We start from the raw sequence: 56267 nt of genomic DNA, 5'->3' as shown, positions 1-56267 counted from the left end.
CGCGTTCCCCACCGCGGGCGTGCCGTCCGCGTGCTGCCAGCCGAAGTGGTACAGGGCGACGCTGCGCATGGGCCCCGGCAGAGCCTCGACGGCCCGGCGCAACTCCGGGTCGACCGACGCCCTGGCCTGCGCCAGGATCCCCTCCGCTTCCTGCGTCTCCTGCCCGCCCCGCCCCACACTCTCCGGCCCCGTGGGCTGAGCTACGACTTCTGCCCGGGGCGCGTTCGGTGCGGCAGGCACTCCTGCCCCTCGCGCCTGCACTGCCTGCGTCGTCTGCGTGGTCTGCGTCATGGACTCACCCCGGAAGGGGCGCGGACGGTGGCAGGTCCGCTGTTGCTGGGCGCGTACCCCTTCGGTGTACCCGCCCCTTCGGGCGGGGACACGACACGCCGGAGGCGGGAGGTCACTGCCACCGGCCGATCTCGACGTTCTCCAGGACGCCGAGCGCATCCGGCACCAGGACCGCAGCCGAGTAGTAGGTGGTCACCAGGTACGAGATGATCGCCTGCTCGCTGATCCCCATGAACCGCACCGACAGGCTCGGCTCGATCTCATCCGGGATGCCGGTCTGCTGCAGCCCGATGACGCCCTGCTCCTCCTCCCCCGTACGCATGCAGATGATGGATGTGGTCCGCGCGTCCGAGATCGGGATCTTCGCGCACGGGTAGATCGGCACACCGCGCCAGGTCGGGATGCGGTGCCCGCCCACGTCGATGCTCTCGGGGACCAGGCCCCGCCTGTTGCACTCCCGGCCGAACGCCGCGATGGCCTTCGGGTGCGCGAGGAACAGCTTGGAACCGCGCCGCCTGCTGAGCAGTTCGTCCATGTCGTCGGGGCTGGGCGCACCGTCGTGCGGCTGCAGCCGCTGGTCGTACTCACAGTTGTTGAGCAGGCCGAACTCCGCGTTGTTGACCAGCTCGTACTCCTGGCGCTCCTTCAACGCCTCGACGGTGAGGCGGAGCTGATGCTCCGTCTGGTTCATCGGCTGGTTGTAGAGGTCGGCCACGCGCGTGTGGATGCGCAGCACGGTCTGCGCGACGCTCAGTTCGTACTCGCGCGGAGCTGATTCGTAGTCGACGAACGTGCCCGGGAGCACCGCCTCGCCCACGTGGCCCGCGGAGACATCGATCTCCTTCTCGCCGTAGTTGTTGGTCCGCTGCGTCGGGATCGAGCGGAGCTGCTGGAGGTGGGCGCTCAGCGGTTCGGAGCGCTCCGCGATCTGCTCGAGGTCGCGGCGCGGCAGTGTGAGCACCGTGCACGCGGTGGCCGCGCGGGCCGTGTACTCCCAGATGCTCTCCGGGTCGAGCAGTGCCTGGTCGCCGAAGTACGCACCGTCGGCCAGGACGCCGAGCACCGCGTCGTCGCCGTACGGCCCCGTCCCGATCTTCTCCACGCGGCCGTGCGCGAGCAGGAACACCTCGTCCGCCTGGCTGCCGAACGAGGCAAGCACCTCGCCGGCCGCGAACTCCCGCTGCGTACACCGCTGGGCGAGCTCGCCCAGGGTGTCCTCGTCCTCGAAGCCGCGCAGCGCCGGCAGCTCCCCCAGTTCGGCCGGGATGACCCGGACCTGATCCCCGGTCTTCACGAACGTGATCCGTCCGTCCCCGACCGTGTAACTCAGCCGCCGGTTCACCCGGTACGTGCCACCTTGCACATTCACCCAGGGCAGCGCCCGCAGCAGCCAGCGGGAGCTGATCTCCTGCATCTGCGGCGCGGACTTGGTGGTGGTGGCCAGATTCCGCGCGGCGGATGTGCCGAGGCTCTTCTGTGACCCCGGCTGCTCCGTGCGGACCTCTTCGCCTACCGACATGGGATTGCCCTCCTGATCAGGAACTGACCTGCGAGGCAAGCCTTCCAGTACCTTCCGTGCTCGCGCCATTACACAAATGAGCGGGAATGGATCTCGTCCAGACGGGGCATTGGGCGCGTTTTTCGGAACTCGGCGATCCCGGCACGCGTTGATCAGGAAACGATCGACGACTGGAAGAGGAGACGACCATGGCGGGCTTCCTGGACCGTGCGAAGGAGCAGGCGCAGCGTGGCCTGACGCAGGGCAAGCAGAAGCTGGACGACGTGCAGGCGCAGCGCGCCGGCGGCGATCTGCTGAAGAAGCTGGGCGCGGCGTACTACGAGGAGCGCAAGGGCACCGGCAGCCCGGACGCCACGCAGCGGGCCCTGCAGGCTCTCGAGGCGCACATCGCGACGAACGGGGACGGGTTCCTGCACAGCTGAGTTCCCGAGTGCGCCCGTCACCGATGTCCGGAACAGCTCGCACGGAATACGAACGACTCGTTCGGCCACCGCAGTTCGGGTACAAGCACCGGTACGAGACGGTGCGCGACGGGCGGCCGTCGCGCCCGTGAGGAGCCGGCCATGGCCCCACCCATGTCCACGAGCAGTTTTCTCACCGCTCTCAAGAACGAGGGGCTGACGGTGGTCCAAGTCGGTGACTGGAAGCATCACAATCGCAACCACAAGGGGGCCTGGGGCCCCATGAACGGCGTGATGATCCATCACACCGTCACGTCGGGCAGCGAGCGTACGGTCCGCATCTGTCGCGACGGCCACCCGGACCTGCCCGGCCCGCTGTGTCATGGCGTCATCACGAAGGACGGCCGGATTCATCTGGTCGGCTACGGGCGGGCGAACCACGCGGGGCTCGGCGATGACGACGTACTGCGCGCCGTGATCGCCGAGAAGGCGCTGCCGCACGACAACGAGGCGAACACGGACGGCAACCGCCACTTCTACGGCTTCGAGTGCGAGAACCTCGGAGACGGGAAGGACCCGTGGCCCGCGGTTCAGCTGGAAGCCATCGAGAAGGCGGCCGCGGCCGTCTGTCGCCACCACGGCTGGACGGAGCGCTCGGTCATCGGCCACCTGGAGTGGCAGCCCGGGAAGATCGACCCGAAAGGCTTCACAATGGCGTCGATGCGGGGGCGTATCCGCGACCGGCTCAAGTGACACACCACGATTGACACACCACGAACGAAGCGCGGCGGCGGGCACCCGGACACATGTCCGACAATGACCGGGTGCCCCACCCGATCACCGCCGCTCTGCACCCCCGGCTGCCGTCACCCCTCACCGAGGTCGACGACCACCGTTTCGCGCGCCATGGTGTGCGCCTGCTGCTCAAGCGGGATGATCTGATCCACCCGGAGCTGGTCGGCAACAAATGGCGCAAGCTCGCGCCGAACCTGGCGGCAGCGCGGGACCGCGCCCTCGTCACGTTCGGCGGCGCCTACTCGAACCATCTCCGCGCCACAGCCGCCGCCGGCCGCCTCCTGGGAGTGCCCACCCTCGGTGTGGTGCGCGGCCAGGAACTCGCCGACCGTCCGCTCAACCCGTCGCTGGCCCACTGTGCGGCCGACGGCATGCGGCTGCACTTCGTCGACAGATCGACCTATCGGGAAAAGAACGATCCAGAGGTCCTGGCCGGGCTCCTCGCCGAAGCCGGCGCCGTTGACGCGTACGTCGTCCCGGAAGGCGGCAGCAACTCCCTCGCGGTCCAGGGGTGCACGGACCTCGGCCGTGAACTACGCGGCCTCGCCGATGTCGTCACAGTCGCCTGCGGCACGGGCGGCACGCTCGCGGGGCTGGCAGCGGGGCTCTCCCCGGGCCAGCACGCCATCGGCGTCTCCGTCCTGAAGGGCGGCTTCCTGGAGGCCGACGTCCGCGCCCTGCAAGAGGCGGCGTTCGGCGGCCTCCGTGGGGACTGGCGTATCGAGGACCGCTTCCATTTCGGCGGCTACGCGCGCGTGCCCGCCGAACTCGTCTCGTTCGCCGACGACTTCGAGCAGCGCCACGGCCTTCCGGTCGAGCGCCTCTACGTCGCCAAGATGCTGTACGCGCTCGCCACGCTCACGGAAGCGGGCACGTTCGCATCAGGCACGGCCGTGGCGGCCGTCATCACGGGAGCACCCTTCGAGGACGCTCAGCCGTCGACCTCCCGGTAGGCGGCGGCCTCCTCCAGGTCCAGCTTGCGCAGCAGGGTCCGCATCATCTCGTCGTCGATCCGCCGTTCGTCCCGCATCCGTACGAAGACCTCGCGCTCGGCCGCGATCGCCTCCCGCGCGAGCCTGCGGTACGTGTCGTCGGCGGACTCGCCGGTCACCGGGTTGGGCTGGCCGAGCCGCTCCCACACGGAGTTGCGGCGCCGTTCCAGAACGGTGCGCAGACGGTCCTGGAGCGGCGGAGGAAGGCAGTTGCGCTCGTCCCGCATCAGCGCGTCCACCCGCTCCTCCGCGGCCGTGGAGGCGACGTTCTGCGCCTGCGCCTCGGCCAGCGTCTCGGCCTGGGTGTCGCGGCCCGGCAGCTTCAGGGCCTTGATCAGGGGCGGCAGGCTGAGCCCCTGCACGACGAGAGTGCCGATGACGGTGGTGAAGGTCAGGAAGAGCACCAGGTTGCGCGCGGGGAACGGGTCACCGTCGTCCGTGACGAGCGGAATGGAGAACGCGATGGCCAAGGACACCACTCCGCGCATCCCCGCCCACCCCACGATCAGCGGCCGCTTCCAGTCGGTGTCGCCCTCCCGCTCCCTGATGCGCGACGACAGGTACAGCGGCAAGTAGGTGGCGGGATAGGACCACACGAAGCGGATCACGACCACGAGGACGAACACGGCGATGGCGTACCAGACGGCCTGCGCCACGCTGTACTCGCCGAGGTCCTTCAGGACGACGCGCAGTTGCAGTCCGATCAGCGCGAACACCGACGACTCCAGGATGAACGAGACGACCTTCCACACCGCGGCCTCCTGGAGCCGTGTTTCGAAGTCGACCTGCCAGGAGCGGTGTCCCAGGTACAGGGCCACGGTCACGACAGCGAGGACCCCGGAGGCACCCACCTGTTCCGCCGCCGCGTACGCCGCGAAGGGGATCAGCAGGGAGAGCGTGTTCTGCAGGATGGCCTCGGTGAGGTGCTTGCGCAGCCAGTGCAGCGGCACCATCAGCAGCAGCCCGACCCCGACGCCGCCGACCGCGGCGACCAGGAACTCCTCGATGCCACCCGCCCAGCTCGCCCCCTCCCCCACGGCTGCGGCGAGGGCCACCTTGTAGGCGGTGATGGCAGTCGCGTCGTTCACCAGGGACTCGCCCTGCAGGATCGTGGTGATCCGCGACGGGAGCCCCACCCGGCGTGCGATGGCGGTCGCGGCCACCGCGTCCGGCGGCGCGATCACAGCACCGAGGACGAGCGCGGCGGTCAGCGGAAGGTCCGGGATCAGCTCGTAGGCCAGCCAGCCGACCGCCACCGTGGCGAACAGGACGTAGCCCACCGAGAGCAGTGCGACGGGCCGGATGTTGGCCCGCAGGTCGAGGTAGGAGCTCTCCAGGGCGGCGGTGTGCAGCAAGGGCGGGAGGATCAGCGGCAGCACGATGTGCGGATCCAACCCGTACTGGGGAATCCACGGCACATAGGAAGCCGCCAGACCGACCGCGACCAGGAGAAGCGGTGCCGGCACCGGCGTCCTGCGCGCCGCCCCCGCCACCGCGGCACTCGCCGCGATCAACCCCACCAATGGCAAAACGTCCATGCCCCGCCTTCCGCCGTCCTTCTCGCGCCGCCCGTCGTAACCTGGCCATCATGAACGAGTGCCCGCACGTCGACGCGCTGCCGCACCCCCAGCCCGCTCCGCTCAGCGAGACCTGTCTGGAGTGTCTGGCCGTCGGCAGTCACCCTGTGCAACTAAGGCTGTGCCTCGTCTGCGGCCATGTCGGCTGCTGCGACTCCTCGCCCTACAAGCACGCGACGGAGCACTACAAGGCGACGGGCCATCCTGTGATGCGTACCTTCGAGCCTGGTGAGAGCTGGCGTTGGTGCTTCGTGGACACGACTGTGGTCTGACACGGACGATCCGCGGCCGTACCGGGGTTCGACCCGTGAGGGCTTGGGTACGTCAATCCGGCGCCCGCTCTTTCCAATTGGGTCCGCACACCCTCTAGCCACTGTCCGTACCCGTAGGCTTACTATGAGTGACAGCACTGGGCCGGGGGTCCCCGGGACAGGAAAGTCGGGCGCGCGGTAGCGTCACCGCAGATATATGTGGCGCATCACCCGGAGGAGGACCTCCGGAGCCCGAAAGTGCTTGTACCACCTTGGAGGTGAGGGTGTCCCAGATCGCAGGAGAGCCCGGGAATCAGGACTTCGTGGAAGTCCGGCTGCCGGCTGCGGGTGCCTACCTGTCGGTGCTGCGGACGGCCACGGCCGGTCTCGCGGCGCGTTTGGACTTCACCCTCGACGAGATCGAGGACCTGCGCATCGCGGTCGACGAGGCCTGCGCGATCCTGCTTCAGCAGGCCGTCGCGGGCTCCGTGCTCAGCTGCGTGTTCCGGCTCGTCGACGACTCCTTGGAGGTGACGGTCTCCGCACCGACCACTGACGGCCGGGCCCCGGAGCGCGACACCTTCGCCTGGACAGTGCTGTCGGCCCTCGCGGGCCAGGTCGACTCCTCGGTGGCCGATGACAACACCGTCTCGATCAGCCTCTACAAGAAGCGCGGCGCGGGCCCCGGCCCGACGTGATGAACGGGGGCGGTCCGGTGCGGGACGACAAGCGCGGCACACGGGATCTCCCGGCCGACGGCACTGCGGGGGTGCGGCGGGTGGCCGCGGGCATCCCCGAGCAGCAGGCCCGGCCGCACCCGGAGGACCCGACGGCCGACGTGCCACAGCAGGCAGCGCCGATTTCCGGGTCCGAGCTTCGTGGGCGGCCTGGAGGATCGGACGCGCGACGGGCGGGATTGATGAGCGACCACGAGCGACACGGTGAGCAGCAGGGCCGGCACGACCCGCGGGACCGCAGCGGTGCACGGGCGATGTTCATCCATCTGCGCACCTTGCCTGACGGCAGCCCGGAGTACGCGGAGATGCGCAATCAGCTCGTGCGCATGCATCTGCCTCTGGTCGAGCACCTGGCGCGCCGTTTCCGCAACCGCGGGGAACCGCTGGACGACCTCACCCAGGTCGCGACGATCGGTCTGATCAAGTCGGTGGACCGCTTCGACCCGGAGCGCGGCGTGGAGTTCTCCACGTACGCGACCCCGACGGTCGTCGGCGAGATCAAGCGGCACTTCCGGGACAAGGGCTGGGCCGTGCGCGTCCCACGCCGCCTCCAGGAGCTGCGCCTGTCCCTGACGACGGCGACGGCCGAGCTGTCGCAGTTGCACGGCCGCTCCCCCACGGTGCACGAGTTGGCGGAGAAGCTGGCCATCTCGGAGGAGGAGGTCCTCGAGGGCCTGGAGTCGGCCAACGCGTACTCCACGCTGTCCCTGGACGTCCCGGACACGGACGACGAGTCCCCGGCGGTCGCCGACACCCTGGGCGCCGAGGACGAGGCGCTGGAGGGCGTCGAGTACCGCGAGTCCCTCAAGCCGCTCCTGGAGGACCTGCCGCCGCGCGAGAAGCGCATCCTGCTGCTGCGCTTCTTCGGGAACATGACGCAGTCGCAGATCGCCCAGGAGGTGGGCATCTCCCAGATGCACGTCTCGCGCCTGCTCGCCCGCACGCTGGCGCAGCTGCGGGAGAAGCTCCTGGTCGAGGAGTGACCTGCGAGAACGTACGCACATGAAGGCGCCCGGTGCATTCTCCGCACCGGGCGCCTTCATGTCGTGCGCTCCGCCTACTTGGTCTGCTGTGCGCTCCCCGGCGTGCGGATACCCAGCGCGCGCGTGGTCGCCGGGTTGACCAGCAGCACCAACGCGGCGATCGCCACGGCGGCGAGCGCGATCCCCCCAGGGATGGCCATGCTGTCCGCCTGGAGCAACGTGTAGGCCACCGGCAGCGCCATGATCTGCGTGATGATCGCGGGGCCGCGGCTCCAGCCCTTACGGGCGAGCAGCCCGCGCGCGGCCAGCAGCGGCAGCAGCGCGAGCACGATGAGGGTCACACCGCCGGTGACGGCCTGTTCCGGGTTGTCGGGGTGTCCCGCGATCCCGGCGAGCAGCATGTAGACGCCGCCCACGAGGAGCGCGAGCCCTTCGAGTCCGGCCAGGGCCGCGGCGGCGGTCAGCCGGCCGGGGCGGGGGCCGTCTTCTTCGGAGTTCTCGGGGGCGGGATTCTGCTCTGAGGTCACCCTTGCAGGGTAGCTCTCGGCCGCCCGGGTGCCGCAGGGCGTTCCCGGTCCGGACCCGCTCGGCGCTTACCCGACGCCTACCTCGGGCTGGGCCCGATCAAGGGCGCTAGGTACCCTGCTTCGCATGCGTGCACTTCTTGTGGTCAATCCAGCGGCAACCACCACCAGTGCGCGCACGCGCGATGTCCTGATCCACGCACTCGCGAGCGAGATGAAGCTCGAGGCGGTCACCACGGAGTACCGCGGCCACGCCCGCGACCTGGGGCGGCAGGCCGCCGAGAGCAAGGACATCGAGCTCGTCGTCGCCCTGGGCGGCGACGGAACGGTCAACGAGGTCGTGAACGGGCTGCTGCACCACGGCCCCGATCTCGACCGGTTGCCGGGTCTGGCTGTCGTCCCCGGCGGCTCCACGAACGTCTTCGCCCGCGCCCTCGGACTGCCGAACGAGCCCGTGGAGGCCACCGGACAGCTCCTGGACGCCCTGCGCGAAGGCCGTGAGCGGACGGTGGGTCTGGGCCTCGCCGAGGGCACCGCGGGCACGGAGGACGAGTCGGTCCCGTCCCGCTGGTTCACGTTCAGTGCGGGGGTCGGCTTCGACGCGGGAGTGGTGGGCCGGGTGGAGCAGCAGCGGGAACGGGGCAAACGTTCGACGCATGCCCTGTACGTGCGACAGGTCGTACGCCAATTCCTCGGCGAGCCCGACCGCCGGCACGGCACCATCACGCTCGAACGGCCGGGCGAGGACCCGGTCACGGATCTGGTCGTCTCCATAGTCAGCAACACGTCTCCGTGGTCGTTCCTGGGCAACCGTCCGCTCTATCCGACACCTCAGGCGTCCTTCGACACCGGCCTTGACGTGCTCGGACTCAAGAAACTGTCGACTCCCGCCGTGGCCCGTTACGGCACCCAGCTGCTGACCTCGTCACCCGAGCGCGGACCGCACGGTAAGAACGCGGTTACGCTCCATGACCTCACCGACTTCACCTTGCATTCGAAGGTGCCCCTGCCCCTTCAGATGGACGGTGACCACCTGGGGCTAAGGACGAGCGTGACGTTCACAGGCGTACGCCGTGCACTGCGTGTGATTGTGTGAGTGGAAGGGCCCAAAGTCCTTTATCTCGAACGTTTGGGCCAGGATCCACCCCATAGAAGTACGGCTGTGACCTAGCCGACACCGAGGAATCAAAAAAAACTTTCCGGAAGGGGTTGTATCCGCCGCCGAGGTTTGCGAATCTCTACATGGCGATCGGGACGGCCCGCAACATCGGCCCCACAGAGAGCCCGAATCCCCTCCTCAACACAACGGACACCCGTCGCAGATGTGACGTTCGTCCCTTCACTTGTTGAGGGATTCGTGAAAGCGTTCACATTCACAAGCTAACCCGCACGTAATACCAAGGAGAGGTAGCAGCCATGGACTGGCGTCACAACGCCGTTTGTCGCGAGGAAGACCCCGAGCTGTTCTTCCCCATCGGCAACACCGGTCCCGCGCTGCTGCAGATCGAGGAAGCCAAGGCCGTCTGCCGCCGCTGCCCCGTCATGGAGCAGTGCCTGCAGTGGGCGCTCGAGTCCGGCCAGGACTCCGGCGTCTGGGGTGGCCTCAGCGAGGACGAGCGCCGCGCGATGAAGCGCCGCGCCGCTCGCAACCGGGCCCGTCAGGCCTCCGCCTGACCCCCGCACCCCTTACGAGCCTGAGCCCGGCGGCGCGTACAGCGAGTACGCATCCCCCCGCCCCCGAGCCGCAGCGCGCAGTACCCCCGATGCTCCCCCAGGCTCAGCCCGGGACATGACCCGAGCAACGCGAGCAGTGAGCCCCGGACCGTTCAACGGTCCGGGGCTCACTGCTGTTTGTGGCCGCCGTGTGTCTACGTAGTCGTACGGAGGACTACTTGTGGGTGCGCACCGGGATGTCGAGGACCACCTGGGTGCCCCGCTCGGGCGCGGCCACCATGTCGAACGTTCCGCCCAATTCACCCTCCACCAAGGTGCGTACGATCTGCAGCCCCAGGTTGCCGGTCCGCTTCGGGTCGAAGTTCTCGGGCAGGCCGACACCGTCGTCCGTGACGGTGATCAGCAGCCGGATGTCCTTGCTCGTGCCGCCGCGTACCGCGGAGACCTCGACGGTGCCGGTGTCGCCCTGCCGGTAGCCGTGCTCCAGGGCGTTCTGCAGCACTTCGGTCAGGACCATCGACAGCGGGGTGGCCACCTCCGCGTCAAGGATCCCGAAACGGCCGGTGCGCGTGCCCGTCACCTGGCCAGGCGAGATCTCGGCGACCATGGCGAGCACCCGGTCGGCGATCTCGTCGAACTCCACGCGCTCGTCCAGATTCTGCGAGAGCGTCTCATGCACGATCGCGATGGAACCGACGCGCCGGACCGCCTCTTCGAGCGCCTCGCGCCCCCTGTCCGACTCGATGCGCCGGGCCTGGAGACGGAGCAGCGCGGCCACTGTCTGCAGATTGTTCTTCACCCGGTGATGGATCTCCCGGATGGTCGCGTCCTTGGTGATCAACTCACGCTCGCGACGCCGCAGTTCGGTGACGTCACGCAGCAGGACCAGCGAACCGATGCGCGGCCCCTTGGGCTTGAGGGGGATGGCCCGCAGCTGGATCGACCCCTCCTCGCCCTCGATCTCGAACTCCCGCGGCGCCCATCCGCTGGCCACCTTGGCGAGAGCCTCGTCCACCGGGCCGCGGGAGGGAGCGAGTTCGGCCGTGGTCCTGCCCAGGTGGTGGCCGACCAGATCCGCCGAGAAACCCAACCGGTGATAGGCGGACAGAGCGTTGGGGGACGCGTACTGGACGACTCCGTCGGCGTCGAGCCGGATGAGTCCGTCGCCCACGCGCGGGGAGGCGTCCATGTCCACCTGCTGCCCGGGGAACGGGAAGGAGCCGGCCGCGATCATCTGCGCCAGGTCGGAGGCCGACTGCAGATAGGTCAGCTCCAGGCGGGACGGTGTACGGACAGTCAGCAGGTTCGTGTTGCGCGCGATGACGCCGAGGACCCGGCCCTCCCTTCGTACGGGAATGGACTCGACCCGCACCGGAACCTCCTCCCGCCACTCGGGGTCCCCCTCACGCACGATGCGGCCCTCGTCGAGAGCGGCGTCCAGCATGGGGCGGCGGCCGCGCGGCACCAGATGCCCGACCATGTCGTCCTGGTAGGACGTCGGACCGGTGTTCGGCCGCATCTGCGCAACGGAGACGTATCGGGTGCCGTCGCGCGTGGGGACCCACAGGACCAGGTCGGCGAAGGAGAGGTCGGAGAGCAGCTGCCACTCCGAGACCAGCAGGTGGAGCCACTCGAGGTCGGAGTCACCGAGGGCGGTGTGCTGGCGTACGAGATCGTTCATGGAGGGCACGCGCCGAGCGTACCCGCCGGTCGGCGGCGCCCGAAAAGACCGACGGGCCGCGGCGCCGGGGGTCGGGACCCTCAACCCTTTCCCTGGCACCGCAGCCCTTCAGGTGCATCGACTGCCAGGTGTGCGGTTCCCGGCTGCCGATCGAGGAACCGCCGCAGTCAGGGCAGAGAGCGCGGATCCTCTGTCCGTCCTCCTGTGCGGGGAGGGCGGAGGTCTTCATCAGGCATTGTGGACTAGACCATTCTCCCATGTCTATGCGTCGGCAGGGGTTTGTTGTCGTCTCTTCCTCCGATCCCGGAGCCGAGATCCGGGCTCGCGCCCGCGACTACGCCCCTCCCCCGCGCGAAGTCATGCACGGACGCCGGAGCGCGCGGGTTCACTCCCGGGCCAGGCGGCCATGGCAAGGTCGGCGATCGCCTCCAGCTCCACCCTGCTCGCGCCGTCCCGCGACTGTTGCGACATGCCCTGGAAGACGGCCCCTACAAAGCGGGCGAGCGCTGCGGTGTCCGCGTGCTCCGGCAACTCCCCCGCGGCCGCCCCCTGCCGCAGCCGGTCCTCGATCGCGGCGAGACTTGCACCGCGCTGCTCGCGCAGGCCCTGCTCGACCTCGGGCGTCGTGCAGTTCGTCGCGGCGTGGATCACGAGGCAGCCGTGCGGGTGGGCAGGATCGGTGAACTCGTCGGCGGCCTCCCTCAGCAGCCGTTCGACGGCGCCGCGGGCGGTGGGCTCCTCGGTCAGAGCGCGGGCCGGCCCTGCACCGTGCGTGGTGCCGTAGACCCGCACGACCTCCTCGAACAGCGAGCGCTTGTCGCCGAAAGCGGCGTACAGGCTGGGGGCGCCGATGCCCATCTCGCGCGTCAGCTCGGAGACGGACGTCCCCTCGTACCCGTTCTCCCAGAAGGCTCGCATGGCCTTCTCCAGGGCGGTCTCCCGGTCGAATGAGCGGGGCCGCCCGCGCTGCTTGGTCGCCATGGGGTGAATTCTATAGCGACCACTAGAAATCTGGGAGGCGGGTGCGCTACGGTCATTTTCATAACGACCGCTACACATTTGAGGAGGGGCGTCGCCATGGGCGTTCTCACGGGCAAGACGGCACTGGTCACGGGCGCGAGCCGGGGCATCGGGCGAGGCATCGCCGAGCGGCTCGGCCGGGACGGTGCGCGGATCGCGGTGCACTACGGGGTGAACCAGGCGGCGGCGGAGGAGACGGTGGCCGCGATCGAGGCGGCCGGCGGATCGGCGTTCGCCATCGGGGCGGAGCTCGGGGCGCCCGGCGCGGCCCAGGAGTTGTGGGAGAAGTTCGACGCGCGGGCGGACGGCGTGGACATCCTGGTGAACAACGCGGGGATCGGCACGTCGAACTCCTTCGAGAAGATCGAGGAAGCGGAGTTCGACCGCCTCTTCACCGTCAATACCAAGGCACCGTTCTTCCTCGCCCAGCTCGCGGCCCCGAAGCTGCGCGACGGCGGGCGGATCATCAACATCTCCACTGGCGTCACCCACACCGCGATGCTGCCCGACCTCATGCCGTACGCGATGACGAAGGGCGCCCTCGAAGTACTGACGCACTATCTGGCCAAGATCCTCGGACCGCGCGGCATCACGGCGAACACGGTGGCACCCGGCATCGTCGACACCGACGTCAACGCGGAGTGGCTGCGCGCGAGCGACGAGGCGTGGGCGGGCGCGGCCGCGATATCGACTCTGGGCAGGGTGGGAACACCGGCGGACATAGCCGACGTGGTGGCGTTCCTGGCGTCGCCGGACGGCCGGTGGGTGACGGGCCAGTGGGTGGACGCGACGGGGGGTTCGCTGCTCTGACGGGTCACCGGTTCTTGAGTTGCCGGGTTCATGGGCTGCCGGGTTCACGGGCTGCCGGGTTCACGGGCTGCCGGGTTCATAGGCTGCCGGGTTCACGGGCTGCCCGGTTCTTGAGTTGCCGGGTTCACGGGCTGCCGGGTTCATAGGCTGGTCGGTTCCTGAAGTGCCGGAGTCTTGAGCTGACGAGCTCTTGGGCTGCCGCGCCCCTCGAACCGCCACGTTACTGAGTCGCCGAACTCCCGTGGTTGCCTGGCTGCCGACCGTTCGGCCGTTCGACCGATCGGCCTGCTCAGCTTCCGAGCCTCGGCCCCTCACCCCGGGGACGCATCAGCAGTCGGCCCGCGCCTCCCGACATGCCGACGCCCGCCGCAGCGCTGAGCATGGACGCAGCAGGGGCGGGCCGTGGAGGGCCTGACCTGGAGGGGGTCACTCTGCTAGATTGGTCTATACCACATCCCCCTAAGTCCCTTCAGTTGCTGACTCCTCTGACCAGAACGGCAGGCCCAGCGTGGAAGTTGTGATCGTTCCGGATGCCAAGGCAGGTGGCGAGCTGATCGCCGAGGCCATGGCCCAGCTGTTGCGGCGCAAGCCCGACGCGTTGCTCGGCGTGGCCACCGGCTCGACCCCGCTGCCCATCTACCAGGCGCTGACGGCCAAGGTGCGGGCCGGTGAGGTCGACGCGGCGAAGGCCCGCATCGCCCAGCTCGACGAGTACGTGGGGTTGCCGACGGGGCACCCCGAGTCCTACCGGGCGACAGTGCTGCGCGAGGTCGTGGAGCCGCTCGGGCTCGACGAGTCGTCCTTCATGGGCCCGGACGGCAGCGCCGCGGACGTGCAGGGTGCGTGCGAGGCGTACGACAGAGCGCTGGCCGAGGCGGGCGGTGTCGACCTTCAGCTGCTGGGGATCGGGACGGACGGACACATCGGGTTCAACGAGCCGTGCTCGTCGATCGCGTCGCGCACCCGGATCAAGACGCTGACCGAGCAGACCATCACGGACAACGCGCGATTCTTCGAGGGTGACCTGAGCCAGGTGCCGCGGCACGTCATCACGCAGGGCATCGGCACGATCCTGGAGGCTCGGCACCTGGTGCTGCTCGCCACCGGTGAGGGCAAGGCGGACGCCGTGGCGGCGACCGTCGAGGGACCGATCGCGTCGGTGGTGCCGGCATCGGCGTTGCAGCTGCACCCGCACGCGACGGTCGTCGTGGACGAGGCCGCCGCGTCCAAGCTGAAGCTCGCGGACTACTTCCGGCACACGTACGTCAACAAGCCGGAGTGGCAGGGCCTGTAAGCCGGCCAAGCACGGCGCCCTCGGGCCGGAACAGGAAGGTGCCGGGCATCCCCGCTCGGGATGACCGGCACTTTCCGGCAACAACCACCGGGGCGCCTCGGCGCGGCGTCCGACTGCCCGAATACTCAGCGATCCAGGCGCCCCGCCATCCGGCACCCCAGGCGCCCCGCCATCCCGGGCACCCCGCCACCCCGGCACTCAGCCGCCCCGGCGCCCATCTGTCCAGGCGCCCAGATCCCCAAGTGCGCGAAGGCGAGAGGCGGAAGGCACCGCCCTCACCGCCCTCACCCGGCGACGATGACCTCCGCGGCCGCGATCCCGCAGACCCGGGCCGCGCCATGGGTGGCGATGTGCAGCGCGCCCCGCGGCGGGGCCGTCGGTACGCCCATCTCGACGACGACCGTGTCCGGGCGGGCGGTGAGCAGGGTGTCGAGGGCTCCGGACATCCAGGCGTGGCGGTGTTCGTCGCGGACCACGGCCACGATCCGCCGGTCGCCCGCCGCGGACAGCGCGGCCGGGCCGGCGTCCTGACCCGCGTAGGAGCCGGTGGTGGTGCCGGGGAGCAGACGTTCGAGTTCGGCACCGACACCCCAGGGGGTCTCGTCGCCGACGGCGATGTTGGCGACCGGGGAGAAGGCCGCGACGTGCACGGGGGCGGTCACCGGCGGGGCGTACTCGCCGCGTGTCACCCTGACCGCACGACGGGCCGCGACCAGCCCGATCTCCGAACCCCCCGCGCCCCCCGAGCCACCCAAACCGCCCGCGCCCCCCGAGCCACCCGAACCCCCCGAACCCCCCGAAACTCCCGAGCCTCCCCCAGTCCGCCCCGATGCCGCGGCGGCGGACGCCGCGTTCGCGCTCTCGCTCGCTCCCGTCGTCCACTGCGCCAGTGCGCGCACTCTGGTGGCGGCGTCCGCGAGGCGTTCCTCGGGGAGTTCGCCGGAGCGTACGGCGGCGACGAGGGCGTCCCGCAGGCCGGTCACCGTCTGTTCGTCGGAGAGGCCGCCGCCCACGCAGATGGCGTCGGCCCCGGCGGCGATGGCGAGGACGCTGCCGCGTTCGATGCCGTAGGCGGCGGAGATGGCCTGCATCTCGATGCCGTCGGTGACGATGAGGCCGTCGTAGCCGAGTTCCTCGCGGAGCAGACCCGTGAGGATGCGACGGGAGAGCGTTGCCGGGCGTTCGGGGTCCAGGGCGGGGACGAGGATGTGGGCGCTCATCACAGCGCGGCTGCCTGCCGCGATCGCCGCGCGGAACGGGGCGAGGTCGCGGGCGTGCAGCACGTCGAGGTCGACGTCGATGAGCGGCATGTCGTGGTGCGAGTCGACTCCGGTGTCGCCGTGCCCGGGGAAGTGCTTGGTGCAGGCGGCGACGCCCGCGGCCTGCATGCCTTCGACGTACGCAGCGGTGTGCCGGGCCACGAGGGCGGGGTCGGCGCCGAAGGAGCGGACGCCGATGACCGGGTTGTCGGGGTTGGCGTTGACGTCGGCGGAGGGTGCCCAGTTGAGGTTGACACCGCACTCGGCGAGGCGTCGGCCGAGCTCGAAGGCGACGCCCCGGGTGAGTTCCACGTCGTCGACGGCGCCGAGGGCGTGGTTGCCGGGGAACGAGGAGCCCGTACGGACTTCGAGGCGGGTGACGTCGCCGCTCTCCTCGTCGATGGCGACGAGGATGTCGTCGCGTTCCGCCTTCAGCTGGGCGGTGAGAGCCGCCAGTTGGTCGGGGGTCTGGATGTTGCGGCCGAACAGGCCGACGGACGCGAGGCCCTCGCCGAGCCTGCGCAGCAGCCAGTCAGGGGCGGTGGTGCCGGAGAAGCCGGGCTGAAGGACGGTGAGCGCGTCACGGGTGAGCGTGTCGACGGCGCGAGTGACAGTGGTCATCGGCTGGCGTTATCCCTTCACGGCGCCGGCGGTCAGGCCGCTGACGGCCTTGCGCTGCAGGAAGACGAAGAGGATGAGGATCGGGATCGCGAAGATGGAAGCCGCGGCCATGGTCGCACCCCAGTCGTCCCCGAACTGGCTCTGGAACTGCGACAGCCAGACAGGCAGGGTCTTCGACTGCGGTTCCTTGTTGAGGATCAGGACGAGCGGGAACTCGTTCCACGCTGTGATGAATCCGAAGAGCGAGGTGGCCATGAGGCCCGGCGCGAGCAGCGGCAGGATGACCTTGACGAAGGCCTGCGGGCGGCTGCAGCCGTCGACCATGGCGGACTCCTCCAGCTCCTTGGGCACCGCGGCGACATAGCCGCGCAGCGTCAGGATCGTGAAGGGCAGCACCATCACCATGTAGAAGAGGGTCAGCGGCACCAGGCTGTTCAGCATGTCGGCATCGCGCACGAGCATGTAGATCGCGATGACCATGACCTCCCACGGGGCCATCTGCGCGATCATGAAGACCACGATCATGCCCTTGCGCCCCTTGAAGCGCATACGGGCGAGGGCGAACGACGCGAACAGCGCGATGACGAGGGAGAAGACGACCGCGCACACCGTGACGGTGATGGAGTTGAGCACCAGGCGACCGAAGTCGGGCGCGTTGACCGCCGTCTTGAAGTGTTCGAACGTGACGTCGGTCGGGATCCAGACCGGGGTCTCGGTGATGATGTCGGCGGTCGGCTTGAAGGCCGTGCTGAACATCCAGTACACCGGGAAGACGAGTACCGCGAACAGCGCGATCGCCGTGGCGTTGGGCCAGATGCGGCCGAGCAGTGAGCGCTTCACAGCTCGTCCTCCTCTTGCTTGAGAACGATGCGGAGGTAGTACGCGGTGAGGATCAGCATGATCACGATGGTGAGCAGCGCGATCGCGGCGCCCATGCCGTAGTGCTGGTTGCCGACGCCCTCGACGAAGGCGTAGATCGGCAGGGTCTCGGTGAGCCGGTCCGGGCCGCCCTCGTTGATCGTGAAGATCTGCGGGAACGCCTTGAAGACCCAGATGACCTCGAGGAACGTCGTCGCGTAGAGGAAGGGGCGCAGGAACGGGAAGGTCACCGAGGTGAACGACTTCCACACGCCGGCGCCGTCCAGGGACGCGGCCTCGTACAGCTCCTTGGAGATGGTGGTCGTGGCGGCGTACAGGTTGATCGCGACGAAGGGGATCGACTGCCAGACGATCAGCAGGGTGACCACGAAGAACGTGGACAGCTGCGAGCCGGTCCAGTTGTAGTCGGCCATGGAGTGCCAACCGAGCTTGTCCAGGACGTAGTTGACGACGCCGAAGCGCTGCGCGAACAGCCACTGGTAGACCGTGGACGCGGCGACCACCGGCATCGCCCAGGCGAGCACGAGGCCCAGCATGAGCGTCAGTCGCATCTTCTTGCCCAGGCGCGCGAGCAGCAACCCGATGAGGGTGCCGAGCACCATGATCACGACGACGTTGACCGCCGTGAAGACGATCGAGCGGACGGTGACGCGCCAGAAGTCCTCGCCGGTGAGGACCTGCCGGTAGTTCTCGAAGCCGTTCCACTCGGTGACATGCTGGATGAGCTGGCCCATGTTGAGGTTCTGGAACGACAGCATGCCGTCCTTCACCAGGGGCCAGCCGAGGAAGATCGCCGTCACCACGAGGGCCGGGAGCAGCAGCAGATACGGCACGGCGGCCGCCGTGCCCTTCCGCTTGTCCCCCCGTGGCCCGGGTGCGCGACCGCTGCCGTGTCCGTCGGCCGTGACCTTTTCGGTCACCTCCGCCGGATTGGTCTGCACTGCCATGCTCGCCATCTCTTCCAAAGCCGTACAAGGACGATGCGTGGGGCCGGGGCGGCGGACGGGGCTCATGCCCTGTCCGCCGCCACGGCTCGGGGCGCGTCTACTGCTGCTGGCTCAGGCGCTTGTTGAGTTCGCCCTCGACCTGCTTGGCCGCGGCCGCCGGCGACTTACCGTTCAGGACCGCGGTCATGTAGGTCTTGATCGGGTTCGGCGGGTTCTCCACCGGCGCCCACTCCGGGATCAGCGGGGTCGTGCCACCGGCCTTGGCGGCGGCGGGGGCACCGGCCATGGCGGCCGGCTGGTCCTTGGCGTAGGACTCCAGGGCCGGGGACTTCGGGACCCAGCCGGCCTCCTTGACCAGCTGGCCGTCGTTCTCGACGGAGAGCGCGACCTTCAGGAACTCCTTGGCGAGCTCCTGCTTCTTGCTGCCGGCCGCGACGGCGAGGTTGGAGCCGCCGAGGAAGACACCCTCGGGCTTCGCCGCGGTCTCACCCGGGATGGTGAAGAAGCCGATGTCCTCGGCCTTGAGCTTCTTGGCCTGCAGCGCGGTGCCGGCCTCGTAGCCCATGGCGATGATCGCGCCGGTGTTGCCCTTGCCGAAGACGGTGGCCTGCTGCGGCGTGGCCTCGTCCTTGTCCTTCGGCGCCTTGGAGAAGTCCTGGTACTGCTTGTAGACGTCCATGGCCTTGGCGACCTTCGGGTCGCCGAGGTTGGAGACCCACTTGCCGCTTGCCTTCTTCACGGGCTCGACGCCCTGGCCGACGAGCAGGCCGTCGAAGAAGTACCAGTTCTGGCCCGGCAGGTAGAGCGGCTCGGCGTCCGTCTTCTGGCCGATCTTCTTGAAGTCGTCGAAGAGCTCCTGGCGGGTCTTCGGCGTCCCCTTGATCCCGGCCTCGGCCCAGATCTTCTTGTTGTACATGACCGTGCGGTTACCGAAGTACCAGGGCAGCGCGTACTGCTTGCCCTCGTAGACGGAGGGCTTGTTGACCGCCTCGGCCCAGTCGCCGCCGATCTCCGACTTGAGGTCGGACAGGTCGGCCAGACCACCGGTCTTGGCGTACGCCGGGGTCTGCGTGTTGCCGATCTCCAGGACGTCGGGCGGGTCGGTCTCCGAGAGGGCCGTGGTGACCTTCTGCTGGATGCCGTTCCACTCCTGGACCTGGATGTTCAGCTTGGCCTTGGTCTTCTTCTCGAACTCGGCCTTGACCTTCTTGGTCCACTCCGGCGGGTTGGAGCCGGACATGGTCCAGACGGTCAGCGTCTGTCCCTTGTAGCCTTCGGCTCCGGCCTTACCGCCGTTGTCCTTGTCGTCGTCGCTGCCACAGGCCGCGATCGAGACCAACATGCCCGCGACACCGATGGCCGCTATGAGCTTGCGCTTCACGTCACCCTCCTCAGGGATGCCAGCAACCCCCCCACCCACAGCGACGCATACGACGAGTAGTGCACCTGGGGACTGGGAAACCGGTCTAGGTTTAATGGTTTAGACCAGTACCCGGAGCTTGGCCCAGACCAATTGAGGTGTCAAGGGTGGCCGAGAAAGGTCTCCGCGTCCGTTATCGGAACGACACCCGCCGGACGCCACAAGGGTGTTGGGGCATTCGCGGGACCGCTCCCATCATCCGGTGCGTGGACTAGACCAGACGGTCGGCGGGCGGTATAAGGAGGGATCACGGAGCGTGCGGGGAGTCCCCCGGAGCGAGCCGTGCCACGATGTGAGCCGTGACCGGTGGGTACGTCGGTCGCATCGGCACCGGAGCCGGGAAGGCGGAGCATGAGCACCGACGTGAGCAGTGCGGAGAACGAGAGCGGGGCGCCCGTCCGTACCGCACGCGTGCCCAAGTACTACCGCCTCAAGAAGCATCTGCTCGACATGACGGAGACCCTGCCGCCGGGCACGCCGGTGCCGCCGGAGCGCACGCTCGCCGCCGAGTTCGACACCTCGCGCACCACCGTCCGCCAGGCGCTCCAGGAGCTGGTCGTCGAGGGCCGCCTGGAGCGCATCCAGGGCAAGGGCACCTTCGTCGCCAAGCCCAAGGTGTCGCAGGCGCTCCAACTCACCTCGTACACCGAGGACATGCGCGCGCAGGGGCTGGAGCCGACCTCGCAGCTGCTCGACATCGGGTACGTCACCGCGGACGACACCCTCGCCGGGCTGCTCGACATCTCCGCGGGGGGACGCGTGCTGCGCATCGAGCGGCTGCGGCTGGCCAGCGGGGAGCCGATGGCCATCGAGACCACTCACCTTTCGGCCAAGCGCTTCCCGGCGCTGCGCCGCTCGCTCGTCAAGTACACCTCGCTGTACACGGCGCTCGCCGAGGTCTACGACGTGCACCTCGCCGAGGCCGAGGAGACCATCGAGACGTCGCTGGCCACACCGCGCGAGGCCGGCCTGCTCGGCACCGACGTGGGCCTGCCGATGCTGATGCTCTCCCGCCACTCGATCGACGGTTCGGCCCAGCCGGTGGAGTGGGTGCGCTCGGTGTACCGGGGCGACCGGTACAAGTTCGTGGCGCGCCTGAAGCGGCCGATGGACTGATCCCGCCCCCCTGATCCCACGGGGAACGGGACCGGCTCCGCCCGCGGTGTGGCGCCGACCACCTTTCTGCCCTACGTTCCTCCCGTCGCCGCATGGACGGGAGGACGCACTCGTGCGTACCGCATCTCACCGCTCTCCGCGCACCATCGCCCTGTGGACCCTCGTCGCGCTCGTCGGCGCGGCGGGCTGGTCCGTACTCGCCCTCTCGCGCGGCGAGGAGGTCTCCGCCGCGTGGATGGTGGCCGCCGCCCTCGGGTCGTACGCCATCGCCTACCGGTTCTACGCGAAGTTCATCGCACACAAGGTGCTGAAGGTCGACGGCGGACGGGCCACGCCCGCCGAGCGGTTGGACAACGGCATCGACTTCCACCCGACCGACCGGCGGGTGCTGCTCGGCCACCACTTCGCCGCCATCGCCGGGGCCGGGCCGCTCGTCGGGCCCGTGCTCGCCGCGCAGATGGGATATCTGCCCGGCACCATCTGGGTCGTCGTCGGGGTGATCTTCGCCGGGGCCGTGCAGGACATGGTCGTGCTGTTCTTCTCGACCCGGCGTGACGGCAAGTCGCTCGGGCAGATGGCGCGCGAGGAGATCGGCCCGTTCGGCGGGGCCGCCGCGCTGCTGGCCGCCTTCGCCATCATGATCATCCTGCTCGGGGTGCTCGCGCTGGTCATCGTGAACGCCCTCGCCGCCTCCCCGTGGGGCACCTTCTCCATCGCGATGACGATCCCCATCGCGCTGTTCATGGGGTTCTACCTGCGGGTCCTGCGGCCGGGCCGGGTCTCCGAAGTCTCCCTGATCGGCGTCGCGCTGCTGCTGCTCGCGCTCGTCGCGGGGCGCTGGGTCGCCGAGTCGTCGCTGGCCGAGACCTTCACGCTCGCACCGTCCACGCTCGTCATCTGGATGGTGGCGTACGGGTTCGTCGCCTCGGTACTGCCCGTGTGGATGCTGCTCGCGCCGCGCGACTACCTCTCCACCTTCATGAAGCTGGGCACGATCGCCCTGCTGGCCGTCGGCGTGATCGTCACGCTGCCGACGCTGAAGATGGACCCCGTCACCGACTTCGCCTCGCGCGGGGACGGACCGGTGTTCGCGGGGTCCCTGTTCCCGTTCGTCTTCATCACCATCGCGTGCGGCGCGCTCTCCGGGTTCCACGCGCTGATCTCCTCCGGTACGACGCCGAAGATGATCCAGAAGGAGACGCAGATCCGCATGATCGGCTACGGCTCCATGCTGATGGAGTCGTCCGTCGCCGTGATGGCGCTCATCGCCGCCTCGATCATCGACCCGGGTCTCTACTTCGCCATGAACGCGCCCGCCGGTGTCATCGGCGACTCCGTGCAGTCCGCCTCCCAGGCCGTGGCGCAGCTGGGCTACTCGATCTCGCCGGACGAACTGGCGCGGGCGGCCCGGCAGGTGGAGGAGGCGAGCCTGCTGTCCCGGACGGGCGGTGCGCCGACCCTGGCGATCGGCGTCTCCGAGATCTTCTCGCAGGTGACCGGCGGGGGGCTGCGTGCCTTCTGGTACCACTTCGCGATCATGTTCGAGGCGCTGTTCATCCTGACCGCGCTCGACGCCGGGACGCGCGTGGGCCGCTTCATGCTCCAGGACATGCTCGGCAACCTCCACAAGCCGTTCAGGAACGTGAGCTGGAAGCCGGGTCTGCTGCTCACCAGCGCCGTCGTGGTCGCCCTGTGGGGCTACTTCCTCTGGGTCGGCGTCCACGAACCGCTCGGCGGGATCAACCAGCTCTTCCCGATCTTCGGCATCTCCAACCAGCTGCTCGCCGCGGTGGCGCTGGCCGTGTGCACGACGCTGCTCGTGAAGTCCGGCCGCCTCAAGTGGGCCTGGGTGACCGGGGTCCCGCTCGTCTGGGACGCGGTCGTCACGCTGACCGCGAGCTGGCAGAAGGTGTTCTCCAGCGATCCGCGCGTCGGCTTCTTCCAGCAGCGCTCGAACTACCAGGACGCCATCGACGCCGGGAAGGTCCTGCCGCCCGCCAGGACCATGGACGACATGCACACCGTCGTCACCAACTCCACGGTGGACGGCGTCCTGTCGGCCGCGCTCGCCGTGCTCGTCATCGTGGTGATCGCGGACGCGGCGCGGATCTGCCTCAAGCACGTACGCGATCCACGGTCGTCGACGCTGAGCGAGGCGGCGTATGTCGAGTCCACGCTGGTGGCCCCGGCCGGGCTCGTCCCCAGCCGGCAGGAGAAGGCGGAGCAACGGAAGGAGGGGCACGATGCGGGCGTCGGCACTGCTCCGGGCGGTTGAGCATGTGCGCTGGTACGTACGCGAGTTGACGGACGAGTCGGCGTACGAGCGCTACGTGGCGCACGCGCGGACCGCGCACCCGGGGACCTCCGTGGCCTCGCGGCGCGAGTTCGAGCGCATGCGGACGGACCGCCAGGAGAAGGACCCGCGGCAGGGGTTCCGCTGCTGCTGAACAGGGCGGAGAGGCGCTCGCGAACGAAAGCTGCACGTCCGTTATCCGGACAGGGGTTCCATAGATCAAGACTCTCGCTTAGATTTCCCGCACGTTAAACGTGAGATAAGTGGGACCAGCGAGGGGACGGAGCCGCCAAATGTCCGATGCGCCGGAAGTTGCGCAACAAGTGGGGAGACCGGTGGTGACACCGGTCCGTGTCGTCATCGGGTTGTGCCTCGTCGCGCCGTTCGTGGCGATGCTCTGGGTCAGCTCCTACGCCAAGATCGACCCGACCTTCATCGGCATCCCGTTCTTCTACTGGTACCAGATGCTCTGGGTGCTCATCTCGACGGGCCTCACGATGATCGCGTACAAGCTGTGGCAGCGTGACCAGCGCGCCCGCAAGGCCTCCAGGAGCCAGGGATGAACGGCGGCGTCAACGGTGTCGCGCTCACCGTCTTCATCATCTTCTTCCTGGCCGTCACGGTCATGGGCTTCCTCGCCGCGCGCTGGCGCCGCTCCGAGACCGACTCGCTCGACGAATGGGGCCTGGGCGGCCGCTCGTTCGGCACCTGGATCACCTGGTTCCTGCTCGGCGGCGACCTCTACACGGCGTACACCTTCGTGGCCGTCCCCGCGGCGATCTACGCGGCGGGCGCGTCCGGCTTCTTCGCCGTGCCGTACACGATCCTGGTGTACCCGCTGATCTTCACGTTCCTGCCGCGCCTGTGGTCGGTCTCGCACAAGCACGGGTACGTGACCACCTCGGACTTCGTGCGCGGCCGCTTCGGCTCCAAGGGCCTCTCGCTGGCGGTCGCGATCACCGGCATCCTCGCCACGATGCCGTACATCGCGCTCCAACTGGTCGGCATCCAGGCCGTGCTCGACGTGATGGGCGTCGGCGGCGGTGAGAACACCAACTGGTTCGTCAAGGACCTGCCGCTGCTGATCGCGTTCGGCGTGCTCGCGGCGTACACGTACTCCTCGGGTCTGCGGGCCCCGGCGCTGATCGCGTTCGTCAAGGACGGCCTGATCTACCTCGTCATCCTGGTCGCCATCATCTACATCCCGATCAAACTGGGCGGCTTCGACGACATCTTCGCCGCGGCCGGCAAGAAGTTCGAGCAGCTCAACCCGGCGACCGGGAAACCCACCGGAGCGCTCGCGCCGGGCGAGTCGGGCACCTGGACCTACGCGACACTGGCGCTCGGCTCGGCCCTCGCGCTGTTCATGTACCCGCACTCGATCACGGCGACCCTGTCGTCCAAGAGCCGCAACGTGATCCGCCGCAACACCACGATCCTGCCGCTGTACTCGCTCATGCTGGGCCTGCTCGCGCTGCTCGGGTTCATGGCGATCGCGGCCGGGATCAAGGTGCAGAACGGACAGTTGGCGATCCCGCAGCTCTTCGAGGACATGTTCCCCGACTGGTTCACGGGGGTGGCCTTCGCCGCCATCGGCATCGGCGCGCTGGTCCCGGCGGCGATCATGTCCATCGCCGCGGCGAACCTCTTCACACGCAACATCTACAAGGACTTCATCAAGCCCGACGCGACGCCCGCGCAGGAGACCAAGGTCTCCAAGCTCGTCTCGCTGCTCGTGAAGGTCGGCGCGCTCGCCTTCGTCCTGACCATGGACAAGACCGTCGCCATCAACTTCCAGCTCCTGGGCGGCATCTGGATCCTCCAGACGATGCCCGCGCTGGTCGGCGGCCTGTTCACGCGCTGGTTCCACCGGTGGGCGCTGCTCGCCGGCTGGGCGGTCGGCATGGTCTACGGCACGCTCGCCGCGTACGGGGTGGCCTCGCCGACGCAGAAGCACTTCGGCGGCTCGTCGGACGAGATCCCCGGCATCGGGGAGATCGGCTACATCGGCCTGACCGCGTTCGTGATGAACGTGATCGTGACCGTGGTCCTCACCTTCGTCCTGAAGGCGGTGAAGGCCCCGGACGGCATCGACGAGACCTCGCCCGAGGACTACACCGCCGACGCCGGGGACAAGGGCGTCCAGCAGGACCTGCCGCCCGTCGTCGGAGCGGGCGCCGGGCACTAGGACACAGCCCCGCACCCCCGCTCCACCCCGCTCCCCAGTCACGGGCCCCTCCGCCGATGGAGGGGCCCGTCGTCGTCCCGCCACCCGGGCCGACACAAGATATGGGCCCGCACCGAGCACCCGGCACAACATGTATGCTCGCTCTCGCTGCAGCCGCAGGGGAATCCGGTGCAAATCCGGAACTGTCCCGCAACGGTGAACGTAAGCGCACATAAAGGCGCCCACGTGAGTCCGATGACCTGTCGCAGCCCGCCCTGGCCGTCCGGCCCGGGTGGAAAGACGTCCGGGCCTCGCGGAATGGGCCGGTGACGACGGCGCCCTCCGTGCGCGCCCGAGCCACTCCCCCCTCCCCGCAGGCCTTGAGCCGAGCGAGGGAGAGCCCCCACGTGACCATCGCGCCGCCCGCCGAACCGGTCTCAGCCGCACCGCACGACGCTCCGGGCACCGCGCTGCTGCGCACCCTGACCGAGCTGACCGCCGACCTCCCCGGCGCCGACCCCGGCCGGGTCGCCGGCGCCGCGCTGCGCGGCCGCAGCGCCCGCGCCGACGAGGCCGAGCTGCGCGAACTCGCCACCGAGGCCGCCGCGGGGCTGATCTCCGAGGACCCCGTCTACTCCCGGCTCGCCGCCCGCCTCCTCACGCTCTCCGTCGCCGCCGAGGCCGCCTCGCAGGGCGTCACCTCCTTCACCGGCTCCGTCGCCGTCGGCCACCGCGAGGGCCTGATCGCCGACTCCACCGCCGAGTTCGTCCGCGTACACGCCACGCGGCTCGACGCGCTCGTCGACACCCGGGCCGACGACCGCTTCGGCTACTTCGGCCTGCGCACCCTGTACAGCCGCTACCTGCTGCGCCACCCGCTCACCCGCCGCGTCATCGAGACCCCGCAGCACTTCATGCTGCGCGTCGCCAGCGGGCTCGCCGAGGACCACAGCGACCACGCCGTCGACGAAGTCGCCGCGCTGTACGGCCTGATGAGCCGCCTCGACTACCTCCCCTCCTCCCCCACCCTCTTCAACTCCGGCACCCGGCACCCGCAGATGTCGAGCTGCTACCTGCTCGACTCCCCGCTGGACGAGCTCGACTCGATCTACGACCGCTACCACCAGGTGGCCCGCCTCTCCAAGCACGCCGGCGGCATCGGTCTCTCGTACTCCCGCATCCGCAGCCGGGGCTCCCTGATCCGCGGCACGAACGGGCACTCCAACGGGATCGTGCCGTTCCTGAAGACCCTCGACGCGTCGGTCGCCGCCGTGAACCAGGGCGGGCGCCGCAAGGGCGCGGCCGCCGTCTACCTGGAGACGTGGCACTCCGACATCGAGGAGTTCCTTGAGCTGCGCGACAACACCGGCGAGGACGCGCGCCGCACCCACAACCTCAACCTCGCGCACTGGATCCCCGACGAGTTCATGCGCCGGGTCGCCGACGGCGCCGACTGGTCGCTGTTCTCACCGGCCGACGTGCCGGAGCTGGTCGACCTGTACGGCGCCGAGTTCGAGGCCGCGTACCGGAAGGCCGAGGCCGAGGGGAAGGCGCTGAAGACCATCCCCGCACGGGACCTGTACGGCCGCATGATGCGCACCCTCGCGCAGACCGGCAACGGCTGGATGACCTTCAAGGACGCCGCCAACCGCACCGCCAACCAGACCGCGGAGCCCGGCCACACCGTCCACTCCTCGAACCTGTGCACCGAGATCCTTGAGGTCACGGACGACGGGGAGACCGCCGTCTGCAACCTCGGCTCGGTCAATCTCGGGGCGTTCGTGGCCGACGGTGACATCGACTGGGAGCGGCTCGACGAGACCGTCCGCACCGCCGTCACCTTCCTCGACCGCGTGGTCGACATCAACTTCTACCCGACCGAGCAGGCGGGCCGCTCCAACGCCCGCTGGCGCCCGGTCGGCCTCGGCGCCATGGGCCTCCAGGACGTCTTCTTCAAGCTGCGCCTCCCCTTCGACTCGCCGCGGGCCAAGGCCCTCTCGACGCGGATCGCCGAGCGCATCATGCTCGCCGCGTACGAGGCGTCGGCCGACCTCGCCGAGCGCAACGGCCCGCTGCCCGCCTGGGAGAAGACCCGCACCGCCCGCGGCGTCCTGCACCCCGACCACTACGACACCGAACTCACCTGGCCGCAGCGGTGGGCCGCGCTGCGGGAACGTATCGCCACCGTCGGCATGCGCAACTCGCTGCTGCTGGCCATCGCGCCCACCGCCACCATCGCCTCCATCGCGGGCGTCTACGAGTGCATCGAGCCGCAGGTCTCCAACCTGTTCAAGCGCGAGACGCTGTCCGGCGAGTTCCTCCAGGTCAACTCCTACCTCGTCGACGAGCTGAAGCAACTCGGCGTGTGGGACGCGCAGACCCGGGAGGCGCTGCGCGAGTCCAGCGGCTCGGTGCAGGGCCTCACCTGGATCCCGGAGGAGGTCCGCGCCCTGTACCGCACGGCGTGGGAGCTTCCGCAGCGCGGCCTCATCGACATGGCGGCGGCGCGCACCCCGTTCCTCGACCAGGCCCAGTCCCTCAACCTGTTCCTGGAGACGCCGACCATCGGCAAGCTCTCCTCGATGTACGCGTACGCCTGGAAGTCGGGCCTGAAGACGACGTACTACCTGCGCTCGCGCCCCGCGACGCGCATCGCAAGGGCCGCGGCCCGGGTGCCGGTCCAGATGACCGAGCCCGACGCCGTCGCCTGCTCCCTGGAAAACCCCGAGTCCTGCGAGGCCTGCCAGTAATGACGGACACCACCCGTGAGAAGAACCTGCTCGACCCGGGCTTCGAACTGACCCTGCGCCCCATGCGCTACCCGGACTTCTACGAGCGCTACCGGGACGCCATCAAGAACACCTGGACCGTCGAGGAGGTCGACCTCCACTCGGACGTGGCCGACCTCGCGAAGCTGTCGCCGGGCGAGCAGCACATGATCGGCCGCCTCGTCGCGTTCTTCGCGACCGGTGACTCGATCGTCGCCAACAACCTGGTCCTGACGCTCTACAAGCACATCAACTCCCCCGAGGCGCGCCTGTACCTCTCGCGCCAGCTCTTCGAGGAGGCCGTGCACGTCCAGTTCTATCTGACGCTCCTTGACACGTATCTGCCCGACCCGGAGGACCGGACGGCGGCGTTCGCGGCGGTCGAGAACATCGCGTCCATCCGGGAGAAGGCCGAGTTCTGCTTCAAGTGGATGGCCGCGTTCGACGGAACGGAGGGGGTCGAGAAGCTCGACCGCCTGGAGACCCAGGCGGACCGCCGCCGCTTCCTGCTCAACCTGATCTGCTTCGCGGCGTGCATCGAGGGACTCTTCTTCTACGGTGCCTTCGCCTACGTCTACTGGTTCCGCTCGCGGGGGCTGCTGCACGGCCTGGCGACCGGCACCAACTGGGTCTTCCGTGACGAGACGATGCACATGAGCTTCGCCTTCGACGTGGTCGACACGGTGCGCAAGGAGGAGCCGGAGCTCTTCGACGAGGCGCTGGAGCAGCAGGTCACCGACATGCTGCGGGAGGCGGTCGAGGCCGAGCTGCAGTTCGGGCGCGACCTGTGCGGGGAGGGGCTGCCGGGCATGAACACCGACTCGATGCGGCAGTACCTGGAGTGCGTCGCCGACCAGCGCCTCCAGCGCCTCGGCTTCGCGCCGGTCTACGGCTCGGAGAACCCGTTCTCCTTCATGGAGCTCCAGGGCGTCCAGGAGCTGACCAACTTCTTCGAGCGGCGGCCCTCGGCGTACCAGGTGGCGGTCGAGGGGTCCGTCGGCTTCGACGAGGAGTTCTAGGCCCGGGAGTTCCAGGCCCGGGAGTTCCCGGTCCGGGAGTTCCAGGTCTTGGCTAGGCGACCTTGGCGAACCCGGCGCGGGGGGCGAGGAGTTCGGCGTTCTCGGCCGCCTGCCGCGCCCTGCGGATCTGCCGGTCGACGCGTCGGTCGTGGGCGGCGCCGTACAGGGACGGGGCGGCGAGGAGGAGGAAGACGAAGAGGACGGTGAGGTAGTTCATCGCTGTGTTCATGTCCTCTACTCTCCCGCCGTCCGCACCCTCGCGGCAGTGGCAGTTCCGTCACTGCCCCTCGAATTCCTGCCAGCTCTGCGGCACACTGGCGGGCATGCTGAAGAACGTGGCCGCAGTGCTGCTCGACGGTGTGCACCCCTTCGAACTCGGCGTCGTCTGCGAGGTGTTCGGCCTCGACCGGAGCGACGCGGGGCTCCCGGTGTACGACTTCGCGGTCGCCTCCACGGAGGGGCCCTCGCTCACCACCCACGTGCCGGGGATGACGGTCTCCACCCCGCACGGCCTGGAACGCCTCGAAGAGGCCGACCTCATCACGATCCCCTCGGCGGGGCGGCGGTTCGACCGGTACCCGCCGGAGCTGCTCGACGCGCTGCGACGGGCGGTCGACCGGGGCGCACGCGTGCTCAGCCTGTGCGCGGGGGTGTTCGTGCTCGGGGAGGCCGGACTGCTCGACGGACGCCGCTGCGCGGTCCACTGGCGGTACGCGCGTGAGCTCGCCGTCAGGTATCCGCGCACCCGGGTCGACCCCGACGTCCTGTACGTCGACGCGGGCCCGGTGATCACTTCCGCGGGCACCGCCGCGGGCATCGACGCGTGCCTGCACATCGTGCGTACCGAGCACGGCTCCGCGGTGGCCAACGCGATCGCCCGCCGCATGGTCGTGCCGCCGCACCGTGACGGCGGCCAGGCCCAGTACGTGGAACGCCCGTTGCCGGCGACGCGCTGCGACACGGTGGGCGAGGTGCTGGCCTGGATGGAGCGGAACCTGGAGGCGCCGGTGACCGTGGAGGAGCTCGCGGCGCGGGCGCACATGTCGCCGCGTACCTTCGCGCGCCGCTTCCAGCAGGAGACGGGCACGACGCCGTACCGCTGGCTGCTGCGCCAACGGGTGCTGTTCGCGCAGGAGTTGCTGGAGCGTACCGACGAGACGGTGGACGCGATCGCCTACCGCGCGGGGTTCGGCAACGCGGCGGCGATGCGGCATCAGTTCATGAAGGCGCTGGGCACGACGCCCAACGCCTTCCGCAGGACCTTCCGGGTGCGGCTGGCGAGCTAGCCACGCTCCTCCGGCGCCGGGGCTCAGCCGCGGGCCTCCACCCGCAGCAGGGCCCGCCTCGGCTGGAGCGTGATCCCGATGCGGGCGGAACCGTCCGTCTCCGGGGTCGGGACGAGCCGCCACCGGGCGACCACCGTGCCCAGGATCAGGGCGAGTTCGGCCATGCTGAAGTGGTCGCCGGGGCACTTGCGGTTGCCGACGCTGAACGGAGCGTGGGCCGCGGGCGTGACGTCCGCGGCGCGCTCGGGGAGCCAGCGGTCGGGGTCGAAGGCCAGAGGGTCGGTGAACGCGCGCGGGTCGCGCTGGATCGCCAGCGGACTGTAGACGATGTCGGATCCGGCTGGAATGCGATACCCGCCGAGCGTCGTGTCGACGACGGCGAGCCGCGTCAATATCCAGACAGCAGGCCGAATCCGCATCGACTCGGTGAGGAGATTCCGCATATATGCGAGCTCCTTGAGGTGACCGAAAGCGACCGGACGACCGGCCGTCACGGATTCAACCTCCGCGGACAACCGCCTTTCCTGCTCGGGATGTTCGGCGAGTAGCTGGAACACCCACGTCAGGGTCTTCGCGACATTTTCGGCACCGGCCACGACGAGGGAGACGACCTGATCGTGCACCTCCTGCTCGTTGACGGTTTCACCATTCTCGTCGCGGTCGTCGAGCAAAGCCCCGAGAAGGTCGCCCGGATTGCTTCCCGACGCCCTTCGCTCGGCGATGATCTCGTCGACCAGCCGATGCAAATCGGCCAGTGCGTTCTCGAATCGCCTATTGGCGGGAGTGGGCAGCCGGTACAACGGGCCGAAGGAAAGGATCATCCTCCGGTACAGGCCCTCGAACACGGTGTGCAGCGCCGCGCTCAGCCGGTCGGCCCGCTCGCCGACGGACTCGACCTGGAGCACCGAGCGGGCCACGATCCGGGTCGCCGTGCGGAACACCTCGGCCGCGATGTCGACGGTCTGCCCGTCGGTCCACCGCGCGGCCATGGCCCGTGCCTCCTCCTCCATCACGGCCGCGTACTCGTGGATCTTGTCCATCCTGAACGCGGGCTGGACGGTCCGGCGCTGGCGCCGGTGCAGCGGCCCGTTGCTGGTCGCCACGCCCTTGCCGAGCAGGACGCCCATCGTCTCCCAGAGCACCCCTCCGACCAGGTAGTCCGGGCTCTTGAGCAGGGTGGCCACCAGCTCGGGGTCGCAGACCGCATAGGCCGTCCTCGGGCCCAGTTTCAGCCGGACCACGTCGCCGCCGTCGCGCAGCCGGGTGAGGAAGCCGAGCGGGTCGCGCAGCAGGTTCCAGGCGTGGCCCAGCAGGGGTGCGCCGCCGGGGGCGAGCGGCGGCCGGGCGGGGTCCGTGCCGGGCGGGGCGGGCAGGGCCGATCCGACCGTCATGCGCACTCACCTACCTGGTCGTTCTGTTCGGTCGTCTCGTCGTCGGTGATGTAGGGCGGGGTCGCCCGGTCGTCCCAGCTGTCCACCGCGTACCGGCCCGATTCGTGGTGGAACCAGTACACGGAGCTGAACCAGTTCCGCATATTGCCCACGCACGACCTGATGGCCGTCGCGAGTTCCGCTCCGTGTGGTCCGATGTTCTCGGTCGCAATGGCGAGTTGCTCGACCTCCGCCTCCGCGGCGAGGAAATCCTCGATGGTTCCCTCGACCCTTCGGCGGACTTCCGCTATCGCCTGCCACAGGGAAAGCCCTTCGTGTTTGATGAGGCTTATCCCGAGGTTGTGCAATTCGTCGCCCGCGAGTTCCTTGGGCAGCGAGCACAAATCGTTGTACCAGGCGGCAAAATCCTGGCAGGCGAGCGCCGCGCGCTGGTACGCCTCATTCCTCCGCACCCATGTGGGGAGTTCGTACTGTGCGGTCGGCTCCAGCAGATCGAGCCATATCCAGTGCGCGAACGTATTCCTGCGCAAGGCTATGTACTCGTCGACGGTCGGGACCGTACCCGTCATCCGATTGTGGAATTCCTGGTCGTACGCGTCGATCACCACATGGAAGTGGCGGGCGAACCGCGCGCTCCATGTCCGGCTCAGCGAGCCGTAGAGGCGCTCGACGCTCTCGGCGAAGCCCGCGACCACGGGATCCTTGTGGTGCCGGTGAAGCTGTGGGGCTTCGGTGGCCGCGTGGAGCTGGACGGCGAGCCGCCGCCAGCTCGCCGTCCGGCCGTGGATCACGTCGCGGTCGTGGCGGTCGTCCCAGACGAAGAACCACGCGCTGTAGTCGCATATCGCGGACAGCACGTCGTTGGGCGCGCCTATGTAATACCCCGCCATCAAGTCCGTGTAGCACAGACCATCGGCATATTTCTGCACCTTCTCGGCAGGCATCAGGCGTTTTTCGAGCAGCCAGGACCGTGTCTTCTCCTGGAGCTTCGGCCAATAGGGGTGCAGATTACGAGGAAACCTGTCCTCGATCACCGGTAGCGCCAGCGCCGGTGGGACCGCTGTCTTCGGATAAGCAGGCACGAACAAACCCCTCTCTGCCGCCTGACGGCGTACGCCCTCCCGCAGTGCCGGGCGCGCGCCGTTGCGTATCCCCGCGCTTTCTATTCAGCACTACAACTGACCGTTCTGGGAACGGATTTGCTCCCCTCACTACCCCTGGTCGCCGGAATCGTCCCCTTACATGACTGAATATGGGTCACGCACGGCCGGTCCTGTTCGCACACCTGGGCGTACAGGCGACGGGTGCGGGCGCAGACGAGAGCGGCGCCCGGTTCGGAGTCATCCGTACCGGGCGCCGCTCGGCGCTCAACCGCCCCTTGGGACGCTAGTTGTTGGGGACCACCGGATAGCGCGGGGTGCCCTCCTCCATCTGCTTCAGGGCGTTCTTCCGCTCCCGCTTCGACAGCCGGTCGATGTACAGGTACCCGTACAGGTGGTCCGTCTCGTGCTGGAGGCAGCGCGCGAAGTACCCGGTGCCGCGCACCGTGATCGCGTTGCCCTTCTCGTCCTGCCCGGTGACCACCGCGTAGTCGGGGCGGGCCAGTTCCGCGTACGCGGTCGGCACGGAGAGGCAGCCCTCGTTGGAGTCGTCGAGCCGGCGCTGGTCGGCGGGCAGCTCGCGCAGCACCGGGTTGACGACGACGCCGGTGTGGCGCACGCCCTCGTCGTCCGGGCAGTCGTAGACGAAGACCTTGCGGTCGACGCCGATCTGGTTCGCGGCGAGGCCGACGCCCTCGGCGGCGCGCTGGCTGGCGAACATGTCGTCGACCAGCGCGGCCAGCTCGTCGTCGAACTCGGTCACGTCCTTGCACTCCTTGTGCAGGACGGGGTTCCCGACGACGGTGATCGGCCGCGACGTCCCGCGCTCCCGGTACGCCGCCTCGCGCGCCTCGCAGTCCTCGGTGTCGATGACGAAGCCCTCGTCGTCCACGGGGAGCACGCCCGCGCGCTGCTGATCGGTGTCCTGCTGGGCCATGACCGAGGTAAGCCTTCCTGGGATGTACGGGGAAACCCTTACAGGGTACGGGGACCCGCCCACGCCCCGTGCGGAGCGCCCTGCCGGGGGCCTAACAGACCTCTTCGAGGTCCCGCCAGTCCCGCGAGTCCGGCGAATCGGCGACCCACCCGTCGAGCAGCCCCCGTACGAGAGAGGCCGGCGCGGCCACCCCGCACTCGCGCTCCGGCACCCACAGCTGCCCGTCGGTGCGGTGCCCGAGCGGCCCGGGGTGCCCCGGCTCGCTGTGGTCGTGCGGATCGAGGTGCTCCCCGTCGCCCTCGTCGGACGGCATCCGCGACTCCGAGCACATCCGGCACAGCAGCCGCACCGAGGACGACCAGTCCTCGGCGGCGAACCCGGCATCGGCCGCGAGCCGCTCCAGCGCGTCCCGGTCGGACTCGGTGGCCGCCTCCAGGAGCACCACCCACGTCGGCACCGGCGACGGCGCCCACAGCTCGATCTCGTCGAAGACCGGGTACGAGTGCCCGGCCGCGATCGTCCGCTCGCCGTGCGGCACCCCGTCGTGCAGGACGACCTCGCCCCAGCGCCGCCCGGAGGAAGGCAGCGGGATGGAGAGCACCTCGATGCGCGCGGGGTCGAGCCTGCGCCCCCACACGACCTCGGCCTCGCCCTCCGGGGAGAGCCGCACCGCGGCGCTCCCCAGCTCCATCCCGGTCGGCTCGCCCGCGGCGGTGGCGCCACCGGGCACCTTCAGCCCGTACGCCTGCCAGGCCCGCCGGGCCAGCGGCCAGTCCTGCAGCGCGGTCGCGGCGATCCCCACGTTCCACCAGTCAGGGGCGCCCGTCTCGCGTTCGAGCAGCGCGACGGCGCGCAGGCCCGCGGTGCGCGCCTGCTCCCAGTCGTGCCGGAACTTGTGCAGCAGAGCGAGGTTGAACCAGGACTCCGACAGCCACGGCTCCAGGTCCGCGGCGCGGGTGAGCAGCGCTCCCGCGTCCTCGTAGCGCCCGTCCCCGATCAGCGTGAACGCACGATCTGTGGCCTGCCGCCACGAGGCGGAGGGCCGGTGTCGTCCCTTGCCGAAGATCCTCACGATTCCCGCCTGCCGATATTCGAGGCCCGTGCCCCCGGACACCCTCTTCTTCGCATCCAACCACGTACGGTCGGACGCCCGCTCATTACCCATGGGTTACCCAGCCGACCCTAGGCTCAGACCGGGGTCCGCGACCACTCTGGCCAGTGCCTCCACGACCTCGGGCTGGTAGTCGCGGCCGGTGCCGAGCCGCAGTCGTTCCAAGGCCGCGAGCGGCCCCTGCGGGCCCTCTTCCCTCGCCATTTCCTCGTACGCGTTCGCTGTCCGCACAATCCGCGCGGCGAGCGGCTGCTCACGGTACGGATCGGCCTGCCGCTCCACCACCACGGCCACCTGGGCGTCCACCCCCGTCTGCCGGACGACGGCGCCGCCGAGCAGGGCGATACGGCGCTGCCGGTCGGGGGCGAGGCCCGCCGTCGCGCCCCGGGCGACCGGATCGAGGAGCGAGAGCTGTCCGATGTCGTGCATCAGGGCGGCGTACTCCAGCACGGTCAGATCCGGCCCGGAGAGCCCCAGCTCCCGCCCGACGGACCGGCTCAGCGCGGCCACCCGGTGGGCGTGCCCGTGCGGGGTGTACCCGGCGATCTCGGTGGCGCGCGCCAGCGAGGCGATGGTCTGCCGGTACGTGGCCCGGACGGCGGCGTAACGCCGGAAGGCCAGTTGGGTGAGGAGCAGCGGCAGACTGATGACGGGCAGCGCCCACAGCCCGGCCACGGCGACGGCGAGAGCCATGACGGCGCCGGTCGCGCAGACGGCGGAGCCGATCCCGGGCATCGCCCGCAGTTCGTCGCGCAGCAGCGGCCCGAACGGCCAGCGGGTGCGGGCGTGCGCCATGGCGGCGGCGAGCACGGCGTCGCACAGCGCGGTGAGGGCGAGCAGCCCGACGACGAGCAGCGCGTAGAGCGCCCCGTCGCCGAACCAGTCCTGCAACAGCCCGCGGTTGTAGAGCGGTTGGAAGCAGACGGCGGCGAAGCCGACGGTCAGCACGCGGCGGGCCATGTGGTCGAGCGAGGGCCCCTTCCCGCGCGCCACGTGCGGGACGCATCCGACGAGGGTGCCCGCGACGGTGATCGCGACGACCTGGAGCACTCCGTGCTGCGTGGGGTGCCCGGCCTCCTCGCCGAGCAGCGCGTACGCGAGCGCCCCGGCGGCGCCGAGCGGCGCGGCCTCCCGGTCGCCGCCGACGCCCCAGCGGGCGAGCTCCCCGACCATGACGAGGAGGCCGAAGGCGAGCGCGGCGCCGGGGTCGGACGGCCCGTGCCGCGCGGTGGAGCCGAGGGCGAGCAGGGTGAGGCAGCCGGCGGTCAGGTAGACGGCCACCACCGCCGCGGGCAGCCGGCCCGCACGGCGCAGCGGCCGGGTGAACCCGTCGGCGCCGGGCGCAGGCCCGGGCGACGCCCACCCCGTCACCGGGCGACCGCCCCGGGCACGGCCGCTCCTTCCGGGCGGGCGACGGGGGCCGCGCTCTCGTCGGCGGTGACCACGGGGTGCCACCCGTCCCGCCCGAGGACCCGCACCAGCGCCCGCACCATCACCGGGTCGAACTGCGATCCGGCGCACCGCTCCAGCTCCGCCAGGGCCACCGCGACGGGCCGTGCCCGGGAGTACGTACGCGTGGAGGTCATGGCGTCGAACGCGTCCGCCACCGCCACCACCCGGGCGAACTCCGGGATCTGCGCCCCCGCGAGCCCGTACGGGTACCCGCTGCCGTCGAGCCGCTCGTGGTGATGGAGGATCGCCGCCCGCGCCTCGCCCAGGAAACTGATGCCGCGCACCATCTCGTGCCCGTACTCCGGATGCAGCTGGATGACCTCGCGCTCCTCGGGCGTCAGCGGCCCGTCCTTGCGCAGCAGCCTGGTCGGTACGCCGAGCTTGCCCACGTCGTGCAGGATCCCGGCGAACCGCAGGATCTCCACCCGCTCGTCGGCCATGCCCAGCTCACGGGCGATCATCATGGACGCCTGCCCGACCCGCTCGCTGTGTCCGCGCGTGTACCCGTCCTTGATGTCGACGGCTTGTACGAGGGCGCGGATCGTCGCCTGGTGCGCGGCCCGCTCCCGCTGGTACTGGGCGAAGACCCAGCAGGAGATGTACATCGGCAGGAGCACGAGCAGCGCGGAGACAGGGCCGTACGAGCTCGCCCACAGGACCGTCATCAGCAGCCCCGCGAGGCCGTGCACGGTGACCGGCGCCAGTGACCGCAGGAACAGCCCGCGCCAGGCGGTGCGCAGCGGTACGCGCTCGGCCGCGGCGAGGATGCCGCCGTCGAGGAGGGTGAGCACGGCGCAGAGGGCGAGGAGCGCGGCGGCAGCGGGCCCGAGCGCGGACGGGATGCGGGCCCCGGCGGCGGCGTCCGGGCCGCCGAGCGCGCCGAAGACCTGCGCGGCCGCCCACATGCCCAGGGCGAGCCGGGCCACCCGCCACAGACGGCGCAGCCCCGCCGGGCGCTGTTCGACGCGGGCGAGGAGGGCGCCGGGTACGGCGACGAGCGCGGCGGCCGGAGGCGACAGCAGAAACGCTCCTGCAAGGAGCACGGGGAGGAAGGTGCCCATGCCCTTGGGGGCGCGGCGCCCGACGATCCGGCAGTGGCCGGCCTGCTCGCATCCGGCGTACACGCACGCGAGCAACGCGACCGCGCTCCACGAGGTGTCCGTTCGGAGGGCGGGCGCGGCGCACACGAGAGCGCCGACGACGGTGAGGAGGACGTACACACGGGCCACAGGCGGAACCGTCCGCATGCTCAACCCCCTCCCCGTGGCGTCCAGTTCACGGAGGATAGGACGCGTTCCACGCCACGAGGGCGGTATCACGGGGATTGCCGGGGCCTGAGGGCCCGGATTACCACGTTCGAGTGAACCCGGTGGCGAATGGTGCGAACTCCCGCACACGATGCGGGAGTTGTCCACACCCGCGGCTCACGCGAGGGGCGTGCCCTCTTCGGGCGTGGGCTGCCCGGAGCGGATCAGATCGATCCGCCCCATGACCTTCGCCCGGAGGTCGGTCGGCACGTCGTCATGCCCGCAGCACCGCTTGACCAGCTTCTTCACGGCCTGCTCCAGGCCGTACTTCTCCAGGCACGGGGAGCACTCCTCGAAGTGCACCTCGAACTTGGTGCAGTCGGAGTCCGGCATCTCATGGTCGAGAAACTCGTAGAGATGGTCGAGGACCTCACTGCAGTCCGTTTCGTGCGGCTCTCCGCAGCTCATGAGCCCGAGCCTTTCGCTTCGTTCGACTCTCCGGCGCCGGCCGGGACGAGCCCGCGGTCACGGGCGTAGTCCTCGAGCATGCCGCGCAGCTGGCGACGGCCCCTGTGCAGGCGGGACATCACCGTACCGATGGGTGTCCCCATGATGTCCGCGATCTCCTTGTACGCAAAGCCCTCGACGTCGGCGAGATAGACGGCGATGCGGAATTCCTCGGGGATCGCCTGCAGCGCTCGCTTCACGTCGGAGTCGGGCAGGTGGTCGAGGGCCTGGGACTCGGCCGAGCGCAGACCGGTCGACATGTGCGACTCCGCGCGCGCCAGCTGCCAGTCCTCGATCTCCTCGGCGGCACTGCGCTGGGGCTCGCGCTGCTTCTTGCGGTACGAGTTGATGAAGGTGTTCGTCAGGATCCGGTACAGCCATGCCTTGAGGTTCGTGCCCTCGCGGAACTGGTGGAACGACGCGTACGCCTTGGCATACGTCTCCTGCACCAGGTCCTCGGCGTCCGCCGGGTTGCGCGTCATGCGCAGCGCCGCCGAGTACATCTGGTCGAGGAACTCCAGCGCGTCCCGCTCGAAGCGCGCGCTGCGGGCAGCGGCGGTCTCCGTGCTCTCGGGGGTGCCGGGCTGCTCGTCCGCCTGGCCGTGTTCGGTCCCTGCGTCGGTCCCTGTGACCGGACCCACCTCCTCCAACGACGTCGCGAGACCCGAAGAGGTCCCACTCGAATCGGAGGATAGACGACGATCCGGTCCGCCCGCCGCCCGAATAGGAGCGGTCTTGGCCGCGCTCAGCACGCTCCACTCCAGTTCAGGAGTGGTGGCGCGGCTCGGGCAGATGGTCGAACCCATGCGGCGGACTTCCTCTCGTACGACTGTCACCGACGTACGCGACAACAGCCGCCCCGCACCCAACATTCCCAGCGCCTAACGGAGTGACCAAGTCCACGCGATCACGGCGTCGGTGAGGACGGCGAGGGCTTCCTCCTGGCTCGTCTCCGCGCGCTTGGGAATGGCGAACCCGTGATCCCCGTAGGCCACTTCGACGAGCTCGAACGTGCCGTCAGCCGGGAACTCGGCCGGCTTGCCGAACGGGTCGTTGCCACCCTGCACGACCAGGGTGGGCACTCCGGCGCCCAGCAGCTCATCGGCGCGGCTCTTCTCGGGCTTGCCCGGCGGATGCAACGGAAAGCTGAGGGCGAGCACACCGACGGCCCCCAACTCGGCAGCAGTCCGGCACGCGACACGGGCCCCCGCGCTCCGCCCCCCGGCGACCACGGGCACCCCACCCGCCACCAGAGCGGGCCAGACGCCGCGCCAGCCCACGTCCAGGGTCCTGGGCGCGGGCGCCACCTTCTTCCCGGCCACCCGCCAGGGCTGCTCCACAAGAGCGACGCTCACCCCGTGCCCCGGGAGAACGTCGGCGATCGCCCGCAGATCCCGCGCCTCGATCCCGCCACCGGCACCGTGACCGACAGCGAGAACAAGAGCGGGTGACGGGGCGGCATGCCAGGTGATACGGGCGTCACCGGCGTCGGTGGGCACGAGGTCGATACGGGTCACGGGATCATGGTGCCCCACGGAACCCACCCGGAGTCGAGGCGAGGACCACACGGGACACCCGGCACCGGGACCCAAGTACCGCGGCGCACCTGCAAGAAAACGTCGGGGACGAGCCGAGGCACACCCGCACCGGACCCACGCACCGGACGGGGTGCACCCGCGAGACGACATGAGGGGACATGCCGAGACACACCCGCACCGGACCCACGCACCGGACGGGGTACACCCGCGAGACGACATGAGGGAACGTGCCGAGACACACCCGCACCGGACCCACGCACCGGACGGGGTACACCCGCGAGACGACGTGAGGGGACGTGCCGGGGTGCCCCCGCAGGACTCCGCAGGAACCCAGCGCAGGACGACCCGCCTATGGCGTACAGCAGGCGAGGCAACCGATCCGGCCGAGGAGGCACCCCGGCACGGCCCCGCCACCACATCACCACAGACGGCGCACCCAGCCCGGCCGGAACAACCCGCCCGACCACCCCGACCCGCGACACCCCCCGAGTCAGAACAGGGTCACTTCCTCCGGCCCGTCCAGCTCCTTCAGAAGCTCCGGCCCGTTGTTACGCACATTGCTGACAGCCGTGGACACGGGGTACGCCCGCATCAGCCCCTCCGGCGGCGCCACAAGCAGGGACCGCAGCTCGTCCACGTCCGTCCGCTCAGGATCCAGCCACGCGTCCCACCGGTCGGGCGTCAGCATCAGAGGCATCCGCGGATGGATGTCGGCGAGCGACCGAGGCCCGCTCTCCGGCGCGACCCCGAGCGGACCGACCTCCGCCTCCGTCGTGATGACGGAGCACGTCACCCACCAGGCCAGCGGGTGCTCGTCCGGCAGCGTGCGATCGCGCCAGAACTCGTAGAGCCCGGCCATCGCGAACACCGACCCGTCCGCCGGCGTGACGAAGTACGGCTGCTTTCGCGGCCGCTTCTTCTTCCCCTCGACCTCCAGCTCTCGCTCCCCCGCCCCGGTCACCCACTCGTAATAGCCGTCGGCAGGCAGAACGCAGCGCCGCGTCGCGAAGGCCCGCCGGTACGACGGCTTCTCGTGCACGGTCTCGGCCCGCGCGTTGATCATCCGGGCGGCGCCCTCGGGCGTCTTCGCCCAGGAGGGCACGAGCCCCCACTTCAGTTTGCGCAGCTGGCGAACCGGACGCGGGTCCTCGGCGTCTTTCACCGGGCGATCGAGTACGGCGTAGACCTCTTTGGTGGGGGCCACGTTGAAGTCGGGCTCATGGGCCTCCTCCGGCTCCCACTTCTCGATCTCAAAGATTGCTGCGAGATCCTCGGGTCCACGGCTCGACGCATACCTTCCGCACATACGTGCCACAGTGCCAGAGCGACAAGGCGAAACACCAGAAAACCCAAAGCGCAAAAAAAGCACAACCCGCCCAAACCCACCCCCTTCAGAAGCCGACCCCCTCCACGACTAAACGGGAACCCGGGAGCACCAAAAACATGGACGCCAGCCTCTGGGACCGGATCTTCGGTACCCAGTCCGACCCCGACCAGTGGGTGGTCATAGCCACCGGCGTCGTCGCGCTGGCGGCGATCGTCCCGCACACCCTGTGGCGACTCTCACGGAACGCCATCACCATCGCCCACGAGGGCGGTCACGGCCTGGTGGCGCTGCTCATGGGCCGCAGACTCGACGGCATCCGGCTGCACTCGGACACCAGTGGTCTCACGGTCAGCCGCGGCAAACCGACCGGCCTGGGCATGATCCTGACGGCGGCGGCCGGATACACGGCCCCGCCGCTGCTCGGTCTGGGCGCCGCCGCGCTGCTCGGCCAGGGCCACATCACGCTCCTGCTCTGGCTGGCGACGGCCCTGCTGGTGGCGATGCTGGTGATGATCAGGAACGCGTACGGGGTGCTGACGGTGTTCGTCGCCGGCGGCGCGTTCGTCCTGGTCTCCTGGCTGACCGGCCCGCAGACGCAGGCGGCGTTCGCGTACGCGGTGGTCTGGTTCCTGCTCCTGGGCGGTGTGCGCCCGGCCTTCGAGCTGCAGGCGAAGCGCCACCGCGGCGGCGCCGGCGACTCGGACGCCGACCAGCTCTCGCGCCTCACGCACGTCCCCGCGGGAATGTGGCTCTTTTTCTTCCACGCCGTCTCACTGTGCTCACTGCTGGGCGGGGGCCGCTGGCTGCTCGGCCTGTGAAGAGGTGGCTCCGGGCGGGCCCACTAAAGTAAAGGCATGACCACGCACCCCGCGCCCACCGCCCTCTGGCCCGCCCCTCTCGCGAGCGGAGCCGTCGACGCGACCGTTTCGGTGCCGGGGTCCAAATCCGTCACCAACCGCGCCCTCGTCCTGGCCGCACTCGCCGCCGAGCCGGGCTGGCTGCGCCGCCCGCTGCGCTCCCGCGACACGCTGCTGATGGCGGGCGCGCTCCGCGCGATGGGCGTGGGTATCGAGGAGGGCGTGGGCCCGGACGGTTCGGGCGAGGCATGGCGGGTCATCCCGTCCGGTCTCCAGGGCCCCGCCACGATCGACGTGGGCAACGCGGGGACGGTCATGCGGTTCCTGCCGCCGGTCGCGGCGCTCGCCGACGGGCCGATCCGGTTCGACGGCGATCCCCGTTCGTACGAGCGGCCGCTGCACGGGGTGATCGACGCGCTGCGTGTGCTCGGCGCGCGGATCGACGACCAGGGCCGGGGCGCGCTGCCGCTGACGGTGCAGGGTGGCGGGGCGCTCGACGGTGGCCCGGTGGAGATCGACGCGTCGTCGTCCTCGCAGTTCGTGAGCGCGTTGCTGCTCTCGGGGCCGCGCTTCAACCAGGGTGTCGAGGTCCGCCACACCGGCTCCTCGCTGCCTTCCATGCCGCACATCCGGATGACGGTCGACATGCTGCGGGCGGTCGGCGCCCAGGTCGACACCCCTGAGTCGGGCGGCGAGGCCAATGTGTGGCGGGTGACGCCGGGGGCCCTGCTCGGCCGGGACATCGTGATCGAGCCGGACCTCTCCAACGCGCAGCCGTTCCTGGCCGCGGCGCTGGTCACCGGCGGCCGGGTGACCATTCCGGACTGGCCGACGCAGACGACGCAGCCCGGTGACGCGCTGCGCTCGATCTTCACGCGGATGGGCGGGGCCTGCGAACTGACCGAGCAGGGGCTCACGTTCACCGGCTCCGGCTCGGTCCACGGCATCGACGTGGACCTCGGCGAGGTCGGCGAGCTGACCCCGGGCATCGCGGCGGTCGCGGCCCTGGCCGACGGTCCCTCGACGCTGAGCGGCGTCGCGCACCTGCGGCTGCACGAGACGGACCGGCTGGCCGCGCTCACCAAGGAGATCAACGAGCTGGGCGGTGACGTGACGGAGACCGCCGACGGTCTGCACATCCGCCCGCGCACCCTGCACGGCGGGATCTTCCACACCTACGACGACCACCGCATGGCGACGGCGGGCGCGATCATCGGCCTGGCCGTGGACGGCGTACAGATCGAGAACGTGGCGACGACGGCCAAGACGCTGCCGGACTTCCCCGCCATGTGGACCTCCATGCTCGGGACCGAGGGCCTTGGCACCGACAGCCTCGGAACCGACAGGCCGTAGGGAACGTAGAGCGATGCGCCGCTACGGCAAGCACACCGACGAGGACGACATCCGCCAGCGGCCCGGCCGCAAGGGCACGCGTCCGCGTACGAACATCCGGCCCAAGCACGAGGACGCGGCGGACGGCATGGTCCTCACCGTCGACCGGGGCCGCCTCACCGTCCTCATCGACGGCACCCCGGTCCACGCGATGAAGGCCCGCGAGCTGGGCCGCAAGGCGGCGGTGGTCGGCGACCAGGTGGCCGTCGTCGGCGACCTGTCCGGCAAGAAGGACACGCTCGCGCGTATCGTCCGCATCGCGCCGCGCACCTCGGTGCTGCGGCGTACCGCGGACGACGACGACCCGTACGAGCGCGTGGTCGTGGCCAACGCCGACCAGCTCGCCGTCGTCACGGCCCTGGCCGACCCGGAGCCACGCCCCCGCATGATCGACCGCTGTCTGGTGGCGGCGTTCGACGGCGGCCTGACGCCGCTCCTCGTCCTGACCAAGTCGGACCTGGCGCCGCCGGACAAGCTCCTGGAGCTGTACGGGGATCTCGACATCCCGTATGTCGTCACCAGCCGCGAGGAGCTGGAGAACGGCACGGCGGTGGCGCGGGTGCGCGAGCAGCTGGACGGCAAGATCACCGCGTTCGTCGGCCACTCGGGTGTGGGCAAGACGACGCTGGTGAACGCGCTGGTGACGCAGGCTCAACGGCGTACGACGGGACATGTCAACGCGGTCACGGGGCGTGGCCGTCACACGACCACGTCGGCGCTGGCCCTCGCGTTGCCGGACGAGGCGGGCTGGGTGGTCGACACCCCGGGCATCCGCTCGTTCGGCCTGCACCACGTCGATCCGTCGCGGGTCATCCACGCCTTCCCCGACCTGGAGCCCGGCACGGAGAACTGCCCGCGCGCGTGCAGCCACGACGAGCCGGAATGCGCCCTGGACGCCTGGGTCGCGGCGGGCCACGCCGACCCGGCCCGCCTGTACTCGCTGCGCCGTCTGCTCGCCACGCGCGAGCGGCACGAGGGTGACTGACCTCTGTCTTGTTTGCTGCCCCCGCACACCGGTAAAGGCATAATCGCACCAAGCCGGACGCAAGATCGAAGCTGTGCAGGATCAGTGGAACGCGGGAGGCACATCACATGGCGTGGCTGCTGGTCATTGTCGCGGGGTTCCTGGAGACCGGTTTCGCGGTCTGCCTGAAGCTCTCGCACGGCTTCACCCGGCTGTGGCCGACCATCGCCTTCGCCTCCTTCGCGCTGGGCAGTTTCGGCCTGCTGACGCTCTCCCTGAAGAAGCTCGACGTGGGTCCGGCCTACGCGGTGTGGACGGGCATCGGCGCGGCCGGCACGGCGATCTACGGAATGATCTTCCTCGGCGACGTGGTCTCCACCCTCAAGATCGTCTCGATCAGCCTGGTGGTCGCGGGCGTGATCGGCCTGCAACTGTCGGGGTCGGCGCACTGACCCGAAGGAACGCTTCGCCGCCCTGCCCGACCAGGGCGGCGCGTTTCGAGTTCCGCGGACGCGCCCCGATCCCAGGCAGCGCGTCCGAGCTGGACGTGGCGCGTCCCCTGCCCGGGCGGCGCGTCCGGGCTGGACGTGGCGCGCGCCCCGGGTTCACCTCGCCCGGCCCCGGGCTCACCTCGCCCGCCCCGAGCTCACGTCGCCCGCCCCGGCCGGATCGCCTCCCGGACCATCCGCCCCACCCCGCCGTCCGCCGGCGGCACCATGACGCACGACAGTGCGATCCGTACGGCCAGTTCGCACTCCCGGGCCAGCGCCCGCGCCTCCGTCCTCTCCGTGCCCGCCGCGCCCGCCGCGCCCGCCGCACCCAGCGCGGCCAGGGACCGGTCGCGTACCGAGGCGACGAGATCGGCGGGGGCGGGCAGCGGCCCGTCCGCGCGGCGCTGCGCGGGCACGGCCGACGAGGACGGCACCGCGGACAGGGTCGGCGAGGGCAGGCGTTCGCTCCAGCAACCGGTGAGCGCGGCCCGTACCAGCGGATTGCGGCGGGCGCTCGTCACGGTCCACTCCGCGACCGTGTCGAGGCCGCCCTCCCTCAGGGCCCGGTCGACACCCGCGAGGTAGGCGTCGGCCTCGCGCCGCACCAGGGCGCGGGCCAGACCCTCCTTGCTGCCGAACTCGTTGTAGAGGGTCTGCCGCGAGACCCCGGCGAACGCCGCGACGTCGACCATGCGCACCCCGCCCCAGGGGCGCCGCGCGAGCGCCGCGTAGGCCGCGTCCAGTAGGGATTCCCGCGCTGCAGGCATCGTCGCCTCCCCGGGCCGCCGTGTCGGTACGGCTTGTTTCGCCAGAGTTGACGGGCTTGTTCCCCCTGTCAATAGCCCGCGCGCGGCCCGTGCCCGGCCCCGGACTCGCCCATCGGCGCCGCCCCCGCGCGTCCCGTACGGCCGGAGGCCCTGTGGCCGCGGGCCGACCGCGATCGATACTGTGCAGTCATGCCCGACTACCACGATGATCTGCGTCTCGCCCACGTCCTCGCGGACGCCGCCGACGCCGCGACGATGGACCGGTTCAAGGCGCTCGACCTGAAGGTGGAGACCAAGCCGGACATGACGCCGGTGAGCGAGGCCGACAAGAACGCCGAGGAGTTGATCCGCAATCACCTCCAGCGGGCACGGCCGCGCGACGCGGTCCTCGGTGAGGAGTACGGCGTCGAGGGCACGGGTCCGCGCCGCTGGGTCATCGACCCGATCGACGGCACGAAGAACTACGTCCGTGGCGTCCCCGTCTGGGCGACGCTCATCTCCCTGATGGAGGCCACCGAGGGCGGCTACCATCCGGTCGTCGGCGTGGTCTCGGCGCCCGCGCTCGGCCGGCGCTGGTGGGCGGCGAAGGGCGCGGGCGCCTTCACCGGCCGCAGCCTGACCTCGGCCTCCCGGCTGCACGTCTCCAAGGTGGGCCGCCTGGCCGACGCCTCCTTCGCGTACTCCTCGCTGACGGGCTGGGAGGAGCAGGGCCGCCTCGACGGGTTCCTGGAGCTCAGCCGGGCGGTGTGGCGCACCCGCGGCTACGGCGACTTCTGGCCCTACATGATGGTGGCCGAGGGCTCGATCGACCTGTGCGCGGAGCCGGAGCTGTCGCTGTGGGACATGGCGGCGCCGGCGATCGTGGTGACCGAGGCGGGCGGCTCCTTCACGGGCCTCGACGGACGCCCCGGCCCGCACAGCGGCAACGCGGCGGCGTCGAACGGTCTGCTCCACGACGAGCTGCTGAGCTACCTCGACGGGCGCTGACCCGGAGCCGGCCGACCGGCGCCCGCACGAAATGCGGGCGCCCCTGAACTTGCTTCCCGCGCCCCCTTGTTGGTGCTCCCTTTACCTGTAACTCTGAGAGTCCCCCCACTTGTGAACTTGTGAACCGTTTCTCGTTCCCGGGTCGGTTCGACAGGTGGCTCCACAGGAAGGTGGCTCCATCCATGCTCGTCCGTGACGCCATGAGCACGATGGTCCTCACCATCGGCCCCACCCACACCCTGCGCCAGTCCGCCCGGCTGATGTCGGCGCGCCGCGTCGGCGCGGCCGTCGTCCTCGATCCGGACGGCTGCGGCATCGGCATCCTGACCGAGCGCGACATCCTCAACTCACTCGCCCTGAACCAGGACCCGGACCACGAGACAGCCGGCACCCACACCACCACCGACGTCGTCTTCGCCGCTCCCTCATGGACCCTGGAGGACGCGGCGGGCGCGATGACCCACGGCGGCTTCCGCCATCTCATCGTGCTCGACGGCCGGGAGCCGGTCGGCATCGTCTCGGTCCGCGACATCACCCGCTGCTGGACACCGGCGAGGCCGCCCGTGCCGACCCTGACGGTCTAGGACCTGCCGGCCACCGCGTCCAGCGACCAGCGACCACTGCCGGAGCGCGACGCGAAGGGCCGGCTCCCTCGACGGGAACCGGCCCTCTGCCTGCGGCCTCACAGCCGTACTGCTCCAGGCGCCGCGAGACGCACTCGTACCGGACCAGGCCGTGCCGAACCAGGCCCTGTCAGACCAAGCCGTGTCAGGCCAAGCCGTGTCAGACCATGTCGTGTCAGACCATGTCGTGTCAGACCAGGTCGTGTCAGACCAGGTCGAACCGGTCCAGGTCCATGACCTTGCTCCACGCCGCGACGAAGTCCTTCACGAACTTCTCCTTGGCGTCGTCGCTCGCGTAGACCTCGGCCACCGCGCGCAGCTCGGAGTTGGAGCCGAAGACCAGGTCGGCGCGGGTGCCGGTCCACTTGACCGCGCCGCTCGCGTCGCGGCCCTCGAACTCGTCCTGCGCGGAGGACGTCGACTTCCACGACGTGCCCATGTCGAGCAGGTTGACGTAGTAGTCGTTGGTCAGCGTGCCCGGCCTCTCGGTGAGGACGCCGTGCTTGGACTGGCCGGTGTTGGCGCCCAGTACACGCAGGCCGCCGACGAGGACGGTCAGCTCGGGGGCGCTCAGCGTCAGCAGGTTCGCCTTGTCGAGCAGCAGGTACTCGGCCGGCAGGCGGTTGCCCTTGCCCACGTAGTTGCGGAAGCCGTCGGCGGCCGGTTCGAGCGCGGCGAACGACTCGACGTCCGTCTGCTCCTGCGCGGCGTCCACCCGGCCCGCCGAGAAGGGCACCTCGACGTCGAAGCCGCCGTCCTTGGCGGCCTTCTCGACGGCGGCGGAGCCCGCGAGCACGATCAGGTCGGCCAGCGAGACCTGCTTGCCGCCCTTGGCGTTGAAGGACTCCTGGATGCCTTCGAGCGTGCGCAGCACCTGCGCCAGCTCCTCGGGGTTGTTGACCTCCCAGTTGCGCTGCGGCTCCAGGCGGACGCGGGCGCCGTTGGCGCCGCCGCGCTTGTCGCTGCCGCGGAAGGAGGAGGCGGAGGCCCAGGCGGCCGAGACGAGCTGCGCGACCGTGAGCTCCGAGCCGAGGACCTGCTCCTTGAGGGAGGCGATGTCGGCGGCGTCGATGGTCTCGCCGGTGCGCTCCGGCAGCGGGTCCTGCCACAGCAGCGTCTCGGACGGCACCTCGGGGCCGAGGTAGCGGACGACCGGGCCCATGTCACGGTGCGTCAGCTTGTACCAGGCGCGGGCGAAGGCGTCCGCGAACTCCTGCGGGTTCTCGTGGAAGCGGCGCGAGATCGGCTCGTAGATCGGGTCGAAGCGCAGCGAGAGGTCGGTCGTGAGCATCGTCGGGAGCTGCTTCTTCGACGCGTCGTGCGCGAGGGGAACCGTCGCCTCTGCGTTCTTCGCGATCCACTGGTTGGCCCCGGCGGGGCTCTGGGTCAGCTCCCACTCGAAGCCGAAGAGGTTGTCGAAGAACTCGTTGTCCCACGCGGTCGGGGCGCTGGTCCAGGTCACCTCCAGACCACTGGTGATGGCGTCGCCGGCCTTGCCGCTGCCGTAGGTGTTGGCCCAGCCGAGGCCCTGCTGCTCGATCGGGGCGGCCTCGGGGTCGGGCCCGACGTTCTCCGCGGGGCCGGCGCCGTGCGTCTTGCCGAAGGTGTGGCCACCGGCGATGAGCGCGACGGTCTCCTCGTCGTTCATCGCCATGCGGCGGAACGTCTCACGGATGTCGCGGGCCGCGGCGATCGGGTCCGGGTTGCCGTTGGGGCCCTCGGGGTTCACATAGATGAGGCCCATCTGCACCGCGCCGAGCGGGCTCTCCAGCTCGCGGTCGCCGGTGTAGCGCTCGTCGCCGAGCCAGGTCGTCTCGGGGCCCCAGTAGACGTCCTCCTCGGACTCCCATACGTCGGGGCGGCCACCGGCGAAGCCGAAGGTCTTGAAGCCCATCGTCTCCAGCGCGACGTTGCCGGTGAGGATCAGCAGGTCGGCCCAGGAGATGGACTGGCCGTACTTCTGCTTGACCGGCCACAGCAGGCGGCGGGCCTTGTCCAGGTTGCCGTTGTCCGGCCAGCTGTTGAGCGGCGCGAAGCGCTGCTGACCGGCGCCGGCGCCACCGCGGCCGTCGCTGATGCGGTACGTACCGGCGCTGTGCCAGGCCATCCGGATCATGAGCGGGCCGTAGTTGCCGAAGTCGGCGGGCCACCAGTCCTGCGAGGTGGTGAGCACCTCGGCTATGTCCCGCTTCACGGCGGGGAGGTCCAGCGCGTTGAACGCCTCCGCGTAGTCGAAGTCCTCACCGAGCGGGTTCGCGACCGCCGGGTTCTTGGCGAGGATCTTCAGGTTGAGCCGCTCCGGCCACCACTGGGTGTTGCCGCCGCCCTGGGTCGGGTGCTTGGCCCGGCCGTGCGCGACCGGGCAGCCGCCCGTCTCCGTCCCCTCCGTCTTCGCGTCCGTGACGATTGCTTCATGGTTCTCGGTCATGCGAACCCTTCCGGAGTCTGTCCTGTCGCTTGGCCCTAGCCAATGCTTGATCCTACAATGGACAATGTCTAAGTCAAGCAAAGCTCCAAAGTCACATTCGTTCGGGATTCAGGTCCCCTTGCTGTTAGGCTGGTTTCTATGAGTGACCTCCTGGACCGACTGCGCGGACGCGGCTGGCGCATGACCGCGCAGCGACGCGTCGTGGCAGAGGTACTCGAAGGCGACCACGTCCACCTGACGGCTGACGAGGTGCACGCACGCGCGGTCGCGAAGCTCCCCGAGATCTCCCGGGCCACGGTGTACAACACGCTGGGCGAGATGGTGTCGCTCGGCGAGGTCATCGAGGTGGCGACGGACAAGCGCGCGAAGCGCTACGACCCGAACGCGCACCGCCCGCACCAGCACCTGGTCTGCGGCCAGTGCGGCCAGATCCGCGACGTGCACCCCACGGGCAACCCCCTGTCGACCCTCCCCGACTCGGAGCGCTTCGGCTTCACGATCTCGGACGTCGAGGTCACCTACCGCGGCACGTGCCCGAACTGCGCGACATAGCGCGCGGCTCGTCGCGCAGGCGACCGGGCGACCGCTGTCCACGCTTCTCTACGCAAAGAGACCCGCACCTGCTGGTGCGGGTCTCTTGTCGTTCGTGGACGGCCGCCAGGTCGTCGCGCGCCCTACGGCGGTCCGGAGATACGCCTGAGGCCCGGAACCAATGGTTCCGGGCCTCAGGTCTTCAGTAGCGGGGACAGGATTTGAACCTGCGACCTCTGGGTTATGAGCCCAGCGAGCTACCGAGCTGCTCCACCCCGCGCCGTTGAACACAACCTTACGGGACGCCTCCCACCAGCGCAAATCGCTTCCCCCGGCCCGCCACAGCCGGGTCCGGGCCGCCCGCGCTCAGGCCGAAAGCTCCTGGCGCAGGGCGTCCCGCAGCCGTCCCGCCCGCTCGGCCACCTCGGCCGGCCCGAGCTCGACGGCCCGGCAGGCCCACTTCTGGCCCTCGACCAGATCGCCGCGCCGCGCGCACAGCAGGGCGAGCCTGAGCGCGGCCCGGCCGTGCCCGGCGTCGGCGGCCCGCGTCCACCACAGGGCCGCCTCCGGCTCGCTCCCCTCACGGGCGAGCAGCAGCCCGAGGTTGAACGCGCCGTTGCGCGAGCCGGCCTCCGCGGCCTCCCGGTACCAGCGGGCCGCCTCGACCACATCGCCGCGCACGGCGGCGAGCATGCCGACGCGGACCTGAGCGCGCCGGTGCCCGTGCTCGGCGGCCCGCTCGTACCACTCCTCGCACTCGCTCTTCACGGTGACGTGCTCGCCCAGCTCGTGCCGGACCGCGGGCGGGCGACGCACGTCGAGCAGCGAGGCGAGCCGGTACGCCGCCTCGGGGCTGCCCCCGCCCGCGGCGCACCGCAGATGCCGCTCGGCGCTCGGCTCGTCACCCTCACGCAGGCGCGCGATACCGGCCTGCAGCGCGGCTTCCGTGTGCCCTCCGGCGGCGGCCCGCTCGTACCAGCGCAGCGCCTTCTGATCGGCCTCCGGCTCGTCCCGGCCCGCGTACAGGATGCCGAGGTTGAAGGCGGCGTCGACGCTGCCAGCCTCGGCCGCCTTGGAGAACCAGGGCTCGGCGCCGACCGCGTCGCCGTTCTGCAGGAGCAGCACGGCCAGCGCGTTGGCCGCCTCGCGGTGGCCCGCGTAGGCGGCACGGCGGTACCAGCTCTCGGCCTGCGCGGTGCGCTTCTGCTCGGCACAGAGCAGGCCGAGGTTGTACGCGCCGTTGTTGTCGCCCGCGTCCATGGCGGCGCGGTACCAGCGCTCGGCGGTCTGCGTCTCGCCGCGCTGGGCGTGCAGCGCGCCCAGCGCGTTCGCCGCGTTGCCGTCGCCGTCCTGCGCGGCGCGCAGCCACCACACCGCGGCGCTCTCCTCGTCCCCGGCGTCGCGCAGCAGGAAGGCGAGGGCGCACGCGGCGCGCGGCTCGCCGTCCTTCGCGGACGTCAGGTACCAGCGCCCGGCCTCCTTGAGGTCGCCGCGCTTCTCCAGGATCGCGCCGAGGTGCAGCGCGGCACGGCGGTGCCCGCGGGCGGCGGCCTGGCGGTACCACTGCTCGGCCTCGGCGGCCGGCTTCTTGTTCTCATCCGTGACCAGTACGTCCTCGGGGCCGAGCCGCGCGGCCTGCCGGTCCAGGGCGCGGGCGAGCCGGTACGCGGCCTCGCGGTGCCCGCGCTGGGCGGCGACCCGCATCCAGCGCTCGGCGCCAACGTCACTGCGGTGCTCCAGGAGAGCGGCGAGGGCGTACGCGCCGAGCGTGTGGCCCTGCTCGGCGGACTGGCGCAGCCAGTACTCGGCGGCGGGCTCGTCACCACGCTCGCGGAAGTGGCGGCCGAGCGCGTGCGCGGCGGGGGCCGAGCCGGCGACGGCGGCGACCCGCCACCAGCCGGCGGCCTCGTCCGCGTAACCGCGCTGGTGGAGCAGGACGCCCAGGTTGTTGGCGGCGGCCCGGTCACCGGCGCCGGTGGCACCACGCAGCAGGGGTTCGGCTCCGTCGAGATCACCGCGGCGCAGCAGGATGGCGCCGAGGACACTCATCGCCTCGACGTCGCCGGCCTCCGCGGCCGGCCGCTGGCGTGCTTCTTCTGCCACCTCGCCGGATTCGTCCCGGTCAGAAGGCTGCACAAACCGCCCTGTCTCCAACAGAGTTGCCTTGTCCCCCATAACGTCCATCGTCGCACCACCTGCAACCCGGGTACACCTCGTATACCGCAGCCAGTGAGGTCACTTCAGCGTTTTGTCGACATGCCCACAGGGCGACAAGTGAAACACAAAAACCCGAACTCCCCCCGAGCGGAGCGCCGTTCGCATCGACCTGATACAGACTTCGCACATGCCAGTGGCTCGTGACACCCGGGGCTCCGACGCACCGAAGGCCCGGAAGCTGATGCTTCCGAGCCTTCGATCACCAGTAGCGGGGACAGGATTTGAACCTGCGACCTCTGGGTTATGAGCCCAGCGAGCTACCGAGCTGCTCCACCCCGCGCCGTTGTGTTCAAACCGTACCACGGCGCGGGAGGAGCCCCGGACTCAGTCGCCTGCCCCCTTCTTGTCATCGCTCTTGCTGTCGCTCTTGTCGGCGCTCTTGTCGCCGCTCTTCTGCTTGGCGTCCTTGTCGGCCTGTGTCTGGGCCTTGTCGGCGCGCTGCAGAGCGTCCTCGAGCTTCTCCTGGGCCTCGCCGTACGCGGTCCAGTCGTTCTCCTTGAGGGCCTTCTGGCCGTCCTCGAAGGCCTTCTCGGCGTCGGCCAGCGCTTCCTTGACGGTGGTGTTCGCCGGTGGCTGCGCCGTGTCGTCCCCACCGGGTTTCTCCGGCTCCGCCGGCTGCGCCCCGTCCACTTCGAAGGCCTGGTTGAGCGCCTCCGACAAGGAGTCGGCGAAGCCCGTCCGGTCGCCGTAGGAGACCGCGACCTTGCGCATCAGCGGGTACTCGGCGTTGCGACCCTGGGCGTAGATCGGCTCCACGTACAGGAATCCCTTGTCGAGCGGGACCGTCAGCAGATTGCCGTACAGGACCGTCGAGTCGGCGCCCTTCATGTCACGCACCCAGTTCGCCACCGGGTTCGAGGAGTTGAGCTTGTTCTGTACCTGCTCCGGCCCGTAGACCTTGTCCTCGGTGACTCTCAGGAGCCTTATGGTCCCGTAGTCCTTGCTGGTGGCGTCGGCGTCGACCGCCATGAAGGCTCTCAGGTTGGGCCGGCCGCTGGGGGTGAACGTCGTCGTCAGTGAGAACTGCTGACTGGTCTGCCCCGGCATCTTCATGGACAGGTAGTACGGCGGGACCGCGCTGTTGTCCTTCTTGGTCGGGTCGTTCGGGACCTGCCAGGCGTCGGACGCGTTGTAGAACTGGTCCGAGTTCGTCACGTGGTACAGGCTCAGCAGCTCGCGCTGGACCTTGAACATGTCCTGCGGGTAGCGCAGGTGCTCCCTCAGGTCCGCCGGGATGGCGCTCTTCGACTCGACCGTGCCCGGGAACGCCTTCTTCCAGGTCTTCAGGACCGGGTCTGCGTCATCCCACGTGTAGAGCTTGACCTCGCCCGTGTACGCGTCGACGGTCGCCTTCACCGAGTTCCGGATGTAGTTGACCTGGTTCTGCTGGGTCACCACCGCACGCTGGTTGTCCCCCTCGTTGAGGGAGTCGGCCGTGGTGTCGCCCAGCGTCGTCCGGGACGCGTACGGGTAACCGTTCGACGTCGTGTACGCGTCGACGACCCACTTGATCTTGCCGCCGACCACCGTCGGGTAGGCGTCGCCGTCGATGGTCAGCCAGGGGGCGACGGCCTCGACGCGCTCCTTCGGCGTGCGGTTGTACAGGATTCTCGACCCCTCGCCGATGGCGCCCGAGTAGAGGATCTGCGGCTCACTGAAGGCCACCGCGTACGCGGCGCGGTTGATCGGGTTCGAGAGGTTGACGCCGCTGTCACCGTCGTAGCTCGTGGTCTTCTGCGTGCCGTCGTCCTGCTCGTAGTCCAGCTCCTTCTGCGGCCCGCCGACGATCGAGTACTGCGTCGTCTTCTCGCCGTAGTAGACCCGCTGGTTGTAGTCGCCCAGATCACCCGTGGTGGGCAGGCCCGACTCGGTGAACTGCGGGGCTCCCTGGGCCGTCGAGGTGCCCTTGGCCGTCACCGCGCCGAAGCCGTGCGTGTACACGAAGTGGTCGTTGATCCAGTTGCGCTTGTCCAGCTTGCCCAGGTTCAGCTCGCGCAGGCCGACGACCGTGTCCACGCCGTCGTAGCGGTCCACGTCCAGCGTCGTCGGGAACTGGTAGTACTTCCGCTGCTGTTCGAGCTGCTGGAAGGTGGGCGACACAATGTTCGGATCGTTGAGGCGGTAGCTGGCCGCCGAGTCGGACTCCGTGCGCTGCTTCTTGGTGTCGTCCGAACTCTTGCCGCTGTAGTCGACCGGGTTCGCCTTGTCGATGCCGTACGCCTTGCGGGTCGCCTCGATGTTCTTCTCGATGTACGGGGCTTCCTTGGACTGCTCGTTCGGCTGAACCTGGAACTTCTGGACGATGGCCGGGTACAGGCCGCCGATCAGGATCGCCGAGAGCACCATCAGGCCAAAGCCGATGACCGGCAGCTGCCACGTACGGCGCCACAAGGTCGCGAAGAACAGCACCGCGCAGATGACGGCGATGCAGAACAGGATCGTCTTCGCCGGCAGATACGCGTTCGCGTCGACGTACCTCAGACCCGTCCAGTTGTCGGTCGCCTTGAAGTCGCTCGACTTCACGGTGAGCCCGTACCGGTCGAGCCAGTACGCGACGGCCTTCAGGGTGACGAAAACACCCAGCAGGACGGAGAGGTGCCCGGTCGCGGCCGCGGTCGCGCGCGCGCCCGGGCTGGTGATCCGCAGCCCGCCGTACAGGTAGTGCGTCAGCGCGGCGGCGACCAGACCGATGACGGTCGCGGCGAACCCGAAGCCGAGCAGGAAGCGGTACCAGGGCAGATCGAACGCGTAGAAGGCCACGTCCATGTGGAACTGCGGGTCCTTCTGGTGGAACGGCACGCCGTTCACGAACATCAGCCACGTACGCCACTGGCTGGCGGCCGAGGCGCCCGCGATGAGCCCCACCAGGGCGGTGACACCGAGCAGCAGCCACTTCTTGAAGGGCGCGATGCCCATGCGGTAGCGGTCGAGGCTCTGCTGCTCCATCGACATGGCGCTGAGCGGCGGACGCAACCGGTGCGCCAGCCAGATGTTCACGCCGACGACGAGCGCCATGAGCAGACCGAAGACGAAGAAGAGTCCGATCTTCGTCCACAGCGTCTTCGTGAAGACGGACGAGTAATTGACCGATCGGTACCAGAGCCAGTCCGTCCAGAAACCGGCGAACATGACGAAGGCCATGCCGAGCACGGCCAGGACGCCCAGCGTCAGCAGCAGCGTCCGGGCTCGCCGGGACGGGCGGCCCACTCTGATCCGCGGCCCTGTCGGGCCTCCGCCGCGGTCCGGCATCTGGAAAGCCAAGGTGCGCACCTCGAAGTTGAGTAATCGATCGATCGGCCGGGCCCCCGAGATCGTGGACCCATCACCTATGCAACTTACTCACGCTTTACTCAGTTCCCGCTTCGGGGGAGGAACGAGGCAGGATTGTGACCATGTCCAACACTCCCATGGCAGCGAGCCCCCTCACCCGAGCCGTACTCGAGATCGACGAGTACGCCTCCGGCCTCGGCTGGGACCAGCCCGCCCGCCTCTTCGCCCTCGTCGACACCGCTGCCCTGCGCACCCAGGAACCCGCTCTCGCCTCCCAGCTCGGCCTGGAGGGCGAGCAGGAGACCACCGGTCTCACCCCGATCGAGCAGGAGGAGATCCCGGCCGGCAAACCGCTGGACGAGTTCCTCGCCACCATCGCCTGGCCCGACGCCGTCGTGGGCTGCGCCCTGACGGTGGAGCGCCTGATGCTGCCGCCGTCCGCGGAGGCCACCGTCCCGGAAGGGCTGAGCGAGAAGAAGCTCGCCGCGTGGGTCGCCGAGCACCCGGACCGCCAGGAGGTCCGGATGACGGTCGCGGTGCTGCGTGACGGCTCCCGTGACTCGGCCCTGCGGCTGCGCGAGAAGGACTCGCCCATCGAGGTCCTCACCGGCTCGCAGCTCGTCCCCGGCCTGGCGGAGGCTCTGTCGGCGACGTTTGCCGAGTGAGGTTTTCCTCGCCCACGTACTCGCCTATGTACTCGCCTATGTAGAGGGGGGGGGGGGGGGGGGGGGGGGGGGGGGGGGGGGGAGGGGGGGGGGGAGGGGGGGGGGGGGGGGGGGGGGGGGGGGGGGGGGGGGGGGGGGAGG

General features: G+C 69.9%; 51 protein-coding genes, 2 tRNA genes and 1 riboswitch (1 of these 54 running past the window's edge). Of the genes, 26 read left to right on the top strand and 27 right to left on the bottom strand.

Translation table 11 applies throughout. From position 1 onward, the window contains the following. Both ACZ45E_RS14770 and ACZ45E_RS14765 read right to left on the bottom strand, forming a co-directional pair. A protein-coding gene (locus tag ACZ45E_RS14770) for a family 2 encapsulin nanocompartment cargo protein polyprenyl transferase (protein ID WP_468220654.1) crosses the window boundary here: on the bottom strand, window positions 1-291 show its start. It extends 870 nt beyond the left edge of the window; only the first 291 of its 1161 coding nucleotides appear in the window; the start codon lies at window positions 289-291; its stop codon lies off the left edge, out of view. Window positions 292-403: 112 nt separating this feature from the next. Next, complete coding sequence (locus ACZ45E_RS14765; protein WP_468220651.1) at window positions 404-1810, bottom strand: family 2B encapsulin nanocompartment shell protein; 1407 nt, start codon at window positions 1808-1810, stop codon at window positions 404-406. A 188-nt stretch (window positions 1811-1998) separates the two neighbouring features. Between ACZ45E_RS14765 and ACZ45E_RS14760 the strand changes: the two genes are divergently transcribed. The 3 genes from ACZ45E_RS14760 (at window position 1999) to ACZ45E_RS14750 (ending at window position 3959) form a co-directional block, all read left to right on the top strand. Beyond that, window positions 1999-2232 (top strand): hypothetical protein, encoded by a 234-nt coding sequence (locus ACZ45E_RS14760; protein ID WP_404144995.1) that lies wholly within the window; start codon window positions 1999-2001, stop codon window positions 2230-2232. Window positions 2233-2373: 141 nt separating this feature from the next. Then, on the top strand, window positions 2374-2964 hold the full coding sequence (locus tag ACZ45E_RS14755; protein WP_468220649.1) for an N-acetylmuramoyl-L-alanine amidase: 591 nt from the start codon (window positions 2374-2376) through the stop codon (window positions 2962-2964). A gap of 53 nt (window positions 2965-3017) precedes the next feature. Beyond that, a complete protein-coding gene (locus ACZ45E_RS14750) occupies window positions 3018-3959 on the top strand; it encodes a 1-aminocyclopropane-1-carboxylate deaminase/D-cysteine desulfhydrase (RefSeq protein WP_468220648.1) in 942 nt (313 codons plus the stop codon). Here ACZ45E_RS14750 and ACZ45E_RS14745 read toward each other — a convergent pair. Further along, window positions 3938-5536 carry a Na+/H+ antiporter gene (locus ACZ45E_RS14745; RefSeq protein ID WP_468220645.1) on the bottom strand — a complete coding sequence of 533 codons (1599 nt, stop codon included), beginning with the start codon at window positions 5534-5536 and terminating at the stop codon, window positions 3938-3940. The genes ACZ45E_RS14750 and ACZ45E_RS14745 overlap by 22 nt on opposite strands. A 50-nt stretch (window positions 5537-5586) precedes the next feature. Here ACZ45E_RS14745 and ACZ45E_RS14740 point away from each other — a divergent pair, with 50 nt between their 5' ends. The 3 genes from ACZ45E_RS14740 (at window position 5587) to ACZ45E_RS14730 (ending at window position 7546) form a co-directional block, all read left to right on the top strand. Continuing rightward, complete coding sequence (locus ACZ45E_RS14740; protein WP_468220643.1) at window positions 5587-5847, top strand: UBP-type zinc finger domain-containing protein; 261 nt, start codon at window positions 5587-5589, stop codon at window positions 5845-5847. 263 nt (window positions 5848-6110) lie between these two features. Next, window positions 6111-6524 carry an anti-sigma regulatory factor gene (locus ACZ45E_RS14735; RefSeq protein WP_399058894.1) on the top strand — a complete coding sequence of 138 codons (414 nt, stop codon included), beginning with the start codon at window positions 6111-6113 and terminating at the stop codon, window positions 6522-6524. Beyond that, window positions 6524-7546 (top strand): RNA polymerase sigma factor SigF, encoded by a 1023-nt coding sequence (locus tag ACZ45E_RS14730; protein ID WP_468220641.1) that lies wholly within the window; start codon window positions 6524-6526, stop codon window positions 7544-7546. Before ACZ45E_RS14735 ends, ACZ45E_RS14730 begins: the two co-directional genes overlap by 1 nt. 74 nt (window positions 7547-7620) lie before the next feature. Here the strand turns inward: ACZ45E_RS14730 and ACZ45E_RS14725 are convergent, their stop codons facing one another. Next, a complete protein-coding gene (locus ACZ45E_RS14725; RefSeq protein ID WP_468220640.1) occupies window positions 7621-8073 on the bottom strand; it encodes a hypothetical protein in 453 nt (150 codons plus the stop codon). Between the two features lie 124 nt (window positions 8074-8197). Between ACZ45E_RS14725 and ACZ45E_RS14720 the strand changes: the two genes are divergently transcribed. Together ACZ45E_RS14720 and ACZ45E_RS14715 are read left to right on the top strand one after the other, a co-directional pair. Further along, window positions 8198-9166 carry a diacylglycerol/lipid kinase family protein gene (locus ACZ45E_RS14720; protein WP_468220638.1) on the top strand — a complete coding sequence of 323 codons (969 nt, stop codon included), beginning with the start codon at window positions 8198-8200 and terminating at the stop codon, window positions 9164-9166. A 320-nt stretch (window positions 9167-9486) separates the two neighbouring features. Further along, a complete protein-coding gene (locus ACZ45E_RS14715; protein WP_016639615.1) occupies window positions 9487-9744 on the top strand; it encodes a WhiB family transcriptional regulator in 258 nt (85 codons plus the stop codon). A 214-nt stretch (window positions 9745-9958) separates the two neighbouring features. Here the strand turns inward: ACZ45E_RS14715 and ACZ45E_RS14710 are convergent, their stop codons facing one another. Next, window positions 9959-11425, bottom strand: coding sequence for a sensor histidine kinase (locus tag ACZ45E_RS14710; RefSeq protein WP_468220786.1), 1467 nt, complete (start codon window positions 11423-11425; stop codon window positions 9959-9961). 357 nt (window positions 11426-11782) lie between these two features. Next, entirely contained in the window at window positions 11783-12406 is a 624-nt protein-coding gene (locus ACZ45E_RS14705) for a TetR/AcrR family transcriptional regulator (protein ID WP_468220634.1), read from the bottom strand. 96 nt (window positions 12407-12502) lie between these two features. Here ACZ45E_RS14705 and ACZ45E_RS14700 point away from each other — a divergent pair, with 96 nt between their 5' ends. Next, window positions 12503-13255: an SDR family oxidoreductase gene (locus ACZ45E_RS14700; protein ID WP_468220632.1), complete on the top strand. Its 753-nt coding sequence runs from the start codon at window positions 12503-12505 to the stop codon at window positions 13253-13255. A 508-nt stretch (window positions 13256-13763) separates the two neighbouring features. After that, window positions 13764-14549: a glucosamine-6-phosphate deaminase gene (gene nagB, locus ACZ45E_RS14695; protein ID WP_468220630.1), complete on the top strand. Its 786-nt coding sequence runs from the start codon at window positions 13764-13766 to the stop codon at window positions 14547-14549. Between the two features lie 284 nt (window positions 14550-14833). On the opposite strand, the gene ACZ45E_RS14690 is transcribed toward nagB, so the two are convergent. From ACZ45E_RS14690 to ACZ45E_RS14675, 4 genes are all read right to left on the bottom strand, one after another. Beyond that, on the bottom strand, window positions 14834-16429 hold the full coding sequence (locus tag ACZ45E_RS14690) for a glycoside hydrolase family 3 protein (protein ID WP_468220629.1): 1596 nt from the start codon (window positions 16427-16429) through the stop codon (window positions 14834-14836). 9 nt (window positions 16430-16438) lie between these two features. Next, window positions 16439-17269 carry a carbohydrate ABC transporter permease gene (locus ACZ45E_RS14685; protein ID WP_468220626.1) on the bottom strand — a complete coding sequence of 277 codons (831 nt, stop codon included), beginning with the start codon at window positions 17267-17269 and terminating at the stop codon, window positions 16439-16441. Beyond that, window positions 17266-18255 carry a carbohydrate ABC transporter permease gene (locus tag ACZ45E_RS14680; RefSeq protein ID WP_468220625.1) on the bottom strand — a complete coding sequence of 330 codons (990 nt, stop codon included), beginning with the start codon at window positions 18253-18255 and terminating at the stop codon, window positions 17266-17268. Before ACZ45E_RS14680 ends, ACZ45E_RS14685 begins: the two co-directional genes overlap by 4 nt. Window positions 18256-18352: 97 nt before the next feature. Beyond that, the gene (locus ACZ45E_RS14675; protein WP_468220623.1) at window positions 18353-19636 is read right to left on the bottom strand and encodes an extracellular solute-binding protein; all 1284 of its coding nucleotides are present in this window, start codon (window positions 19634-19636) and stop codon (window positions 18353-18355) included. Window positions 19637-20026: 390 nt separating this feature from the next. On the opposite strand from ACZ45E_RS14675, the gene ACZ45E_RS14670 reads away from it, so the two are divergent. From ACZ45E_RS14670 to ACZ45E_RS14640, 7 genes are all read left to right on the top strand, one after another. Next, a complete protein-coding gene (locus ACZ45E_RS14670) occupies window positions 20027-20791 on the top strand; it encodes a GntR family transcriptional regulator (protein WP_398198808.1) in 765 nt (254 codons plus the stop codon). A 112-nt stretch (window positions 20792-20903) separates the two neighbouring features. After that, window positions 20904-23066, top strand: coding sequence for a carbon starvation CstA family protein (locus ACZ45E_RS14665; protein ID WP_468220620.1), 2163 nt, complete (start codon window positions 20904-20906; stop codon window positions 23064-23066). Then, window positions 23035-23238 carry a YbdD/YjiX family protein gene (locus tag ACZ45E_RS14660; protein WP_468220618.1) on the top strand — a complete coding sequence of 68 codons (204 nt, stop codon included), beginning with the start codon at window positions 23035-23037 and terminating at the stop codon, window positions 23236-23238. The genes ACZ45E_RS14665 and ACZ45E_RS14660 overlap by 32 nt, the downstream gene beginning before the upstream one ends. Window positions 23239-23377: 139 nt before the next feature. Beyond that, complete coding sequence (locus ACZ45E_RS14655; protein ID WP_468220617.1) at window positions 23378-23647, top strand: DUF3311 domain-containing protein; 270 nt, start codon at window positions 23378-23380, stop codon at window positions 23645-23647. Then, the gene (gene mctP, locus ACZ45E_RS14650) at window positions 23644-25272 is read left to right on the top strand and encodes a monocarboxylate uptake permease MctP (RefSeq protein ID WP_468220615.1); all 1629 of its coding nucleotides are present in this window, start codon (window positions 23644-23646) and stop codon (window positions 25270-25272) included. Before ACZ45E_RS14655 ends, mctP begins: the two co-directional genes overlap by 4 nt. 159 nt (window positions 25273-25431) lie before the next feature. Beyond that, a riboswitch (cobalamin riboswitch) is annotated at window positions 25432-25512 on the top strand. Between the two features lie 146 nt (window positions 25513-25658). Continuing rightward, complete coding sequence (locus ACZ45E_RS14645) at window positions 25659-28001, top strand: ribonucleoside-diphosphate reductase subunit alpha (RefSeq protein ID WP_468220613.1); 2343 nt, start codon at window positions 25659-25661, stop codon at window positions 27999-28001. Further along, window positions 28001-29038, top strand: a complete 1038-nt coding sequence (locus ACZ45E_RS14640) for a ribonucleotide-diphosphate reductase subunit beta (RefSeq protein WP_468220611.1) — start codon at window positions 28001-28003, stop codon at window positions 29036-29038. Before ACZ45E_RS14645 ends, ACZ45E_RS14640 begins: the two co-directional genes overlap by 1 nt. Before the next feature lie 52 nt (window positions 29039-29090). On the opposite strand, the gene ACZ45E_RS14635 is transcribed toward ACZ45E_RS14640, so the two are convergent. Beyond that, complete coding sequence (locus ACZ45E_RS14635; RefSeq protein WP_468220609.1) at window positions 29091-29267, bottom strand: hypothetical protein; 177 nt, start codon at window positions 29265-29267, stop codon at window positions 29091-29093. A 94-nt stretch (window positions 29268-29361) separates the two neighbouring features. On the opposite strand from ACZ45E_RS14635, the gene ACZ45E_RS14630 reads away from it, so the two are divergent. Next, window positions 29362-30324 (top strand): GlxA family transcriptional regulator, encoded by a 963-nt coding sequence (locus ACZ45E_RS14630; RefSeq protein WP_468220607.1) that lies wholly within the window; start codon window positions 29362-29364, stop codon window positions 30322-30324. A 23-nt stretch (window positions 30325-30347) separates the two neighbouring features. On the opposite strand, the gene ACZ45E_RS14625 is transcribed toward ACZ45E_RS14630, so the two are convergent. The 10 genes from ACZ45E_RS14625 to ACZ45E_RS14580 form a co-directional block, all read right to left on the bottom strand. Then, window positions 30348-31715 carry a bifunctional albaflavenone monooxygenase/terpene synthase gene (locus ACZ45E_RS14625; protein WP_468220605.1) on the bottom strand — a complete coding sequence of 456 codons (1368 nt, stop codon included), beginning with the start codon at window positions 31713-31715 and terminating at the stop codon, window positions 30348-30350. Further along, window positions 31712-32797: a terpene synthase family protein gene (locus tag ACZ45E_RS14620; RefSeq protein WP_468220603.1), complete on the bottom strand. Its 1086-nt coding sequence runs from the start codon at window positions 32795-32797 to the stop codon at window positions 31712-31714. The genes ACZ45E_RS14625 and ACZ45E_RS14620 overlap by 4 nt, the downstream gene beginning before the upstream one ends. Window positions 32798-33101: 304 nt before the next feature. Next, window positions 33102-33752, bottom strand: coding sequence for a peptide deformylase (gene def / locus ACZ45E_RS14615; protein WP_468220602.1), 651 nt, complete (start codon window positions 33750-33752; stop codon window positions 33102-33104). 91 nt (window positions 33753-33843) lie between these two features. After that, on the bottom strand, window positions 33844-34824 hold the full coding sequence (locus ACZ45E_RS14610) for a tetratricopeptide repeat protein (protein WP_404217332.1): 981 nt from the start codon (window positions 34822-34824) through the stop codon (window positions 33844-33846). A 96-nt stretch (window positions 34825-34920) separates the two neighbouring features. Beyond that, window positions 34921-36111, bottom strand: coding sequence for an HD-GYP domain-containing protein (locus ACZ45E_RS14605; protein ID WP_468220783.1), 1191 nt, complete (start codon window positions 36109-36111; stop codon window positions 34921-34923). 119 nt (window positions 36112-36230) lie between these two features. After that, window positions 36231-37562 carry an HD-GYP domain-containing protein gene (locus ACZ45E_RS14600; protein WP_468220598.1) on the bottom strand — a complete coding sequence of 444 codons (1332 nt, stop codon included), beginning with the start codon at window positions 37560-37562 and terminating at the stop codon, window positions 36231-36233. Between the two features lie 177 nt (window positions 37563-37739). Then, window positions 37740-38030: a mycothiol system anti-sigma-R factor gene (gene rsrA, locus ACZ45E_RS14595; RefSeq protein WP_468220596.1), complete on the bottom strand. Its 291-nt coding sequence runs from the start codon at window positions 38028-38030 to the stop codon at window positions 37740-37742. Next, the gene (sigR, locus tag ACZ45E_RS14590; protein ID WP_468220594.1) at window positions 38027-38710 is read right to left on the bottom strand and encodes an RNA polymerase sigma factor SigR; all 684 of its coding nucleotides are present in this window, start codon (window positions 38708-38710) and stop codon (window positions 38027-38029) included. The genes rsrA and sigR overlap by 4 nt, the downstream gene beginning before the upstream one ends. 240 nt (window positions 38711-38950) lie before the next feature. Beyond that, entirely contained in the window at window positions 38951-39586 is a 636-nt protein-coding gene (locus ACZ45E_RS14585) for an alpha/beta hydrolase family protein (RefSeq protein ID WP_468220593.1), read from the bottom strand. 511 nt (window positions 39587-40097) lie between these two features. Beyond that, complete coding sequence (locus ACZ45E_RS14580) at window positions 40098-40913, bottom strand: SOS response-associated peptidase (protein ID WP_468220590.1); 816 nt, start codon at window positions 40911-40913, stop codon at window positions 40098-40100. 137 nt (window positions 40914-41050) lie between these two features. On the opposite strand from ACZ45E_RS14580, the gene ACZ45E_RS14575 reads away from it, so the two are divergent. The 4 genes from ACZ45E_RS14575 to ACZ45E_RS14560 all read left to right on the top strand — a co-directional run bounded on the left by ACZ45E_RS14575 (window position 41051) and on the right by ACZ45E_RS14560 (window position 44599). Beyond that, entirely contained in the window at window positions 41051-41752 is a 702-nt protein-coding gene (locus tag ACZ45E_RS14575) for a M50 family metallopeptidase (RefSeq protein WP_468220589.1), read from the top strand. 36 nt (window positions 41753-41788) lie between these two features. Further along, window positions 41789-43144 (top strand): 3-phosphoshikimate 1-carboxyvinyltransferase, encoded by a 1356-nt coding sequence (gene aroA, locus ACZ45E_RS14570; protein WP_468220586.1) that lies wholly within the window; start codon window positions 41789-41791, stop codon window positions 43142-43144. 13 nt (window positions 43145-43157) lie between these two features. After that, the gene (gene rsgA, locus ACZ45E_RS14565; protein WP_468220585.1) at window positions 43158-44168 is read left to right on the top strand and encodes a ribosome small subunit-dependent GTPase A; all 1011 of its coding nucleotides are present in this window, start codon (window positions 43158-43160) and stop codon (window positions 44166-44168) included. A gap of 107 nt (window positions 44169-44275) precedes the next feature. After that, window positions 44276-44599: a DMT family transporter gene (locus tag ACZ45E_RS14560; RefSeq protein WP_164560115.1), complete on the top strand. Its 324-nt coding sequence runs from the start codon at window positions 44276-44278 to the stop codon at window positions 44597-44599. A gap of 194 nt (window positions 44600-44793) precedes the next feature. Here the strand turns inward: ACZ45E_RS14560 and ACZ45E_RS14555 are convergent, their stop codons facing one another. After that, window positions 44794-45405 carry a TetR/AcrR family transcriptional regulator gene (locus ACZ45E_RS14555; RefSeq protein WP_468220583.1) on the bottom strand — a complete coding sequence of 204 codons (612 nt, stop codon included), beginning with the start codon at window positions 45403-45405 and terminating at the stop codon, window positions 44794-44796. A 189-nt stretch (window positions 45406-45594) separates the two neighbouring features. On the opposite strand from ACZ45E_RS14555, the gene hisN reads away from it, so the two are divergent. Continuing rightward, window positions 45595-46392, top strand: coding sequence for a histidinol-phosphatase (gene hisN, locus ACZ45E_RS14550; RefSeq protein ID WP_468220581.1), 798 nt, complete (start codon window positions 45595-45597; stop codon window positions 46390-46392). A 182-nt stretch (window positions 46393-46574) separates the two neighbouring features. After that, window positions 46575-46976, top strand: a complete 402-nt coding sequence (locus ACZ45E_RS14545; protein ID WP_468220580.1) for a CBS domain-containing protein — start codon at window positions 46575-46577, stop codon at window positions 46974-46976. A gap of 244 nt (window positions 46977-47220) precedes the next feature. Here ACZ45E_RS14545 and katG read toward each other — a convergent pair whose 3' ends face one another. Next, entirely contained in the window at window positions 47221-49443 is a 2223-nt protein-coding gene (gene katG / locus ACZ45E_RS14540) for a catalase/peroxidase HPI (protein ID WP_468220578.1), read from the bottom strand. A gap of 138 nt (window positions 49444-49581) precedes the next feature. On the opposite strand from katG, the gene ACZ45E_RS14535 reads away from it, so the two are divergent. Beyond that, window positions 49582-49995, top strand: a complete 414-nt coding sequence (locus ACZ45E_RS14535) for a Fur family transcriptional regulator (RefSeq protein WP_468220576.1) — start codon at window positions 49582-49584, stop codon at window positions 49993-49995. 185 nt (window positions 49996-50180) lie between these two features. On the opposite strand, the gene ACZ45E_RS14530 is transcribed toward ACZ45E_RS14535, so the two are convergent. From ACZ45E_RS14530 to ACZ45E_RS14515, 4 genes are all read right to left on the bottom strand, one after another. After that, window positions 50181-50254: transfer RNA gene (locus ACZ45E_RS14530), tRNA-Met, on the bottom strand. An 86-nt stretch (window positions 50255-50340) separates the two neighbouring features. Continuing rightward, window positions 50341-52158: a tetratricopeptide repeat protein gene (locus ACZ45E_RS14525; protein ID WP_468220574.1), complete on the bottom strand. Its 1818-nt coding sequence runs from the start codon at window positions 52156-52158 to the stop codon at window positions 50341-50343. 239 nt (window positions 52159-52397) lie between these two features. Next, window positions 52398-52471 (bottom strand) — tRNA-Met (locus tag ACZ45E_RS14520). Between the two features lie 44 nt (window positions 52472-52515). Beyond that, window positions 52516-55440, bottom strand: coding sequence for a UPF0182 family membrane protein (locus ACZ45E_RS14515; protein WP_468220781.1), 2925 nt, complete (start codon window positions 55438-55440; stop codon window positions 52516-52518). Window positions 55441-55583: 143 nt separating this feature from the next. Here ACZ45E_RS14515 and ACZ45E_RS14510 point away from each other — a divergent pair, with 143 nt between their 5' ends. Then, the gene (locus tag ACZ45E_RS14510) at window positions 55584-56126 is read left to right on the top strand and encodes a PPA1309 family protein (RefSeq protein ID WP_468220572.1); all 543 of its coding nucleotides are present in this window, start codon (window positions 55584-55586) and stop codon (window positions 56124-56126) included. Window positions 56127-56267: the final 141 nt, after the last annotated feature.

It is taken from the genome of Streptomyces sp. NPDC030991, from assembly GCF_055571235.1.
Note: the sequence above shows the minus strand (reverse complement) of the source record. Positions and strands in the feature narration are given on the sequence as shown.

What these genes read in the sequence shown, in the direction of transcription:
- ACZ45E_RS14765 (WP_468220651.1), bottom strand. Translation starts at nt 1,810, where the DNA reads ATGTCGGTAGGCGAAGAGGTCCGCACGGAGCAGCCGGGGTCACAGAAG.
- ACZ45E_RS14760 (WP_404144995.1), top strand. Translation starts at nt 1,999, where the DNA reads ATGGCGGGCTTCCTGGACCGTGCGAAGGAGCAGGCGCAGCGTGGCCTG.
- ACZ45E_RS14755 (WP_468220649.1), top strand. Translation starts at nt 2,374, where the DNA reads ATGGCCCCACCCATGTCCACGAGCAGTTTTCTCACCGCTCTCAAGAAC.
- ACZ45E_RS14750 (WP_468220648.1), top strand. Translation starts at nt 3,018, where the DNA reads ATGTCCGACAATGACCGGGTGCCCCACCCGATCACCGCCGCTCTGCAC.
- ACZ45E_RS14745 (WP_468220645.1), bottom strand. Translation starts at nt 5,536, where the DNA reads ATGGACGTTTTGCCATTGGTGGGGTTGATCGCGGCGAGTGCCGCGGTG.
- ACZ45E_RS14740 (WP_468220643.1), top strand. Translation starts at nt 5,587, where the DNA reads ATGAACGAGTGCCCGCACGTCGACGCGCTGCCGCACCCCCAGCCCGCT.
- ACZ45E_RS14730 (WP_468220641.1), top strand. Translation starts at nt 6,524, where the DNA reads ATGAACGGGGGCGGTCCGGTGCGGGACGACAAGCGCGGCACACGGGAT.
- ACZ45E_RS14720 (WP_468220638.1), top strand. Translation starts at nt 8,198, where the DNA reads ATGCGTGCACTTCTTGTGGTCAATCCAGCGGCAACCACCACCAGTGCG.
- ACZ45E_RS14715 (WP_016639615.1), top strand. Translation starts at nt 9,487, where the DNA reads ATGGACTGGCGTCACAACGCCGTTTGTCGCGAGGAAGACCCCGAGCTG.
- ACZ45E_RS14710 (WP_468220786.1), bottom strand. Translation starts at nt 11,425, where the DNA reads ATGAACGATCTCGTACGCCAGCACACCGCCCTCGGTGACTCCGACCTC.
- ACZ45E_RS14705 (WP_468220634.1), bottom strand. Translation starts at nt 12,406, where the DNA reads ATGGCGACCAAGCAGCGCGGGCGGCCCCGCTCATTCGACCGGGAGACC.
- ACZ45E_RS14700 (WP_468220632.1), top strand. Translation starts at nt 12,503, where the DNA reads ATGGGCGTTCTCACGGGCAAGACGGCACTGGTCACGGGCGCGAGCCGG.
- ACZ45E_RS14690 (WP_468220629.1), bottom strand. Translation starts at nt 16,429, where the DNA reads ATGACCACTGTCACTCGCGCCGTCGACACGCTCACCCGTGACGCGCTC.
- ACZ45E_RS14680 (WP_468220625.1), bottom strand. Translation starts at nt 18,255, where the DNA reads ATGGCAGTGCAGACCAATCCGGCGGAGGTGACCGAAAAGGTCACGGCC.
- ACZ45E_RS14670 (WP_398198808.1), top strand. Translation starts at nt 20,027, where the DNA reads ATGAGCACCGACGTGAGCAGTGCGGAGAACGAGAGCGGGGCGCCCGTC.
- ACZ45E_RS14660 (WP_468220618.1), top strand. Translation starts at nt 23,035, where the DNA reads ATGCGGGCGTCGGCACTGCTCCGGGCGGTTGAGCATGTGCGCTGGTAC.
- ACZ45E_RS14655 (WP_468220617.1), top strand. Translation starts at nt 23,378, where the DNA reads ATGTCCGATGCGCCGGAAGTTGCGCAACAAGTGGGGAGACCGGTGGTG.
- mctP (WP_468220615.1), top strand. Translation starts at nt 23,644, where the DNA reads ATGAACGGCGGCGTCAACGGTGTCGCGCTCACCGTCTTCATCATCTTC.
- ACZ45E_RS14640 (WP_468220611.1), top strand. Translation starts at nt 28,001, where the DNA reads ATGACGGACACCACCCGTGAGAAGAACCTGCTCGACCCGGGCTTCGAA.
- ACZ45E_RS14635 (WP_468220609.1), bottom strand. Translation starts at nt 29,267, where the DNA reads ATGAACACAGCGATGAACTACCTCACCGTCCTCTTCGTCTTCCTCCTC.
- ACZ45E_RS14630 (WP_468220607.1), top strand. Translation starts at nt 29,362, where the DNA reads ATGCTGAAGAACGTGGCCGCAGTGCTGCTCGACGGTGTGCACCCCTTC.
- ACZ45E_RS14625 (WP_468220605.1), bottom strand. Translation starts at nt 31,715, where the DNA reads ATGACGGTCGGATCGGCCCTGCCCGCCCCGCCCGGCACGGACCCCGCC.
- def (WP_468220602.1), bottom strand. Translation starts at nt 33,752, where the DNA reads ATGGCCCAGCAGGACACCGATCAGCAGCGCGCGGGCGTGCTCCCCGTG.
- ACZ45E_RS14600 (WP_468220598.1), bottom strand. Translation starts at nt 37,562, where the DNA reads ATGCGGACGGTTCCGCCTGTGGCCCGTGTGTACGTCCTCCTCACCGTC.
- rsrA (WP_468220596.1), bottom strand. Translation starts at nt 38,030, where the DNA reads ATGAGCTGCGGAGAGCCGCACGAAACGGACTGCAGTGAGGTCCTCGAC.
- ACZ45E_RS14580 (WP_468220590.1), bottom strand. Translation starts at nt 40,913, where the DNA reads ATGTGCGGAAGGTATGCGTCGAGCCGTGGACCCGAGGATCTCGCAGCA.
- ACZ45E_RS14575 (WP_468220589.1), top strand. Translation starts at nt 41,051, where the DNA reads ATGGACGCCAGCCTCTGGGACCGGATCTTCGGTACCCAGTCCGACCCC.
- aroA (WP_468220586.1), top strand. Translation starts at nt 41,789, where the DNA reads ATGACCACGCACCCCGCGCCCACCGCCCTCTGGCCCGCCCCTCTCGCG.
- rsgA (WP_468220585.1), top strand. Translation starts at nt 43,158, where the DNA reads ATGCGCCGCTACGGCAAGCACACCGACGAGGACGACATCCGCCAGCGG.
- ACZ45E_RS14560 (WP_164560115.1), top strand. Translation starts at nt 44,276, where the DNA reads ATGGCGTGGCTGCTGGTCATTGTCGCGGGGTTCCTGGAGACCGGTTTC.
- ACZ45E_RS14555 (WP_468220583.1), bottom strand. Translation starts at nt 45,405, where the DNA reads ATGCCTGCAGCGCGGGAATCCCTACTGGACGCGGCCTACGCGGCGCTC.
- hisN (WP_468220581.1), top strand. Translation starts at nt 45,595, where the DNA reads ATGCCCGACTACCACGATGATCTGCGTCTCGCCCACGTCCTCGCGGAC.
- ACZ45E_RS14545 (WP_468220580.1), top strand. Translation starts at nt 46,575, where the DNA reads ATGCTCGTCCGTGACGCCATGAGCACGATGGTCCTCACCATCGGCCCC.
- katG (WP_468220578.1), bottom strand. Translation starts at nt 49,443, where the DNA reads ATGACCGAGAACCATGAAGCAATCGTCACGGACGCGAAGACGGAGGGG.
- ACZ45E_RS14535 (WP_468220576.1), top strand. Translation starts at nt 49,582, where the DNA reads ATGAGTGACCTCCTGGACCGACTGCGCGGACGCGGCTGGCGCATGACC.
- ACZ45E_RS14525 (WP_468220574.1), bottom strand. Translation starts at nt 52,158, where the DNA reads ATGGACGTTATGGGGGACAAGGCAACTCTGTTGGAGACAGGGCGGTTT.
- ACZ45E_RS14515 (WP_468220781.1), bottom strand. Translation starts at nt 55,440, where the DNA reads ATGCCGGACCGCGGCGGAGGCCCGACAGGGCCGCGGATCAGAGTGGGC.
- ACZ45E_RS14510 (WP_468220572.1), top strand. Translation starts at nt 55,584, where the DNA reads ATGTCCAACACTCCCATGGCAGCGAGCCCCCTCACCCGAGCCGTACTC.